Source organism: Burkholderia singularis, assembly GCF_900176645.1.
GTDB classification, from domain to species: Bacteria; Pseudomonadota; Gammaproteobacteria; order Burkholderiales; family Burkholderiaceae; genus Burkholderia; species Burkholderia singularis.
In genome coordinates this window covers 56779-113930 of record NZ_FXAN01000013.1, presented here as the reverse complement: position 1 = coordinate 113930, position 57152 = coordinate 56779, and the positions used below count along the sequence as shown (strand labels likewise).

At 66.8% G+C, this 57152-nt stretch carries 48 protein-coding genes, 1 other RNA gene, 2 pseudogenes and 1 riboswitch (2 of these 52 only partly in view); of the genes and pseudogenes, 28 read left to right on the top strand and 23 right to left on the bottom strand.

Annotation, left to right across the window (positions count from 1 at the left end):
* On the bottom strand, positions 1 to 675 hold the 5' portion of the coding sequence (locus BSIN_RS01400) for a Csu type fimbrial protein (protein WP_089339280.1). Its footprint begins 312 nt before the window's first position; only the first 675 of its 987 coding nucleotides appear in the window; its start codon is at positions 673 to 675; its stop codon lies beyond the left edge, outside the window.
* A 428-nt stretch (positions 676 to 1103) separates the two neighbouring features.
* Between BSIN_RS01400 and BSIN_RS01395 the strand changes: the two genes are divergently transcribed.
* From BSIN_RS01395 to BSIN_RS01370, 5 genes are all read left to right on the top strand, one after another.
* The gene (locus tag BSIN_RS01395) at positions 1104 to 1637 is read left to right on the top strand and encodes a Csu type fimbrial protein (RefSeq protein WP_059520383.1); all 534 of its coding nucleotides are present in this window, start codon (positions 1104 to 1106) and stop codon (positions 1635 to 1637) included.
* A gap of 60 nt (positions 1638 to 1697) precedes the next feature.
* Complete coding sequence (locus BSIN_RS01390) at positions 1698 to 2387, top strand: fimbrial biogenesis chaperone (protein WP_256583527.1); 690 nt, start codon at positions 1698 to 1700, stop codon at positions 2385 to 2387.
* Positions 2388 to 2429: 42 nt separating this feature from the next.
* Positions 2430 to 4934 carry a fimbria/pilus outer membrane usher protein gene (locus tag BSIN_RS01385; RefSeq protein ID WP_256583526.1) on the top strand — a complete coding sequence of 835 codons (2505 nt, stop codon included), beginning with the start codon at positions 2430 to 2432 and terminating at the stop codon, positions 4932 to 4934.
* Positions 4935 to 5228: 294 nt separating this feature from the next.
* Entirely contained in the window at positions 5229 to 6665 is a 1437-nt protein-coding gene (gene argH, locus BSIN_RS01380; RefSeq protein WP_089339262.1) for an argininosuccinate lyase, read from the top strand.
* Positions 6666 to 6967: 302 nt separating this feature from the next.
* Positions 6968 to 7372 carry a hypothetical protein gene (locus BSIN_RS01370; RefSeq protein WP_089339260.1) on the top strand — a complete coding sequence of 135 codons (405 nt, stop codon included), beginning with the start codon at positions 6968 to 6970 and terminating at the stop codon, positions 7370 to 7372.
* Here the strand turns inward: BSIN_RS01370 and BSIN_RS01365 are convergent.
* The 5 genes and pseudogenes from BSIN_RS01365 to apbC all read right to left on the bottom strand — a co-directional run bounded on the left by BSIN_RS01365 (position 7369) and on the right by apbC (position 12981).
* Positions 7369 to 8144: pseudogene (locus BSIN_RS01365) on the bottom strand (lysozyme inhibitor LprI family protein). The gene BSIN_RS01370 and the pseudogene BSIN_RS01365 sit on opposite strands and share 4 nt — an antisense overlap.
* 2 nt (positions 8145 to 8146) lie before the next feature.
* On the bottom strand, positions 8147 to 10426 hold the full coding sequence (locus BSIN_RS01360) for an arginine/lysine/ornithine decarboxylase (RefSeq protein WP_059520387.1): 2280 nt from the start codon (positions 10424 to 10426) through the stop codon (positions 8147 to 8149).
* Positions 10427 to 10516: 90 nt separating this feature from the next.
* The gene (gene dcd / locus BSIN_RS01355) at positions 10517 to 11086 is read right to left on the bottom strand and encodes a dCTP deaminase (protein ID WP_006398615.1); all 570 of its coding nucleotides are present in this window, start codon (positions 11084 to 11086) and stop codon (positions 10517 to 10519) included.
* Between the two features lie 134 nt (positions 11087 to 11220).
* Positions 11221 to 11760 (bottom strand): superoxide dismutase family protein, encoded by a 540-nt coding sequence (locus BSIN_RS01350; protein ID WP_059520587.1) that lies wholly within the window; start codon positions 11758 to 11760, stop codon positions 11221 to 11223.
* A gap of 132 nt (positions 11761 to 11892) precedes the next feature.
* Positions 11893 to 12981: an iron-sulfur cluster carrier protein ApbC gene (gene apbC, locus BSIN_RS01345; RefSeq protein ID WP_089339259.1), complete on the bottom strand. Its 1089-nt coding sequence runs from the start codon at positions 12979 to 12981 to the stop codon at positions 11893 to 11895.
* 369 nt (positions 12982 to 13350) lie between these two features.
* Here apbC and BSIN_RS01335 point away from each other — a divergent pair, with 369 nt between their 5' ends.
* Together BSIN_RS01335 and metG are read left to right on the top strand one after the other, a co-directional pair.
* The gene (locus BSIN_RS01335) at positions 13351 to 13998 is read left to right on the top strand and encodes a YiaD family glycine zipper/OmpA-like lipoprotein (protein WP_059520588.1); all 648 of its coding nucleotides are present in this window, start codon (positions 13351 to 13353) and stop codon (positions 13996 to 13998) included.
* Between the two features lie 916 nt (positions 13999 to 14914).
* Positions 14915 to 17062 carry a methionine--tRNA ligase gene (gene metG, locus BSIN_RS01325; protein WP_089339258.1) on the top strand — a complete coding sequence of 716 codons (2148 nt, stop codon included), beginning with the start codon at positions 14915 to 14917 and terminating at the stop codon, positions 17060 to 17062.
* 145 nt (positions 17063 to 17207) lie between these two features.
* Here the strand turns inward: metG and BSIN_RS01320 are convergent, their stop codons facing one another.
* Both BSIN_RS01320 and BSIN_RS01315 read right to left on the bottom strand, forming a co-directional pair.
* Entirely contained in the window at positions 17208 to 21341 is a 4134-nt protein-coding gene (locus tag BSIN_RS01320) for a translocation/assembly module TamB domain-containing protein (protein ID WP_089339257.1), read from the bottom strand.
* A 14-nt stretch (positions 21342 to 21355) separates the two neighbouring features.
* On the bottom strand, positions 21356 to 23212 hold the full coding sequence (locus tag BSIN_RS01315) for an autotransporter assembly complex protein TamA (RefSeq protein WP_083237325.1): 1857 nt from the start codon (positions 23210 to 23212) through the stop codon (positions 21356 to 21358).
* 228 nt (positions 23213 to 23440) lie between these two features.
* Between BSIN_RS01315 and BSIN_RS01310 the strand changes: the two genes are divergently transcribed.
* The 4 genes from BSIN_RS01310 to panD all read left to right on the top strand — a co-directional run bounded on the left by BSIN_RS01310 (position 23441) and on the right by panD (position 26368).
* Positions 23441 to 23629: a DUF3460 family protein gene (locus BSIN_RS01310; RefSeq protein WP_059520589.1), complete on the top strand. Its 189-nt coding sequence runs from the start codon at positions 23441 to 23443 to the stop codon at positions 23627 to 23629.
* 4 nt (positions 23630 to 23633) lie between these two features.
* The gene (locus BSIN_RS01305) at positions 23634 to 24509 is read left to right on the top strand and encodes a segregation and condensation protein A (protein ID WP_089339256.1); all 876 of its coding nucleotides are present in this window, start codon (positions 23634 to 23636) and stop codon (positions 24507 to 24509) included.
* Positions 24510 to 25086: 577 nt separating this feature from the next.
* Complete coding sequence (gene panC / locus BSIN_RS01300; RefSeq protein ID WP_089339279.1) at positions 25087 to 25926, top strand: pantoate--beta-alanine ligase; 840 nt, start codon at positions 25087 to 25089, stop codon at positions 25924 to 25926.
* A 55-nt stretch (positions 25927 to 25981) separates the two neighbouring features.
* Positions 25982 to 26368 (top strand): aspartate 1-decarboxylase, encoded by a 387-nt coding sequence (panD, locus tag BSIN_RS01295; protein ID WP_059520392.1) that lies wholly within the window; start codon positions 25982 to 25984, stop codon positions 26366 to 26368.
* Between the two features lie 252 nt (positions 26369 to 26620).
* Here panD and BSIN_RS01290 read toward each other — a convergent pair whose 3' ends face one another.
* Together BSIN_RS01290 and BSIN_RS01285 are read right to left on the bottom strand one after the other, a co-directional pair.
* Entirely contained in the window at positions 26621 to 27256 is a 636-nt protein-coding gene (locus BSIN_RS01290) for a ParA family protein (RefSeq protein WP_069234850.1), read from the bottom strand.
* A gap of 535 nt (positions 27257 to 27791) precedes the next feature.
* Positions 27792 to 28697: a LysR substrate-binding domain-containing protein gene (locus BSIN_RS01285; protein ID WP_089339255.1), complete on the bottom strand. Its 906-nt coding sequence runs from the start codon at positions 28695 to 28697 to the stop codon at positions 27792 to 27794.
* A gap of 244 nt (positions 28698 to 28941) precedes the next feature.
* Here BSIN_RS01285 and BSIN_RS25005 point away from each other — a divergent pair, with 244 nt between their 5' ends.
* Both BSIN_RS25005 and asd read left to right on the top strand, forming a co-directional pair.
* The gene (locus BSIN_RS25005; RefSeq protein WP_143757259.1) at positions 28942 to 29475 is read left to right on the top strand and encodes a hypothetical protein; all 534 of its coding nucleotides are present in this window, start codon (positions 28942 to 28944) and stop codon (positions 29473 to 29475) included.
* Positions 29476 to 29795: 320 nt separating this feature from the next.
* Positions 29796 to 30911: an aspartate-semialdehyde dehydrogenase gene (gene asd, locus BSIN_RS01280; protein ID WP_069234851.1), complete on the top strand. Its 1116-nt coding sequence runs from the start codon at positions 29796 to 29798 to the stop codon at positions 30909 to 30911.
* 293 nt (positions 30912 to 31204) lie between these two features.
* On the opposite strand, the gene BSIN_RS01275 is transcribed toward asd, so the two are convergent.
* Positions 31205 to 32728 carry a cobyric acid synthase gene (locus BSIN_RS01275; protein WP_143757257.1) on the bottom strand — a complete coding sequence of 508 codons (1524 nt, stop codon included), beginning with the start codon at positions 32726 to 32728 and terminating at the stop codon, positions 31205 to 31207.
* Positions 32729 to 33257: 529 nt separating this feature from the next.
* On the opposite strand from BSIN_RS01275, the pseudogene cobU reads away from it, so the two are divergent.
* The 5 genes and pseudogenes from cobU (at position 33258) to BSIN_RS25945 (ending at position 37646) form a co-directional block, all read left to right on the top strand.
* A pseudogene (cobU, locus tag BSIN_RS01270) lies at positions 33258 to 33795 on the top strand (bifunctional adenosylcobinamide kinase/adenosylcobinamide-phosphate guanylyltransferase).
* Positions 33789 to 34733, top strand: coding sequence for an adenosylcobinamide-phosphate synthase CbiB (cbiB, locus tag BSIN_RS01265; protein WP_089339254.1), 945 nt, complete (start codon positions 33789 to 33791; stop codon positions 34731 to 34733). The pseudogene cobU and the gene cbiB overlap by 7 nt, the downstream one beginning before the upstream one ends.
* On the top strand, positions 34726 to 35760 hold the full coding sequence (cobD, locus tag BSIN_RS01260; protein ID WP_089339253.1) for a threonine-phosphate decarboxylase CobD: 1035 nt from the start codon (positions 34726 to 34728) through the stop codon (positions 35758 to 35760). The genes cbiB and cobD overlap by 8 nt, the downstream gene beginning before the upstream one ends.
* Before the next feature lie 8 nt (positions 35761 to 35768).
* Positions 35769 to 36683 carry a cobalamin-binding protein gene (locus BSIN_RS01255; RefSeq protein WP_369828091.1) on the top strand — a complete coding sequence of 305 codons (915 nt, stop codon included), beginning with the start codon at positions 35769 to 35771 and terminating at the stop codon, positions 36681 to 36683.
* 120 nt (positions 36684 to 36803) lie between these two features.
* The gene (locus BSIN_RS25945; RefSeq protein ID WP_173678598.1) at positions 36804 to 37646 is read left to right on the top strand and encodes a hypothetical protein; all 843 of its coding nucleotides are present in this window, start codon (positions 36804 to 36806) and stop codon (positions 37644 to 37646) included.
* Positions 37647 to 37670: 24 nt separating this feature from the next.
* Here BSIN_RS25945 and cobC read toward each other — a convergent pair whose 3' ends face one another.
* The 6 genes from cobC to BSIN_RS01220 all read right to left on the bottom strand — a co-directional run bounded on the left by cobC (position 37671) and on the right by BSIN_RS01220 (position 43933).
* The gene (cobC, locus tag BSIN_RS01245; protein WP_089339251.1) at positions 37671 to 38282 is read right to left on the bottom strand and encodes an alpha-ribazole phosphatase family protein; all 612 of its coding nucleotides are present in this window, start codon (positions 38280 to 38282) and stop codon (positions 37671 to 37673) included.
* Positions 38267 to 39025 (bottom strand): adenosylcobinamide-GDP ribazoletransferase, encoded by a 759-nt coding sequence (locus BSIN_RS01240; RefSeq protein ID WP_089339250.1) that lies wholly within the window; start codon positions 39023 to 39025, stop codon positions 38267 to 38269. Before BSIN_RS01240 ends, cobC begins: the two co-directional genes overlap by 16 nt.
* Positions 39026 to 39031: 6 nt before the next feature.
* Complete coding sequence (gene cobT, locus BSIN_RS01235; protein WP_089339249.1) at positions 39032 to 40084, bottom strand: nicotinate-nucleotide--dimethylbenzimidazole phosphoribosyltransferase; 1053 nt, start codon at positions 40082 to 40084, stop codon at positions 39032 to 39034.
* Between the two features lie 67 nt (positions 40085 to 40151).
* Positions 40152 to 40991 (bottom strand): ABC transporter ATP-binding protein, encoded by an 840-nt coding sequence (locus tag BSIN_RS01230; RefSeq protein ID WP_089339248.1) that lies wholly within the window; start codon positions 40989 to 40991, stop codon positions 40152 to 40154.
* Positions 40988 to 41989 carry a FecCD family ABC transporter permease gene (locus BSIN_RS01225; RefSeq protein ID WP_089339276.1) on the bottom strand — a complete coding sequence of 334 codons (1002 nt, stop codon included), beginning with the start codon at positions 41987 to 41989 and terminating at the stop codon, positions 40988 to 40990. The genes BSIN_RS01230 and BSIN_RS01225 overlap by 4 nt, the downstream gene beginning before the upstream one ends.
* Positions 41990 to 42058: 69 nt before the next feature.
* Complete coding sequence (locus BSIN_RS01220; protein ID WP_089339247.1) at positions 42059 to 43933, bottom strand: TonB-dependent receptor plug domain-containing protein; 1875 nt, start codon at positions 43931 to 43933, stop codon at positions 42059 to 42061.
* 69 nt (positions 43934 to 44002) lie between these two features.
* Positions 44003 to 44269: riboswitch (cobalamin riboswitch) on the bottom strand.
* Positions 44270 to 44476: 207 nt separating this feature from the next.
* On the opposite strand from BSIN_RS01220, the gene BSIN_RS01215 reads away from it, so the two are divergent.
* The 5 genes from BSIN_RS01215 (at position 44477) to BSIN_RS01195 (ending at position 46897) form a co-directional block, all read left to right on the top strand.
* Positions 44477 to 44842, top strand: a complete 366-nt coding sequence (locus tag BSIN_RS01215) for a coiled-coil domain-containing protein (RefSeq protein ID WP_059520408.1) — start codon at positions 44477 to 44479, stop codon at positions 44840 to 44842.
* Entirely contained in the window at positions 44839 to 45153 is a 315-nt protein-coding gene (locus BSIN_RS01210) for a cell division protein ZapA (RefSeq protein WP_089339246.1), read from the top strand. Before BSIN_RS01215 ends, BSIN_RS01210 begins: the two co-directional genes overlap by 4 nt.
* 95 nt (positions 45154 to 45248) lie before the next feature.
* Positions 45249 to 45430, top strand: a non-coding RNA gene (ssrS, locus tag BSIN_RS01205) — 6S RNA.
* Positions 45431 to 45505: 75 nt separating this feature from the next.
* Positions 45506 to 45967: an EVE domain-containing protein gene (locus BSIN_RS01200; RefSeq protein ID WP_089339245.1), complete on the top strand. Its 462-nt coding sequence runs from the start codon at positions 45506 to 45508 to the stop codon at positions 45965 to 45967.
* Between the two features lie 195 nt (positions 45968 to 46162).
* A complete protein-coding gene (locus BSIN_RS01195) occupies positions 46163 to 46897 on the top strand; it encodes an SIMPL domain-containing protein (protein WP_089339244.1) in 735 nt (244 codons plus the stop codon).
* A gap of 451 nt (positions 46898 to 47348) precedes the next feature.
* Here BSIN_RS01195 and lgt read toward each other — a convergent pair whose 3' ends face one another.
* Positions 47349 to 48236 carry a prolipoprotein diacylglyceryl transferase gene (gene lgt, locus BSIN_RS01190; RefSeq protein WP_059520412.1) on the bottom strand — a complete coding sequence of 296 codons (888 nt, stop codon included), beginning with the start codon at positions 48234 to 48236 and terminating at the stop codon, positions 47349 to 47351.
* 77 nt (positions 48237 to 48313) lie between these two features.
* Positions 48314 to 49267: a LysR substrate-binding domain-containing protein gene (locus tag BSIN_RS01185; protein WP_089339243.1), complete on the bottom strand. Its 954-nt coding sequence runs from the start codon at positions 49265 to 49267 to the stop codon at positions 48314 to 48316.
* Between the two features lie 166 nt (positions 49268 to 49433).
* Here BSIN_RS01185 and ilvD point away from each other — a divergent pair, with 166 nt between their 5' ends.
* Both ilvD and BSIN_RS01170 read left to right on the top strand, forming a co-directional pair.
* Positions 49434 to 51107: a dihydroxy-acid dehydratase gene (gene ilvD / locus BSIN_RS01175; protein WP_059520414.1), complete on the top strand. Its 1674-nt coding sequence runs from the start codon at positions 49434 to 49436 to the stop codon at positions 51105 to 51107.
* A 239-nt stretch (positions 51108 to 51346) separates the two neighbouring features.
* Entirely contained in the window at positions 51347 to 51646 is a 300-nt protein-coding gene (locus BSIN_RS01170) for a c-type cytochrome (RefSeq protein WP_089339275.1), read from the top strand.
* A 69-nt stretch (positions 51647 to 51715) separates the two neighbouring features.
* Here BSIN_RS01170 and BSIN_RS01165 read toward each other — a convergent pair whose 3' ends face one another.
* The 3 genes from BSIN_RS01165 to BSIN_RS01155 are packed head-to-tail and all read right to left on the bottom strand — an operon-like array spanning position 51716 to position 54098.
* Positions 51716 to 52108, bottom strand: coding sequence for a DUF2486 family protein (locus tag BSIN_RS01165; protein ID WP_059520416.1), 393 nt, complete (start codon positions 52106 to 52108; stop codon positions 51716 to 51718).
* An 18-nt stretch (positions 52109 to 52126) separates the two neighbouring features.
* Entirely contained in the window at positions 52127 to 52543 is a 417-nt protein-coding gene (locus BSIN_RS01160; RefSeq protein ID WP_059520417.1) for a DNA polymerase III subunit chi, read from the bottom strand.
* Positions 52544 to 52586: 43 nt separating this feature from the next.
* On the bottom strand, positions 52587 to 54098 hold the full coding sequence (locus BSIN_RS01155) for a leucyl aminopeptidase (protein ID WP_089339242.1): 1512 nt from the start codon (positions 54096 to 54098) through the stop codon (positions 52587 to 52589).
* A gap of 145 nt (positions 54099 to 54243) precedes the next feature.
* Here BSIN_RS01155 and lptF point away from each other — a divergent pair, with 145 nt between their 5' ends.
* Genes lptF through BSIN_RS01140 form a run of 3 tightly spaced genes read left to right on the top strand, consistent with a single transcriptional unit; the run spans position 54244 to position 56915 of the window.
* Positions 54244 to 55341, top strand: coding sequence for an LPS export ABC transporter permease LptF (gene lptF, locus BSIN_RS01150; RefSeq protein ID WP_069234867.1), 1098 nt, complete (start codon positions 54244 to 54246; stop codon positions 55339 to 55341).
* Positions 55342 to 55344: 3 nt separating this feature from the next.
* Positions 55345 to 56493 carry an LPS export ABC transporter permease LptG gene (gene lptG, locus BSIN_RS01145; RefSeq protein WP_059520420.1) on the top strand — a complete coding sequence of 383 codons (1149 nt, stop codon included), beginning with the start codon at positions 55345 to 55347 and terminating at the stop codon, positions 56491 to 56493.
* Between the two features lie 35 nt (positions 56494 to 56528).
* On the top strand, positions 56529 to 56915 hold the full coding sequence (locus BSIN_RS01140; RefSeq protein ID WP_089339241.1) for a sirohydrochlorin chelatase: 387 nt from the start codon (positions 56529 to 56531) through the stop codon (positions 56913 to 56915).
* A 160-nt stretch (positions 56916 to 57075) separates the two neighbouring features.
* Here BSIN_RS01140 and cobA read toward each other — a convergent pair whose 3' ends face one another.
* Positions 57076 to 57152 carry the end of a uroporphyrinogen-III C-methyltransferase gene (gene cobA, locus BSIN_RS01135; protein WP_089339240.1) on the bottom strand. Its footprint extends 688 nt past the window's final position, so 77 of the gene's 765 nt are visible here — the last part of the coding sequence; its start codon lies off the right edge, out of view — the gene reads right to left on this strand; it ends in the stop codon at positions 57076 to 57078.

The window sequence follows — 57152 nt, the reverse complement described above, 5'->3', positions numbered from 1 at the left end:
CGTCAACGCGCCGCTGATCACGCCAGCCGTGCCGAACGCAACATTGGTCGCATTGATGAAGCAATCATTGACGACCGTGGCCGTCGCCGTAAACGCAAACGTGCCGGCCGATGTCTGCGATGCGCACGGCGTCGGCGCAAGTGTATAGAAGCTGTAGCTGAGCGACGTCTGATTGCCGGCGAAGCTCTGCGCATACACTGTGTTCGCATTGCCTACCGTCGGCACGGTGGGTTGGTTCGCGGCGATCTGGCCATAGACCGTAACGGTCGCGTTCGCCGTCGTGCCGAGCAACGGCTTCACCAGCGTCGCGGAAATCGGCGTCGTGCCGGCGGAGACCGCGCCCCAACTCTGCGTATGGCCGGCATCCTGATACAAGTCGTACAGCATCTGGTTCGTGCCGTTCGTCAAATAGCGCGGCGTCGTACCGCCGAGATTCAGGCAGACGAGCACGCTCGGCGTCAGCGTGACGGCCGACCACGTGCAGGTGATGGTCATCGTCGCGCTCGTCGGCACTGCCGTCAACGCAATCGGATTCACCGAGCCGAAGTCCGGCGCGGGGGCGCTCACCGAACACGTCTCGGCGCGCGCGGCGGCCCAAGGCCCGGCAAGCAGCAGCGCCGCGCATATCGCGAGCACGCATCGCCCGATGCGCCGCCATTTGATTTCGAATGTCATATCGGTTTTGAAATCCTGATTGATTTCGCACACGTGCTTGCTCGCGCGCCGGCGCAGGTCAATCCAATGACTTATTGAAATGCATCATGCTGCTTTTTATTCGATGCGCCCAATAAACGCAACTCGACGACCCGTGGCCGCGATTCGGCCTAAACCAATCCGGCCTCGACGCATCGTCGCGTGCACCGGCGCATGAATGACGCACGATCAAGCAACAAAGGATAGAACCGTTACTCCGATCAGGATTAATACTTAGGTTTATTTCCCAAGCGCATTCAGATATTTTCCCTTTGTTTCGCGCTAATTTATCGAGTAACTTTATTATTAAAAGCTAACGGAGCCAGCCGCCGTAAGCTCATCGGAAGCTGTTCGGTATCCTGATCGTGCGACAGCATAAAAAAACCCTTGTCTACGGGAGTCACAACGCCATGCGCTTTCGCCCACGCATTCCGACGTCTGTTGCCGCCGCCCTGCTGCTCGCCGCCGCGCCGTCGTTCCGGCCCGCGGCAGCGGCCGTCTATTCGAACGGCACCGCCACGGCGACGTTTACCGTGTCGCTGACGATCCAGGCGAACTGCACGATTTCCGCGAACCCGCTGTCGTTCGGCACGAACGGCATACTCGCGTCCGCCGTCAACCAAACGACGACGCTGTCCGTCACGTGTTCGAATACGACGCCTTACAACGTCGGGCTCGACGCAGGCAACGTGAGCGGCTCGACCGTCGCCACCCGGCTGCTCGCCGGCACCTCGACCGGCAATACCGGCACGCTCGTCGACTTCCAGCTGTATCAGGACGCCGGCCACACGACGGTCTGGGGCAACACCCAAGGCACCAACACGGTAGGCGGCACCGGCACCGGCTCGGCGCAGACGCTGACCGTCTACGGCCAGGTGCCGTCCCAGGCGACGCCCAAGCCCGATCTCTATCAAACCACCGTTACCGCGACCGTCTACTTCTAAGCGGCCGTGACGACGCTCCTCCGCCGACGCGTCGGCGCGCCTCTCGTCGCGCTCGCCGCCATTGCCGCGCTGGCTGCTGCAGCGTGCGCGCGCGCCGCGACGCTGCAAATCTCGCCCGTCACCGTCGAGCTGAGCGCCGACACCCCGGCCACCGGCATCACACTGCGCAATCCCGGCGCACGGCCGATCTACGGCCAAGTGCGCACCTACCAGTGGAGCCAGGACCAAGGCGACGACGTGCTCACGCCCGCCCCCGGGCTCGCCGCGAGCCCGCCGCTCGTGCAGATCGGCACGCACGGCGAGCAACTGGTGCGGCTCGTGCGGCTCGCCCGCGACAAGCCGCAGCGCGAAGAGAGCTATCGCGTGTTGATCGACGAACTGCCCACGCCCGATGCGCCGGTGGTCAACGGCATCGCGATCCGGCTGCGCTATTCGATTCCGGTATTCGTCGAGCCCGACGCCGCGCTCACGCCGCCCAAGCTGACCTGGCACCTCGTGCGCGAACCGGCCGGCTGGCTGCTGCGCGTGGCGAACGACGGCGGGCGCCACGCGCAAATCGCCGCCGTGCAGCTCGTCGACGACGCGGGCCGGACCCACGACGTCGCGCCGGGCCTCCTCGGCTACGCGCTCGCGGGCAGCATGCGGCAATGGCCGTTGAGCGTCGACGCGGCGCAGGCCGCGCCGCGCATTCGCCAGGTGCGGGCCACGGTCAACACGCAACCGACGCAGGCCGACGTGGACCCGCGCTGATTGACGCCGGCCGGGCCACGCGCACTCACCTATCGCCCGAACGTGCCGACTGACCGCCCCACGCACCGTTCGACGCAATCCGCACGGCATCGACGGCTCGTCGAATTGGCCATCGCGCTCTGCGCGATGGCGCCGGACCAGGCGGCACGCGCGCAGAGCCGCAACGCGCCGCCGCAAGCGCGCGCACCGGATGCAGCCGCCGCGCGCGCCGCCTCTGCGTACACGTCGGGCGAATGGGCGCCGCCAGCCGCGGCCGATACGCGATCCCCGGCGCAGCCGAGCACCTCGGCGCTCCCCCGCCGCGCCGACGATCCCGCGCCCGCAGCCGGTCCCGCGCCCGCGAACGACCTGTATCTCGACGTATCGCTGAACGGCGAACCGACGCATCTGATCGTCCATTTCGCGATCGTCGACGGCCGCGCCTTCGCGAGCGAGGACGACCTGAACGACCTCGGCATCGCCACGTCGCGCTTGCGGCAGCCGGCGAACGCACTCGTCGCACTCGATGCGCTGGACGGCCTGCGCTACCGTTACGACGCCACCCGGCAGACAATGGCGCTCGTCGTCCCCGATGCGCTGCGCATCCCGCACACGCTCGACACGCGCGCGCTCGCGCCAAGCCCGCCCGCGAGCGCCGGCCGGGGCGTCGTGCTGAACTACGATCTCTACACGCAGACGGCGGGCGGCGCGAGCGCCGCGCTCTGGCATGAGGCGCGCTACTTCGATCCCGCGGGCGTGTTCAGCAGCACGGGCGTCGCCGCGTTCCAGCACGCCGGGCAGCGCTATACACGCTACGACACGTCGTGGAGCCGGTCCAATCCGGCTTCGCTGAGCACGGTGCAAATCGGCGACACGGTCTCGTCGTCGCTCGCATGGACCCGCTCGCTGCGTATCGGCGGCTGGCAATGGCGCAGCAATTTCGCGCTGCGCCCGGATCTCGTGACGTTTCCGGTGCCGGCGCTCGCAGGCACGGCCGTCGTGCCGTCGAGCGTCGATCTGTATGTGAACGGCGTGCGCCAATTCAGCGGCGACGTGCCGAGCGGCCCGTTCGTCATCAACAGCGTGCCCGGCATCACCGGCGCGGGCAACGCGACCGTCATCACGCACGACGCGCTCGGACGCACCATCGCGACGTCGCTGCCGCTTTACGTCGATACGCGGCTGCTCGCCGCCGGCCTCTCCAGCTACTCGGTCGAGGCCGGCTTCCTGCGGCGCGCATGGGGGCTGCGCTCGTTCGACTACGCGAGCCGCCCGGCCGCGAGCGCCACGCTGCGCTACGGCGTGAACGACCGTCTGACGCTCGAAGCTTACGCACAGGCGACGCCCGGACTTTACAGCGCAGGCGCAGGCGCGCTCACGCGCGTGGGCGGCGCGGGCGTCGCAAGCGCATCGGTCGCGCAAAGCACCGGGCGGCTCGCCGGCACACAGGTCGGCCTCGGCTATCAGCTCATCCAGCCGCACTGGTCCATCGACGCCGCGACGCTGCGCGCGTTCGCGCGCTACGGCGACCTCGCCGCGCGCGACGGCACGCCGGTGCCGAACGCGACCGATCGCGTCACGCTGTCGCTGCCGCTCGCGCATGCGCAAACTTTCGCGCTCAGCTACGTCGGCTTCAAGTATCCCGGCACACGGGCCTCGCGCATCGGCTCCGTGGCGTATTCGGCGAGCATCGGCGGCCTCTCGTCGATCAGCATCAGCGCATTTCGCGATTTCCGTCAGCACGACTCGAACGGCGTGTTCGTCAGCCTGAACGTGTCGCTCGGCAATCGCACGTCGCTCAATGCGAACGCCGGCCGGCAGAACGGCAAGGCCACCTACAGCGTGAGCGCGACGCGCGCGCCCGACTATGGCGGCGGCTTCGGCTGGGCTGCGCAGGCCGGCGACGCGGGCGGCACGCGCTACGCGCAAGCCCAGGCGCAGTACCTCGGCCGGGCCGGCGAAGTGACGGCGCTCGCGCAAACCGTCGCGGGCCAGCACAATGCCGCGCTCGACGTCACGGGCGCGATCGTGCTGATGGACGGCAACGCACTTCTGTCGCGCCGTATCGACGACGGCTTCGCGCTCGTTTCGACCGACGCGTCGGCGGGCGTGCCGGTGCTGCATGAGAATCGGGTGATCGGCGCGACCGACCGCAACGGCCATTTGCTGATCCCGGATCTGAACGCGTACCAGAACAACCGGATCGGCATCGATGCGCTCAAGCTGCCGCTCGATGCGCGCGTATCCGCCACGACGCAAACCATCGTGCCGCAATCGCGCTCCGGCGTGCTCGCGCGTTTCGCGATCGCGCGCGAGCAATCGGCGTCGATCGCGCTGCGCGATGCGGCCGGCGCACCGCTGCCGCCGGGGCTCACGGTCACGCATCGGGAAAGCGCAACGCACACGATCGTCGGCTATGACGGGCTCACGTTCGTCAGCGCGCTTGCGCCCGTCAATCATTTGGACATCGAGGCGGGCGGCAAGCGTTGCACGGTCTCGTTCGATTACACGCGCCCCGCCGACGGCGCGCCACCGACGATCGGGCCGCTCACCTGCGATCTGAAGTAGCGGCGCGGCCGCACGCGCGACCAAACGCGCGATCCGTACCGGCTGCACGCGGGCCGCGCGCTCAAACCTCGGTCGCGCCGCGTCGCGCATGCCAGCGGCGACGCGCACGCTGCGCACTCCATGCACGCCTCGCACACCACACCCCCCGCACCGCGCCACCGCGAACGGCCGCCGCGCCGCCAAGCCACCGCCCGCGGCCGCTGCGCCGCCGCGCGAATGCTAGAATGGTCTATCGTTTTGTCTATCCAATCCCCGCGGCACGCGCCGTCTCATTCCGCTCTCTCACGATTCGCCATGACGTCCCAACTGCATAAAAAGGGCGAGGCCTGGTCGGCTCGCTTCTCGGAACCGATGTCCGAGCTTGTCAAGCGCTACACGTCGTCGGTATTTTTCGACAAGCGCCTCGCGCTCGTCGATATCGCCGGCTCGCTCGCACACGCCGGCATGCTCGCCGCGCAGAAGATCATCAGCGCCGACGATCTCGCCGCGATCGAACGCGGCATGGCGCAGATCCGCGGTGAAATCGAGCGCGGCGAATTCGAATGGCAGCTCGATCTCGAGGACGTCCATCTGAACATCGAGGCGCGCTTGACCGCGTTGATCGGCGATGCCGGCAAGCGGCTGCACACCGGCCGCTCGCGCAACGACCAGGTCGCGACCGACATCCGCCTGTGGCTGCGCGGCGAGATCGACCGGATCGGCACGTTGCTGACCGATCTGCGCCGCGCGCTGATCGATCTCGCCGAGCAGCACGCGGACACGACCCTGCCCGGCTTCACGCACTTGCAGGTCGCGCAGCCCGTCACGTTCGGCCATCACCTGCTCGCGTATGTCGAGATGTTCTCGCGCGACGCCGAACGCATGCGCGACTGCCGCGCGCGCGTGAACCGCCTGCCGCTCGGCGCGGCCGCGCTCGCGGGCACCAGCTACCCGATCGACCGCCACGCAGTCGCAAAAGCGCTCGGCTTCGACGGCATTTGCGCGAACTCGCTCGACGCCGTGTCCGACCGCGATTTCGCGATCGAATTCACGGCCGCGGCCTCACTCGTGATGACGCACGTGTCGCGCTTTTCCGAAGAACTCGTGCTGTGGATGAGCCCGCGCGTGGGCTTCATCGATCTCGCCGACCGCTTCTGCACCGGCAGCTCGATCATGCCGCAGAAGAAGAATCCGGACGTCGCCGAACTCGCGCGCGGCAAGACCGGCCGCGTGAACGGCCATCTGGTCGCGCTGCTCACGTTGATGAAGGGCCAGCCGCTCACGTACAACAAGGACAATCAGGAAGACAAGGAGCCGCTGTTCGACACGGTCGACACCATCGCGGACACGCTGCGGATTTTCGCGGAAATGGTGCCCGGCATCAAAGTGAAGCCGGACGCGATGCGTGCGGCCGCGCTGCAAGGCTTCGCGACCGCAACCGATCTGGCCGACTACCTCGTCAAGCGCGGGCTGCCGTTCCGCGATGCGCACGAGGCGGTCGCGCACGCGGTGAAGGTGTGCGAAGCGCGCGGTTGCGATCTCGCCGATCTGTCGATCGACGAGATGAAGCGCGAGTTGCCGAACGTCGCACATCTGATCGGCGACGACGTATTCGGCTATTTGACGCTCGAAGGCTCGGTCGCGAGCCGCAATCATCCGGGCGGCACCGCGCCGGATCAGGTGCGTGCGGCGGCGAAGGCGGCGCGCGCGGCACTCGGCGTAGCCAGCGCAACCAGCGCAGTCGGCGAGTAACCCGCGCGGCCACCGTCGCGGATCGCCCCCACCAAAACAATGGCGGACGTCGCAAGACGCCCGCCTTTGTCGTTTATTGGCGCGCTTATTTTGTCTCGGTTGCCGCCTGCCGATACCGCGCCCACCGCGCCGCGCGACAAACGCGCATCGCGCGCCGCGGAACCTCCGGCGTGCGTCGCCAAGATCATCTTGCCCGCCCCCGGCCGCCCCGACATAATTGACGCCGCATCATCCAGCACAGAGACGCTGTTCGCATCGAGCGTCCGACATCCAACCACATCAAAGACCATACGGGGGCGCCAATGGCCAAACCACAACCCGCGCCGCAAGAACTCGCCTGCGCGTTCATCAGCCTGCTTCTGATTCTCATCCTCTTCCCACTGGCCGAAACGATCCGCATTCACGCACCGGTCTGGGTCTACCGGGCCGTCGCGGGATTCCTGCTCGGCACCGTCGGCGCGTTCTCATGGGCGACGTTGCAAAGCCTCTACTCCAAGGTCAAGCAAGGCGGGCTCGCGGCGATCGAAGACAATCTATGGTTGCGGCTGTTCTCGATCGTGCTTTACGTGATCATCGCGTTGCTGGGCGCCATCACCTGGGTTGCCGCGTGGGAGGGCACGACCGGCGTGGCCTACGGCGCCGGCGTATTCATCGGCGCCGGATTGATGGAGTTCGGCGCCGGCGGGATCATCAAAAAGGGGCTTTAAGCGCCGGGCGCGCCGCCCGGTCCCGCACTGGCCGGCGCTGCCCGGTTGTTCACCGTCTCCGACAGCCGCTTGAGCGTCGCGACGCGCGCGCCGATCAGATCGACGCGCTCGTCCGCGCCGACGAGCGGCGTCGTCGCATCGCGAAACGCGACCCACGCGCGCTGCGCCGCCCGAGCGTCGGCAGCGACGCGGCGGGCATCCGCGTGCGCAGCTTCGTGTAATAGCGGTTCATATCGAACAGCGCGTGCTCGCACGCCGCATCGCGCGAACACGGCTGCACGCGCCGCCCGCCACGCTTGCCGCCGCCCGCTTGCGCATGCCGGCCGGCCGCCTGCTGCACGTAGCGCTCGGCCGCATCGCGCAGCGCGAGCGCGCGGTCGCGCACCGGCTGCAACCGCATGTCGGCGCTCGCCATCAGGTACGCCGTGCCTTGCGTCGTCTCGTAGACGGCATGCACCAGGTGCGATTCGTCCTTGCGCCATTCGAGCCAGCGGCGCTGGCTCTCCTGCCAGCCGCGCCGCTTGTCGGCAGGCGCGATCTTCTCGACGCGCGCGTAGGCGTTATCGACTTCGACGAGCCACTTCTGCTGCGCGTCGTCCATGCATTGAATTTGACCGGCGGTCGACGAGCGATCGCGGCGCGCGAGACACTGCCGCATCGCGACGTCGATCGGATCGGCCGCGCTGACCTCCGCGCGCGCCGCCCCCGCGAGCAGCCATCCGGCCAGCACGGCGGCGGCCCAGCGCGCCCACGTTCTGCCGAGCCGCGCCATCATCAGGGACGCACGCAGTCGACGTAATACTCGATGCGCGCGTTGACCTCTTCCGCAACGAGCCCGTGGATGTCGGTATGGAACCCTGGGAAGCGCGCGTTGAAATCGCGTGCGAAGCGCAGGTAGTCGACGATCGTCCGGTTGAAGCGCTCGCCCGGAATCAGCAGCGGGATGCCGGGCGGATACGGCGTGAGCAGAATGCTCGTCACGCGGCCTTCGAGTTCGTCGAGCGGCACGCGGTCGATCTCGCGGTGCGCGAGCTTCGCGAACGCGTCGGACGGCTTCATCGCCGGCTCCATGTCCGACAGGTACATCTCGGTCGTCAGGCGCGCGATGTCGTTGGCGCGATAGACGTCGTGGATCTGCGTGCACAGATCGCGCAGGCCGACGCGCTCGTAGATCGGATACTGCGCGACGAACTCCGGCAGCACGCGCCAGAGCGGCTGGTTGTTGTCGTAATCGTCCTTGAACTGCTGCAGCTCGGTGACCATCGAGTTCCAGCGGCCCTTCGTGATGCCGATCGTAAACATGATGAAGAACGAGTACAGCCCGGTCTTCTCGACGATGATCCCGTGCTCGGCCAGATACTTGGTGACGATCGCGGCCGGAATGCCCGTCTCGCCGAACTCGCCGTCGACGTTCAGGCCCGGCGTGATGATCGTCGCCTTGATCGGGTCGAGCATGTTGAAGCCTTCGGCGAGCGGACCGAAGCCGTGCCAATGGTCGTCCGGGCGCAGCAGCCACGCCTCGCGCGAGCCGATCCCCTCTTCGGCGAGATCGTCCGGACCCCAGACCTGGAAGAACCAGTCGTCGCCGTATTCCGCGTCGACCTTGCGCATCGCGCGGCGAAAGTCGATCGCCTCCGCGATCGATTCCTCGACGAGCGCAGTGCCGCCGGGCGGCTCCATCATCGCCGCGGCGACGTCGCACGATGCGATGATCGCGTACTGCGGGCTCGTCGACGTGTGCATCAGGTACGCCTCGTTGAAGCGATGCTTGTCGAACGTGCGGTGTTCGGAATCCTGCACGACGATCTGCGACGCCTGCGAGATGCCCGCGAGCAGCTTGTGCGTCGAATGCGTCGCGAACACGAGCGCGCCGGTGCGCGGCCGGTCCGCGCCGATCGCGTGCATATCGCGGTAGAACGGATGGAATTCGGCATGCGGCAGCCATGCTTCGTCGAAATGCAGCGTATCGACGAGATCGCCGAGCAGATCCTTGATCATCTCGACGTTGTAGACCACGCCGTCATACGTGCTCTGCGTGATCGTCAGGATGCGCGGCTTGGCGTTCGGGTTACGCTTGAGCGCCTCGCGCGCGAACGGATTCGCCTCGATCTTCTTGCGGATGTTCTCGGGCTTGAACTCGTCGCGCGGAATCGGGCCGATGATCCCGAAGTGATTGCGCGTCGGCGTGAGGAACACGGGAATCGCGTGCGTCATCGTGATCGCATGCAGGATCGACTTATGGCAATTGCGATCGACCAGCACGATGTCGCCCGGCGCTACCGTCGCGTGCCAGACGATCTTGTTCGACGTCGACGTGCCGTTCGTCACGAAGAACAGATGATCGGCGCTGAAGATGCGCGCCGCGTTGCGCTCGGACGCCGCGACGGGCCCGATGTGATCGAGCAGTTGGCCAAGCTCGTCGACCGCGTTGCACACGTCCGCGCGCAGCATGTTCTCGCCGAAGAACTGGTGAAACATCTGGCCGAGCGGGTTCTTCAGAAACGCGACGCCGCCCGAGTGGCCGGGGCAGTGCCACGAATACGAGCCTTCGTCCGCGTACTTGACCAGTTCCTTGAAGAACGGCGGCGCGAGCGAATCGAGATACACCTTCGCCTCGCGGATGATGTGGCGCGCGACGAACTCGGGCGTGTCCTCGAACATGTGGATGAAGCCGTGCAACTCGCGCAGGATGTCGTTCGGCAAATGGCGCGACGTGCGCGTCTCGCCGTACAGGAAGATCGGGATGTCCGCATTGCGGCGGCGCACTTCGGTCACGAACGCGCGCAGCGCGATGATCGCGCTCGCAAGCTCGGGCAGTTCGCCGTCCGGGCCGAGTTCGCCGAGCATCAGCTCGTCGTCGTCGAGCGACAGGATGAAGCACGACGCGCGGCTCGACTGCTGCGCAAACGACGTCAGATCGCCATAGCTCGTGAGGCCCAACACCTCGACGCCTTCTTTCTCGATCGCCTCGGCCAGCGCCCGGATGCCGGAGCCCGAAATGTTCTCGGAGCGGAAATCTTCGTCAATGATGACGACGGGAAAACGAAACTTCATCGGCGAATCTCCAAAAAGAACGACCGCGGCGCGATTGCGCAGCGGTCACCCGGTCACTGACTGACAGTAGGTAGGCGGTATCGAAACAGATCAGGTTTTCGGCAGCGTGACACCGCGCTGCCCTTGATACTTGCCGCCGCGATCGGCATACGACACGTCGCAGACCTCGTCGCTCTCGAAGAACAGCACTTGCGCGACACCCTCGTTCGCATAGATCTTCGCGGGCAGCGGCGTCGTGTTCGAGAACTCGAGCGTCACGTAGCCTTCCCATTCGGGTTCGAACGGCGTTACGTTGACGATGATTCCGCAGCGCGCATAGGTGGACTTGCCGAGGCAGACGGTCAGCACGGTGCGCGGAATGCGGAAATACTCGACGGTGCGCGCGAGCGCGAACGAATTCGGCGGAATGATGCAGACGTCGCCCTTGAAATCGACGAACGAGCCTTCGTCGAAGTTCTTCGGATCGACGATCGTCGAATTGATGTTCGTGAAGATCTTGAATTCGTCGGCGCAACGGATGTCGTAGCCGTAGCTCGACGTCCCGTAGCTGACGATCCTGCGGCCGTCCTCGGACGCGCGAACCTGATCGGGCACGAACGGCTCGATCATCTTGTGCTCTTCGGCCATGCGCCGAATCCACTTGTCGGACTTGATGCTCATAAAAAGGCGCCGGAAACGCTGCGTAACAGGAAAAAGCGTGGAAAAAGCACGGGGAGTGCGCGAAACAAACGCCGTCGAACCCGCACGACGCCACGAAAGGCGCACATTTTACGCGATCGCGACCGGCCGCGCGCCTACTGCCTGACCACTCCACACGCGAGCCCCGGCCCCGTGCCGTGCTGCGGGAACGCTGGATCGCCCGGATCGCGATGCACGAGCACCGAGCGGCCGAGCACCGAGCGCACGCCGTCGAGCGCGACGTCGGGCGCGACGATGAAGCCCGCGGCAACGCCGTTCGCATCAGCATGAATATTGCCGAGATCGCCGCCGACGCGCGCGCCCGCGCGCAGCCGGTCGGCCGCGGGCGCGAACACGGGGCCCGCGCTCGAGCCGTCGGCGGCGTTGCAGTCGCCGCGCTCGTGGATCTGCAGCGCATGATCGCTATTGGGCGGCAGGCCCGAGAAGTTGTACGTGACCTGCACGCCGTCCGGCCGCTCGACGAGCGTGACGGTGCCGCGCGCCTGGCTGCCGACCGTCGGCAGAAGCAGCGCGTCGGCGCGCTTGTCGCGCGGCGAGCCAAAGGAGGTGCAACCGGCCAGCAGGCCGCAAGCGACCAGGACAAGCGGCGCGTTCAGCGCAAACCAGCCTGGCCCGCCGTCGAATCGTCGTTTCATGCGCTCCTCATGCCGGGCGGCATGCATCGACTGGCAAGACGCCGGACAGAAAAGGGGACCATCGGGAAAGCCGTCATGATACCGTGACTCGTCACGCTACCAACATCCCCGGCCCCAAACCAGCCCGGCATTTTACGTATTTTGAACAACGATCGTCGGAAATTTCGACGTCATGTCGCGCGCCCGGTCGGCGATCGCGATCGCCACGCCCCGCGCGATCGCGCGGTAGCGCCCGGCGAGCTTGCCGTGCGGGTCCGCCGCGACGGTCGGCGCGCCGCGGTCCGCGTGCTCGCGAATCCGGATGTCGAGCGGCAGGCTGCCGAGCACGGTCACGCCGTATTGCGCCGCCATCCGCTCGGCGCCGCCCGCGCCGAACACGTGTTCCTCGTGTCCGCAATTCGAACACACGTGAATGCTCATGTTCTCGACGATGCCGAGAATCGGAATGTTCACCTTCTCGAACATCTTGAGGCCCTTTTTCGCATCGACGAGCGCGATGTCCTGCGGCGTCGTGACGATCACCGCGCCCGTCACCGGCACGCGCTGCGCGAGCGTCAACTGGATGTCGCCCGTGCCGGGCGGCATGTCGACGACGAGATAGTCGAGATCACGCCATGCAGTCTGGCGCAGCAGTTGCTCGAGCGCCGACGTCGCCATCGGGCCGCGCCAGACCATCGGATTGTCCTCGTCGACCAGAAAACCGATCGAGTTGGCCTGCAGGCCGTGGCCGACGAGCGGATTCATCGATTTGCCGTCGGGCGATTCGGGGCGCTCGTGCACGCCCAGCATCGTCGGCAGCGACGGGCCATAGATGTCGGCATCGAGAATGCCCACCGATGCGCCCTCCGCCGCGAGCGCAAGCGCAAGATTCACGGCGGTCGTGCTCTTGCCGACGCCGCCCTTGCCGGACGCCACAGCCACGATGTTCTTCACGTTCGGTAAAAGCTGCACGCCGCGCTGCACCGCATGCGCAACAATTTCCTGCGACACGCCGATGCGCGTGTCGCGCACGCCCGGCACCGCGGCAAGCGCGGCGGCAATGCGCGCGCGCGCATCGTCGAACTGGCTTTTCGCCGGATAGCCGAGCACGACGTCGGCGGCGAGCACGTCGCCGTCGATCGTGACGTTGCGGATACCGCGGTGGGCCGCATACGGCCGACCGGTGTTCGGGTCGACGACTGCCGCGAGTGCGGCGTCGACGAGCGCCCTGTCGATACTCATCAAAACTCCGTGAAAATAACGCTTGAAGTGTCTTGAATGTAAAGAATATTCAAATAACGGGGACGAAAGCGGAAAAAGTGAAAAAATTTATTGCCTGCCATTGCGTAAAGCCGGCTTGCGGCGCAATCTTCGCGGGCAGCACACTTCGGGGCCACATCGGCTTTATACCGCCTATATTGTAGAGGCTGGGGCGGACATGGTTCGAACAGCCATCCTGGCGAACAGGGCATGCCGCGAAAGCGGCCGGCCGCCGCGCCGGATGCCTGGCCAACCATGAGACTCGCATGCTGCGCAGTTGGCAGGAATCGCCCCGCCGAAAGAGCAGTTCTTTTTTTGTTCTTGTCGAATCAATACAGAGAGGAAATCAACATGAATACCAAAATCGCGACGCGCTTGTCCGTCTTCGCCCTCGCCGGCGCATTGCTGGCGGGCTGCGCATCCCAGCAGGGTACCAACACGGCAGTCGGCACGGGCACCGGCGCGGCGCTCGGCGCGGGTATCGGCGCACTGGCGGGCGGCGGCAAGGGCGCGGCGATCGGCGCCGGGGTCGGTGCGCTCGTCGGCGGCGTGACCGGCTACAACTGGCAAGCGATCAAGAACAAGCTCGCGCCGTCCGCGCAGCAGACGGGCACGCAGGTCACCGAGCAGCCGGACGGCTCGCTCAAGCTGAACGTGCCGAGTTCGGTCACGTTCGCGACCAATCAGTACGCCGTGACGCCCGCGTTCACGCCGCTGTTGAACGACCTCGCGTCGACGCTAAACCAGAACCCGCAGATCACCGCGTCGGTCGTCGGCTACACCGACAGCACCGGCTCGGCCGCGCATAACCAGACGCTGTCGCAAAATCGTGCGCAGAGCGTCGTGAACGCGCTCGCGCAGCGCGGCGTCGCGTCGGGCCGTCTGTCGGCGCAAGGCATGGGCGCATCGAACCCGATCGCAGATAACTCGACCGAAGCAGGCCGGGCGCAAAACCGTCGCGTCGAGATCTATCTGCGCGCACCGCAAGCCCAGCAGTAAGCACGGACACTGGAGAACGGCGCTCGAGGCCCGCCGGCCAAGGCGCTCGCGGCGCCCGGTAACAAATCGAAAAATTTTTCGAACTTCCCGGGCGCCGCGCAGTCTGTCTTTACGGTACGCGGCTGGTGCTGCCGGCGCGTCACCATTCTCCTCTTGTCGTTGTTGCTCCGGGGCCGCATTCGCCCCGGTTTTTTTTGTCTGCCGTTTTCGCCGTGCCTACGGCGGTCCGCCGCTCGGCCCGCGCGGTGCCGGAGAGCCGGCGCAGCCGTGCGGGTACCGCCGAACCGGCGCTGCCTTCCAGCATTCGTCCCGCTTTTCCGCTTCCATCACACATCGGCTGTCCGGCGCCGACGTCGCCCCGCTTTATTACGCGCTTCATTACGTTTCGTAAGCGCATGGCGGTGTGCGGTCAGCCCTGCGCTGCTCAATGGCGGTTCGCTCCGGGCGGTTCGTTCCAACCGACTATTGCGTCTCTTTCAACCCTTTCTATCGATCGATTGCGATCTACCGCGCCCCGTCGCTTATGCGTCGCCTCTGAATGAAATCGGCACCGGCCCGGGCATTGAACGCCGGCACCTGAACCAAACGCCGAACACGGGCGTGTTTCGGATCGTCTTCCGATTAGAATCCGATCGCAGCCGATATGCCATTCGATCTCGTCAGAACGCCAGGACATGGCATCGCCCGTATCCGCAACGGGCTCGCACGCCGGCCGCCGGATGCGGCGCGCCGGTATCCGCTCCCGGCTCCCGCCAACCGCCCTGCCAGGCCACCAAGCCGAGACTGCGCGCCAAAGTCGGCCCGCGCGCCCTCCTCCGCCGCCGCCACGCCGCGCGCAGCCCGCGATACACCGGCCGCCACCCTGCTAGAATCGCTGCTTCCCGACGTTTTCCTCGCAGTCCTTTTACAGCCCCCTATGTCCGCATCCGATCTCACTTCCGTGCAGGCCGGCGCGCCGCAACGCCGCCGCCAGATCCTCGTCACGTCCGCGCTGCCCTATGCGAACGGGCAACTCCACCTCGGCCATTTCGTCGAGTACATCCAGACCGACATCTGGGTGCGGGCGCTGCGAATGCACGGCCACGAGGTGTACTACATCGGCGCGGACGACACGCACGGCACGCCCATCATGCTGAGCGCGGAGAAGGCGGGCGTCACGCCGAAGCAACTGATCGAACGCGCGTGGCAAGAGCACAAGCGCGATCTCGACAGCTTCGCGATCTCGTTCGACAATTTCTACACGACCGATTCGCAAGAAAACCGCGAACTCAGCGAGAAGATTTATCTTGCATTGAAAGACGCGGGCCTGATCGCCGAGCGCGAAATCGAGCAGGCATACGATCCCGTCAAGGAAATGTTCCTGCCGGATCGCTTCATCAAGGGCGAATGCCCGAAGTGCCACGCGAAGGATCAATACGGCGATAGCTGCGAAGTATGCGGCAGCACCTATCAGCCGACGGAACTGCTGAATCCGTACTCGGTCGTCTCGGGCGCGACGCCCGTGCGCAAGCGTTCCACTCATCACTTCTTCAGCCTGTCCGATCCGCGCTGCGAGGCGTTCCTGCGCAAATGGGTAAGCGGGCTCGCGCAACCCGAGGCGATCAACAAGATGCGCGAATGGCTCGGCGAGGCGGGCGACGCGAAGCTCGCCGACTGGGACATCTCGCGCGACGCGCCGTACTTCGGCTTCGAGATTCCCGGCGCGCCCGGCAAGTACTTCTACGTGTGGCTCGACGCGCCCGTCGGCTACTACGCGAGCTTCAAGCATCTGTGCGCGCAGCGCGGCATCGATTTCGACGCGTGGGTGAGCAAGGGCGCGACGGCCGAGCAGTACCATTTCATCGGCAAGGACATCCTGTATTTCCACACGCTGTTCTGGCCCGCGATGCTCGAATTCTCCGGCTACCGCACGCCGACCAACGTGTTCGCGCACGGCTTCCTGACGGTCGACGGCGCGAAGATGTCGAAGTCGCGCGGCACGTTCATCACCGCGCAAAGCTACATCGACACGGGCCTGAACCCCGAATGGCTGCGCTACTACTTCGCGGCGAAACTCAACGCGACGATGGAAGATCTCGACCTGAACCTCGAGGATTTCCAGGCGCGCGTGAACAGCGATCTCGTCGGCAAATACGTGAACATCGCGAGCCGCGCGGCGGGCTTCCTGATCAAGCGCTTCGATGGGCGCGTGCAGGACAGCGCGATGAATCATCCGCTCGTCGCAACGCTGCGCGCGGCGATTCCTCACATCGCCGCGCACTACGAGGCACGCGAGTACGGCCGTGCGCTGCGCCAGACGATGGAGCTTGCCGACGCGGTCAACAGCTATGTCGATACCGCGAAACCGTGGGATCTCGCGAAGGACCCGGCGAACGCCGTCGCACTGCACGAGACTTGCAGCGTGAGCCTCGAAGCGTTCCGGCTGTTGTCGCTTGCGCTCAAGCCGGTGCTGCCGCGCGTCGCGGAAAATGTCGAGGCGTTCTTCGGCATCGCACCGCTTGCGTGGGCCGACGCGGACAAGCCGCTGTCGTCGGCGCAGCCGATCCGCGCGTATCAGCACCTGATGACGCGCGTCGATCCGAAGCAGATCGATGCGCTGCTCGCCGCGAACCGCGGATCGCTGGACGGCGCCAACGCGGCAGCGAGCGCTGCAGGCGCGAAGGGCGCGAAGGGCGGAAAAGACGCGACGGACGCCAAAACCGCGTCCGCCGGCGACGCATCGCCGTTCATCGCGATCGACGATTTCGCGAAAATCGATCTGCGGATCGCGAAGATCGTCGCGTGCGAGGCGGTCGACGGCTCGGACAAGCTGCTGCGCCTCACGCTCGACGTCGGCGAGGAAAAAACCCGCAACGTGTTCTCCGGGATCAAGTCCGCGTACCGGCCGGAGGATCTCGTCGGCAAGCTGACGGTGATGGTCGCGAATCTCGCGCCGCGCAAGATGAAGTTCGGCGTGTCCGAAGGGATGGTGCTCGCCGCGTCGGCGGCCGACGAGAAGGCCGAGCCGGGCCTCTATATCCTCGAGCCGCATAGCGGCGCGAAGCCTGGCATGCGCGTGAGTTGAGCGTCGGCGGCGGCCGCGCCGCCGCGTCGGAAACGAAAAAGAAGGGCCGCGTTTGCGCGGCCCTTCGCGCTTTTCTCTTACGCGTCGGCGCGCAACGTTGCGTCTTCGTCATGGATCGACGCGGCTCGATTACCTAAGCGCGCCATCACCACCATCGATCAAAACGCCGCGTGTAGTTCAGATCGACACCCTGGAACGTGCCGCCGTAAGCGGACACCGCCCAGAAACGCGTCAGGTTGATCGTCACCTTGAACGCATTGCTCGCCGACTGGAGCCCCTGCTCGTAACCGAGCACGAAGCGTTCGTTGATCGCCTTCGAGATCTGCACCACTTGAGGATCGGTCAGACCGACGTCGCTGCGCCCGATCGAGATTTCGTCGAGCCCGACGCTCTGCGCGACGCGCTTGCCAGTCGCGCTGCCGAGCAGCGCGAGCGCCGTCGTCATCGCGTTTTGCTGGCCGAGGTTGTTGCCCTGATCGGTGCCGTGGCCGAACAACAACCATGACAACTTCTCGTTGTCCGTCACGTTCGGCTCCGACACGAGTTTCACGCTCGGCGACTGCACCGTGCCCGTCACCTGCACGCCCGCCTCGACCTCCTGATTGCGGCGCATCGCGAGAATGTTGATGCCCGGGTTCGACACCGGCCCGTTGAACGTGAAAAAACCGTTCTCGATCGCGAGCTTGCGGCCGAACGACGTATAGGTCGAGCCCTCGGTCACGCGCACGTTGCCGACCGCGCGCAGCGGCGCGCCGGGCGCGCTCATCACCGTGACCGTGCCGCGCAGCCTCAAGTCCGCGCCGTGCCCCTTGAAGCGGAAATCGTCGCCGAGCGAAATGTCGATGTTCGCGCGCGGCGCGAGCGACGGCGCGCGCTTGTCGGACGCCGCTACGGACTTCGCCGCCGCGGTGCCGGACTTCACGTCGCCGCGCTCGATGCTGCCCGGCCGCACGATCACCACGTCGTCGGACAGATGGGGCGCGGCGGCCTCCGGCAAGTCGAACAGCGCATGATCGACGGCGAACTTGCCGTTGATCGCGATGCCGCCGCGCGGCGCGTCGTTTCCGACGGTCGCATTGCCCGACAGCGACAGCTTGCGGTCCGGCGCCGCGAACAGCTCGAGCTTGTCGGCGACGATGCTCGCCGTCAGATCGGGTTCGCTGCCGTCGAGCCGCACGCGGCCGAGCGCGCGCAGCGTGCCGTTGCCGCCATGAAACTCCACCTGCTGGAACTCGACGAGATTCTCGGTCAGCTTCACGCGCACGATCCCGTCCTTCAACTGCACGCCCTGATCGACGAGCGTGGCCGACAGGTTGTCGCCGGTAAGCATGCCCGACAGATTCGGCTTGGCCGGCGTGCCGGCAAGCGTGAGCCTGAGCGACGCGCGCCCGTCGAGCAGATAGCTCGGCCCGAACAGTCCACCCGTGACCTTGAGCGCGGGAATATCGGCATCGATGCGGCCTGCGAGCGGGGCGTCCTGCGCGATGCCGAACACGCCGTCGCGCAGCGCGAAAGGCACCGCGGCGTTCGCATCGAGCGTGCCGATCCGGGTGGCCTGCGCATGCGCCGTCACGTTGAGCCGGTTGCCCGGCGCGAACGCCGCGCGCGCCGATAGATCGGCAATGCCGAGCGCCGCGATCCCCCGGCCGGTTTCGAGCGTCACGTCGCCGCTCCTGCGCTTGATCTGCAGATGCCCGGATGCGGCGTCGGCGAGCGCGATATCCCAATCGCCGTCAAGGATCAAATCGGTACGCAACGGCGAGCGCTGGCCCGTCAGCTCCGCGCGGATTTCGAGCGCGCGCGCAACCGACAGATTGGTAATCGAGCCGGCCGTGCGCAGCCGGCCGCGCTCGAGCGCGAACGACTTCAGATCGAGCAGCGCGCCCTCGATCGACAGCTTCGCCGCGGACAGCATCACGCGCTGCGCGCCCGCCGACACCGTGACCGGCGCGTCGAGCGACACCGACGGCGTGCCGCGGTTCGACAAGCGCGTGACGGTGCCGTCCCAGCGCACGCCGTCGCGCGTATCGACGAGGCCCCCGTTGGCCGCGACGGTGAAGTTGATCGCACGGCCGTCCGCATTGCCGAGCGCGGCCGCATCGAACGTGTGCTTCGCGCGCGTGCCATTGAGGCGCGCGGACAGTGTCTTCAGGCCGATGCCGCCGAATGCGAGATCGCTTGCGTCGGCGCTCAACACGAGTGCGCCTTGCGCGCCGTCGCGGATGTCCACGCGGCCCTGCGCCGCGCCGATCCGGTTCGAACCGAACACGACGCCGCTTGCCGTGTACTCCGCGCTCACGTTCGGGTGTGCGAACGAACCCGTGAGATCGCCGTGCGCCCGCACGAGGCCGGCGAGGCCGAAGCCGAGACGATCGAGCTGCGGCGCGTCGACGTCGAAGCGCAGCCGGTCGCCCGGCGCGCCGAAGCTGCCGCGCAGATCGACCTGGTTGCCCGCGATCGACAGATTCGCGTTGCTCGGCAGGATGCGCTCGCCCGCCACCTGCACCGTGCCCTCGCCCGTCATCGGCAAACCGTCGTAGACGCTATCGCCGAGCTTGAACTGCGCTTTCGTCGAGAAGCCGGGCGCAAGCGCGCCGGTCGCGGCAAGCGTGCCGTTCACGCGCGCGTGGCCCGCGCGCGGGCCGGCCGCGGCCTGTACGGGCCGGCTGCCGCGCCCCGCCTCGCGCGCAGGCGCGCCCGCAGCCGGATTCGACCCGTGCGCGCCGCCGCTGCCGCCACGCTTGGCTCCCGATGCCGAGCCAGCCGCGGCGAGCGCGAGCGGATCGAAATCGACGAGCTTCGCCTTCAGATCGTACGTGGAGCGCGCATCGTGCTTGAGCACGCCCGCAAGTTCGACGCGCCCCTTGCCGGCCGTCACGCGCGCATCGGAAATCGTGGTCTGCCGTGCGTCGAGCGCGACCTTCGCCTTGGCGCCGAGCGCGAGCTTCGCGTCGGCGAGATCGAAATCGACGTTCTGCTTGCCGGGTTCGAGCGCGACGCCGACCGGCCCCGCGAGCCGCATCGGCCTGAGCGCGGCGACGAACGCGTTCAGATCGAGATTCGCGACCTTCAGATCGAACCGCCCGCGGCCGTGCGCGAGCGCGCCGCCGCCTGTCACGCTGCCGTCGCGGATCGTGCGCACGGCAAGCGCGTCGATGCGCTGCGCATTCGCGTCGAGCCGCACCTTCGCGTGCGCATCGACGAGCGGCAGCAGGCCGTCGCCGAGCGTGCCGGGCTTCGCATTGACGATTGACACCGGCCCGGCGACGACAAACGCGTTCGGCGCCTTCGGATCGGGCGTCGCGGGCTCGAGCTGGGCCCGCACCGCGAGATCGGCAACGGGCGCGCCCGGCGACAGCGCGCGCGGGTTCACGTGATCGAACACGGCGCTCGCGCGCTTGAGCGGCACGTCGGCGAACGGCGCGGCTTCGACATGCGCGCGCCCCGCGAGCTTCATGCCCGATGCGTCAAGCTCGGCGACGAGCGCCTCGAGCGAGCCCGACACGCGTGCGCGCGCATCCACCGGTTCGCCCGCGAGCTTGCCGGCGTAAGTTGCATCGCCGTCGATCGGAAACGGCCGCACGCCGTCGAGCCGGGCCCGCGCGCTCAGCGCGCCGAACGGCGTATCGAGGCGCTCGAGCGTCGCGTCGTGGATGCGGCCGTCGCTCCTGCCGCGCAGGATCAGCCGATTCAGTTCGGTCGTCGAGCCGGCATCGTGGATCAACAGCTTGTCGAAGCGCAGATCGTCGATCGCGAGTTGCAGCGGCAGGCGCAGATCGCGCGGCGTGGAGGCGGGCGACGGCGGCGACGGCGCGATCCGCACGTCGATCGTGCCCGCGCGCAGCGACGCGATCGCGAGCCGCAACGGTGCGCGCGTGAGCGCCCAGCGGCCCGCGATCCGGTCGATCCGCACTTCGGTGCCCGAGCCGTCCGGACTCGTCCACGCGAAATGCGACAGCCTCACGCCGGTGGCAAGCGCGCCGCCGTCGAGCGTGCCCGACAGGCGCCCGCCGAGCAGCTTCACGGCCGCGTGCCACGCAAGCTGCGTGCCGCGCTGCGTCGTCGCGGCGGCAACGAGCGCCCCCCCCGCCGCGACGACGAGCGCAAGCGCGACGAGTGCCGTCCAGCCGAGCGCGGCGCACGCGCGGCGCGCGCGCGAGCGCTTCGGCCGCGGCGCGCGCGGGCCGCCGCCGTCGGGCGTTTGCGCGTCGGGCGTCGAGCCGGCTGGAGCGCCGCTCGGCGCGTGGTCGGGGGTCGGTTCGGACACGTCCTTCGTCATGCGAAATCAAAAAATCAGAATGCGATGCCAAGCGTCAAATACGGACGCACGCTCTTGTTTTTCAGCCCATATGCGAGATCGAAATTGACTGGGCCGACCGGGCTGCGCCAGCGCACGCCGACGCCCGCGCCCGGATAGAACACCTTCTCGCCCCATGCGTCGGTGGCGGTGCCGATGTCGAAGAACGTCGCGGCGCCCCAGTCGCGGTTGAACCAATGCTGATATTCGGCCGTGCCCGTCATCAGATATTTGGTCGGCAGCGTCGAGCCGTTGACGGTGTTGCCGATGCTCTGATAGCCATAGCCGCGCACCGAGTTCGAGCCGCCCGCGCGAAACAGCAGCGACGCCGGCACGCCGGACGAGCTGCCGCTCGTAAACACGCCGCCCAGCTCCGCGCGGAACACGAACAGGTCGCGCTTGCCGATCGGCACGTATTGCTGGCCGCGCGCGTAGCCGCGGATGAACGTCTGGTCGGTGAGCACGCCCTTCACCGCGAAGCCCGCCTCCGCGTGCAACAGGTTGCCCGAGCGCGGAAACAGCGGATCGTCGACGTTGCGCCGCGTCCATGCCCACTGCGGCACGAGCGCGCGGCTCGTGGTCGGGCTGGCGCCGTTGCGGTCGAGCCGGTCCTGGTAGAACATCAGCGAATACGAATAATCGATGAACTGGCCGTTGCGGGTGCGTTGCAGGCCCGCCCGCGCGCTGTAGATCCGCGTGTCCGACACGTTGGTGTTCGTGTACGACGCGAGTGCGCTGTTCGTCCATCCGCGCGCGCCCGGCGGCATCGACAGCTGGATCTGCCCGTACTGCTGGATCTGGTCGACCCGCCCCGAAAACGACAGCGGCCACGCGGCGCCGAACGTGTTCAGGTACGTGTACGAGCCTTGAACATGCGGGCCCGTGTCGGTCGCGTAGCCAATCCCGCCGCGCACGTTGTTGTACGGATATTCGCTGACCTTCACGTGGACCGGCGAATGCTGCGGATGCTCCACGTCGCTCGACACGTCGATCGCCACGCTCGCGTAATACGGCGTGTTCTGCACCTGCCGCTGCAGCTCGGCGATGCGCCTCGCATCGTAAATCTCGCCGGCCGCGAGCGGATTCACGTTGCGCACGATCTTCTCGGGATAGCGGCGCACACCGGACACGTCCAGCTCGCCAAGCGTAAACGTCGGGCCGCTGTCGAATGTCACCGCGAGCTTCGCGCTGCGCGTGCGCGGATCGATCCGTGCTTCGGACGACGCGATCTTCGCGCCGAGATAACGGCGCGACTGCAACTGCGTGAGCGCTGCCTGCTTCGCGTCGTCCCAGCCGGATTGCGTGAACGCATCGCCCGGTTTCAGCGAAAACGCCCCGCGCGCCGCCGCCTCCTGCTTCGGGTCTTCTTGTTCGACGGGCCCGGCAAATGTCAGATCGACCGCCGACACGCTCGTCTGCGGCCCCGGATCGACCGCCACCGTCACCTTGCGCTTGCCGTCCGTGGTGCGCACGTCGGTACGCACCACGGGCGAAAAATAGCCGGCCGTCGCCGTGAGATCGCGCACTTGCTGCGGCGCGGCCGTCACGAGGAATTCGAACTGATCCTCGCTCAGGTCGTCGCGTTTCGCGAAACGGGCAAGGTCGAGATGCTGCTTGAGCAAACTTTTGACCGAGCGCGGCGCATCGATTTCGACTGTGTATTTCGCGCAAGCCGGCATGGCGAAAGACACGCTCGCGCAGCCGGCGAAAAACACCCGCAAACCGAGCCGCGCAAGCGGACGCGGCGCGAAACGAAGCGCGAGGCCGCCGCCGGCGGGCTCTGCGAAATCCCACCCCGGCACGCCGCGTGCGGCGCGCGCGAGCGCTTGCTGCCGTGATACCCGCCCAGCCAAACATGACCTCCGTGACAAGAATGTTTCTTCGGACCACCGCCATTTGACCACACTGCAGCGCCCGCGAACCGTATGACAGGCCGCGTTGCACCGCATCACGAAATGCGGCGGCCGCGCTTTCGACGCCGTTTTGCCGCCGACCGTTCCCCACGTTGCGGTAGAATTCGACCGAACGTATTCGCCGGCACCTGCCCGCCTTGAACGCCTGCCTTGAACGGAAAGCCAGCCATGCCGTACCAGTCCGACATCACGCAATTCCTGAATCAGTTGAAGCAGCAAAAGCCGACGCTCGAAGAAGAGCAGCGCAAGGGGCGCGCGCTCCTGTGGGACAAGCAGCCGATCGATCTCGACGAGCGCGCCGAGCAGCAGCAATCGCGCGTGCAACAGACCCCTTACGTCTACTATCAAAACTTCTGACGCCGTGAGCGCCGCCGACGAGGCCAGCGCGGGCGCGCCGCCCGAAGACGCGCTCGCCGCGCACGCGGGCGCCGATTCGACGCCGGACACGGTCGACGGCGTCGCGGCGTTCGCGCGCCTGTACGGCGAGCCGCTCTTCAAGCTGCCGCAGGATCTGTACATCCCGCCCGACGCGCTCGAAGTCTTTCTCGAGACGTTCGAAGGCCCGCTCGACCTGCTGCTGTACCTGATCCGCAAGCAGAATTTCAACGTGCTCGACATCCCGATGGCGGAAGTCACCGCGCAATATCTCGGCTATGTCGACCAGATCCGCGAATCGAATCTCGAACTCGCGGCCGAATATCTGCTGATGGCGGCGATGCTGATCGAGATCAAGTCGCGCATGCTGCTGCCGGTGAAGAAGGCGGACACCGGCGAGGAAGCGGAGGACCCGCGCGCCGAACTCGTGCGGCGCCTGCTCGAATACGAGCAGATGAAGCTCGCCGCGCAACGTCTCGACCAGCTCCCGCAGCTCGGCCGCGATTTCCTGCGCGCCGAGGTGTACATCGAGCAGAGCATCACGCCGCGCTTTCCCGACGTGAACGCCGACGACCTGCGCGCCGCATGGGCCGATGTGCTCAAACGCGCGAAGCTCGTTCAGCACCATAAAATTTCGCGCGAGGAGCTGTCGGTGCGCGAGCATATGAGCCTTATCCTGCGCAAGCTGCAGAACGCGCGCTTCATGGAATTCGCCGATCTGTTCGATACGTCGCGCGGCGTGCCCGTCGTCGTCGTCAACTTCATCGCGATGCTCGAACTCGCGCGCGAATCGCTCGTCGAAATCACGCAAGCCGAGCCGTTCGCGCCGATCTACGTGCGGCTCGCGTATCTGCCCGCCTGAGTGGAGTTCGAGGTTCAGGCGCGGCGTGTGCGTGCGGCACGTGGCGCATGGCACGCCGCGTGCCGCCTACGATCGCCGCGCAATGCCGGCCGCCATCATTTGGCATGACGCGGTTGTCCGCCGAATGTATCGTCGCGGCCATCCGTGTGTGGGTCCGCCGCCCTTTTGCCGATTTTCGCTCGCTACTGCGGTTTGCCGTAACCGTAGCCGCTGCCGTTCGGCGCTTTCGTCTGACGTGGCCGCCGCCGTCCGCTTGGCGGTTCGACTTCGACGCACATCCTCCGCCGCCGGCCCGCCCGCGCCTGCCGTCTCCACCGCCGCGGACCATCCGGCTAAGCGCCCAGCCAGACAAATGGTTGGCGCCGTCTCGATTCAGCCCCATTTTCTATTCGCCGACCGCCGTTGTCGCGCTCATCCGTCCGATTAAAATGAACGATCGTGCTTTTATCGATGCGTTAAAACAGCAAATCCTCTACAATCGCCCACGCCCGACGCCCCGCCGGCGTCGCGCGACGTTTACCCTGCCTTGCCGCTCCCACGCGGCGCACGCACCGACCGCGCGAGGAACCGCGAACTCATGAAAGTCATCAGCTCGATCCAGGAATTGCGCGACCAGTTGCGCGGCCAGAACCGCACGGCCTTCGTGCCGACGATGGGCAACCTGCACGAAGGCCATCTGTCGTTGATGCGGCTCGCGCGCCAGCACGGCGACCCCGTCGTCGCGAGCATCTTCGTGAACCGCCTGCAATTCGGCCCGAACGAGGATTTCGACAAATATCCGCGCACGCTGCAGGACGACATCGACAAACTGCAAAAGGAAAACGTCTACGTGCTGTTCGCGCCAACCGAGCGCGACATGTATCCCGAACCGCAGGAGTACCGGGTGCAGCCGCCGCATGATCTCGGCGACATCCTCGAGGGCGAATTCCGCCCCGGTTTCTTCACCGGCGTGTGCACGGTCGTCACGAAGCTGATGGCGTGCGTGCAACCGCGCGTCGCGGTATTCGGCAAAAAGGATTATCAGCAGCTCATGATCGTGCGCCGCATGTGCCAGCAGCTTGCGCTGCCCGTCGAGATCATCGCGGCCGAAACCGTGCGCGATGCCGATGGGCTCGCCCTGTCGTCGCGCAACCGCTATCTGAGCCCCGCCGAGCGCGCGCAAGCGCCCGAGTTGCAAAAGACACTCGCGCGCGTGCGCGAAGCGGTGCTCGGCGGCACGCGCGATCTCGCGGCGCTCGAGCGCGACGCGCACGATACGCTTGCCGCGCGCGGCTGGCAGCCCGATTACGTGTCGATCCGCCGGCGCGCGAACCTCGTCGCGCCGACAGACGCCGAAATCGATGCCGGCGAGCCGCTCGTCGTGCTTGCGGCGGCCAAGCTCGGCGCGACGCGCCTCATCGACAATCTCGAAATCTGACGCGCGTCTGCGCGAACCCGACGTTATATTGAGCGAGTTGCACCCAGGAGCCACCATGCAGCGCCACATGCTGAAATCGAAGATCCACCGCGCGGCAGTCACGCATTGCGAACTGCATTACGAAGGCTCATGCGCGATCGACGAAGATCTGCTCGAAGCCGCGAACATCGTCGAAAACGAGCGGATCGACATCTGGAACATCAACAACGGCGAGCGCTTCTCGACCTACGCGATCAAGGGCGAGCGCGGCAGCGGGATGATCTCGCTGAACGGCTCGGCCGCGCGCCGCGCGCAGCTGGGCGACCTCGTCATCATCGCGGCGTTTGCGATGATCGACGACGCGGAATTGAAAGCGGGCTGGAAACCCGACCTGGTGTTCGTCGACGAGCATAACAAGATCAAGGGCAGCCGCGATCACGTGCCGACGCAGACCTGGACGTAACCATGCTGCCGCGCTCGGCGCGGCGCCGGCCGATACCCGCGCTTCGGGATGCCGCACTTTTTGCGGCTCACGACGCGCGGCGCGCCGCCGGGCCTCCCGGGCAGACAAACGCTTTTCCCGATACCCGCCCGCGCTGCGCGAGCGCCATTCGCGATCGCGCTGTGATGTGCGCTGATCAAACGCCCCGGCAGGCAGGTCGCAGATCTATCGTCCCATCCTGCCCCGGCGGCATGCCGCCGTCCGAATGCGCCGCTATCGCGCCTTTTTTCGCTCCGCCCACTCGACGATCGGCAGCCATTGTTCGAGATCCTTGTCGACGCGGCTTTTCGCAACATCCCAAAGCGTCAGCCCATGTGCGGCAAGTTGGACATAGTTCTGCGTGTCGCGAAGGTAGCCGAGCACGGGCAAATCGAGCCCTTCGACGAAACGGTGAAGCTGCTCGGCCGAGCGCGTGCGCGCATCGACCCGCATCCCGACAACGCCGACCTCGATCGTCCCCTTTTTTACCGCCTTCTCGCTGGCGAGCCGCTGAAGGAATTGCTGCGTCGCAAGAATATCGAACATCGACGGCTGTAGCGGCACGATCACCTTATCGGCAAACTCGAGCGCGACGTTCAGGCGGTTGCCGTGCAAGCCGGCCGGCGTATCGACGATCGCGTATTCGAGGCCGCGCGGCGGCTTGGACGGAGTATCGGGATCGAGCGCCCAGGTCTCGATCACGGGCAGCGCCGCCGGGCGCAGGTCGAGCCACGTATGCGCGGACTGCTGCCGGTCGAGATCGGCCAGCGCGGTCCACGCGCCCTGCGCCGCAAAATACCCAGCCAGATTGGTGGACAGCGTGCTCTTGCCAACGCCGCCCTTCGGATTCGCCACCACGATCACCGTCATGAATTCCCCCGAGGAAGCCGCGCGGCGCGGCGGCGAGCGTGCGCCGCCGCGCCGCGAAAAAAAGCGGATACAGGGAGCGATGATATCGGCAAATGACGTTGCGCCGAAGCGACCGTCGCGTTGATCGGACGAACGGTCGGCCGCCGGAACGTTCCGGCGTCGAGCACCCGCGTCATTCTATATGGGGCCTGACCACTATCGCGTGTCACCCTTCGCACTCGATCTGCGCGCCGGTGCCATACCGCTCGACCGGCATCGCAGACGGCGCGCATCGCATTCACGATGCGTTGCCAAGCGACGCGACGCGTGACGTCGCGCCGGCGTCTATCTACCTGCGCTGAATGACCGGAACGACCGGCCGCCGAATCCCACCGGCATGAGGCATGCTCACACCCTTTCTTTGTTGCACAAACGGCTGCGGCGCCGGCGACTCAAATCCACCGTCCGTCTCGCCGGCCCACGGAATGACGCAAACGCGAACCGGGCGCATGGACGAAAAACGTATTGCCCGCCCCAACCCGCCGGGCGTGGCCCGTCACGCAGATGACTTTTTCCCGCTTTCCGCGCGCAACCGCTCCATCAACGCGAGGATTTCCGGCCGCCGCTCATGTTTGGCCGTGACCAAATAGTATCCAAGCGGACTCTCGACAACGCGGCGGCTCAATCGAACCAGCCTGTTTTTACGCAGCCACGATTGCGCCAGCGGCATGCGCGCCAACGCGATGCCCAAGCCGGCCTGGGCGGCGGCGAGCACCAGGCTGTAATCCTCGAAGCGCCGGTCTTGCACTCTCGGCTTTACGCCGTGCCCTTGCCCGGCCAACCAGGTTCGCCAGCCGGTCAGGTCGGAATCATGCAGCAGCGCAAAACTAAGCCACTCGACGCCGTCGTCGGCTGACAGTTTCGCCGCGAGATCGGGATGAGCGACGGGATACAACGTCTCCGCGAAAAATAACTCCGCATGGACATTCGGCCAGGTTCCGCGGCCATAGCGGATCGCCAAATCGACTTCCCCGCCCGATACATCCGATAAGCGGGAGCTGATGTCCAACTGGACTCTCAGCGGCGGAGGGCCAGCTTCGAGCGCACCCAGGCGTTCGAAAAGCCAAAGCTCGGCAAACGCGGGCAGAACGCTCATCTTCACCTGACGAGCGCGGCCATGCGCATGCCATTGGACCGCTGCGTTGTCGATGATGCTGAACGCCTCCTCGATGCGCCCCACGAAACGCTGGCCGTCGGGAGTCAAGCGAACGCCACGGCCATGACGCTCGAAGAGCGGAATGCCGAGCCAGTTTTCCACGGCGCTGATGCGGCGGCTGACCGCGCCATGCGTGATGCCGCTCACGCTCGCGGCAGCGCTGAGCGATCCTTCCCGGGCGACCAGGCAGACGGTTTCAAGGTTCGCAAGCGGTGGCCGCGCAGTCGAGCTGTGTTTCACGTTCATATCTCACTAGCGATTTATGCGCTAGCTTAACAGTGGGCCGCTGCGCAAAAATAGTGGATCAAAGCATGAGTCACGGGTTTCCGACGCCTTGGGAAAAACCGTCGGCACATTGCTCGAATTCACAACGATGCCGTGGAATAACAGATCTTCTAATGCAAATAGTCTCACTGCGCACGACTCGCCCTCACGAAAATAAGCGCACGGCTTTTCATGCGCAACGCATCGGGCCGTTCCCGGCATCCGCATGGACCTCGCGCCTCGGTTTGTCGATACGGCATTCAAAGTTAATCGGCAACGCTTCCGTGCCAAGATGCATCAAACCATTTTCTGCGAGTGGAAAACCCGACTTAAAGCGAAGAATTCGAATGCCGAGCCTCAGCTCCAGCCCCTCTGCGTCAAACGCCTCCGGCACGGGCGATCTATAAACCTTAGAAAGGCGATGACGATGTCGGTTTGCGGTGCCTACTGTGGCGGGCCCTGCCTCTCTCGCCACCTCCTTGCGGCCCAAGGAGAAGCGCCGTTTTTTGGGAAGGTGCGCCATGCCCAGGGCGCGCCCACAACGGGCGCGCCATTTTTTTGCTTTATATACCGGAGCAACGTGATGCGCAATCCGCAATTTTATTCATTATTTAAATTCGGAAAAATCATGTCGAAAGTCAGCCCACATTCCACTCTATTCATCATCGTCATGAATGCACGAATTCACTTAAAAATCGGCGGATTTTCCAGATCTGATCGTCATGTCGCACGTCGTACCCCCAGCTTGCCGATCGGCTGACCGCTTGCGATCATTTACTCGCTCCGCATTACGCGACGCGTAGGGTTCCCTTCATCGCGGGAACAACCGATAGACGATCAATTGGCGACAAAGTATTCTCGCCGAATCGCATCACTTGAAAATCCACTTCGATGCATGGCCCGCGCAAAGCGAAGCACGGCTCCCGGGCAAACGCATCAACGCGGATAGCGCACCGATTCAACCCCGGGCCGACACAAGAGCGTCAACGCGGCGATGGCGTCGCCGAAACCAGGCGCGCAGCGGCGAAACCAACGAATTGCCCACCCGGGCCCTATAACCTTTACCTGTAGGAGCAACAAATGAAAAAAGTGGGCTTGATCGGCTGGCGCGGCATGGTGGGCTCGGTGCTCGTCAAGCGGATGCTCGACGAAGGGGATTTCAAGCGCATTTCGCCTTATTACTTCAGCACGTCGTCGGCCGGCGCCGAGCATGTCGACGCGCTCGGCGCCCGGCGCACGTTGCTCGATGCCACGTCGATTCCGCAACTCGCCGACATGGACGTCATCGTCAGTTGCCAGGGCGGCGATTATACGAAGGCGGTCTACAACGATCTGCGCGGCGGCGGCTGGAGCGGCTACTGGATCGACGCCGCATCGGCGAAGCGGATGGACGCCGATTCGATCATCGTGCTCGACCCGCTCAATCACGAGCAAATCCACGCGGGGCTCGATTCCGGCATCAAGAACTTCATCGGCGGCAATTGCTCGATCACGCTGACGCTGCTCGGCTTGGCCGGTCTGTTCCGAGAGGGCCTCGTCGACTGGCTCAGCACGATGACCTATCAGGCCGCGTCCGGCGCGGGCGCCGCGAACGTGCGCGAATTGCTGTCGCAGATGGCGCATCTGTCGGACAAGGTGCGAAACGCGCTCGACGATCCGGGCACGCCGGTCATCGACCTCGTCGCGCAGGCGCGCGACGCGCTTGCCGATCCCGCGTTGCCGCGCGATGCGTTCGGCGGCGTCGCGCTGGCGGGCAGCCTGATTCCGTGGATCGACGCGGATCTCGGCAACGGCATCAGCCGCGAGGAGTGGAAGGGCGAAGTCGAAACCAACAAGATCCTCGGCCTGCCGCCTGGCACGATCGGCGTCGACGGCCTGTGCATCCGCGTGCCCGTGCTGCAAAGCCATGCGGCGGCCGTCACGCTGAAGCTGAAGGAGGATCTGCCCGTTCATCGGCTCGAGTCGATCATCCAAAACGCGCACGAATGGGTCGAGTACGTGCCGAATCTCAGGACGGATACGTTGCAGCGGTTGTCGCCCGCGGCCGTGAGCGGCACGTTGAAGGTCGGCGTCGGGCGTCTGCGCAAGCTCGGGCTCGCGGACAATCTGTACAGCGTGTTTACCGTCGGAGATCAGCTTTTGTGGGGCGCCGCCGAACCGCTGCGGCGGATGCTGGGCATTTTGCTCGAACGCTGAAATCGCGCCCCCTGACCTCTCAACCCCGGCGGCCGCCCGCTCGTTGGCGAATTGGCGAATCGAGCCCGCCGGCAGTTTCTCTATTTAGGGCCGCCGGTCGCAACTAGGCCGGCCATTGCGTTGACGGGGGGAGGCCAGGCGGGCTCACGCTCGCCGGCGCAGTGCTCGTCAATACGCTCGCCGCCGCCGGTTGGTTCAGCGGCATCATCGATAATCCGAAGCGCGTCGGATCGCCCATCCGGGTGCTCAAGTGAATTCAGCCTCCGGCTCGATCGGTTCGCCGAGTTCCGCCCTCACGCAAACGCGCCGAACACCCGCTCGATATCCAAATGCTCGGCGAGCGTATCCGCCAGCCGCTCCAGCGATGCCTCGCGCAGCGCCGGATAATCGACCGGCGCCGCGCCATCCAGCCCCGCCCATTCGGTCAGCGCCGCGCACGCGTCGGGCGTGTCGAAAAGGCCGTGCACGTAGGTCGCGAGAATCTGTCCGTCCGCCGACACCGCGCCGTCCGGCCGCTCGCCGTCGGGCCCGGCAAGCATGAGCGCGGGCGACGCGAGTGCCGGCCCGCGGGTCTGCCCCATGTGGATCTCGTAGCCCGCGACGCGCGCGGGCGCGCCGCCTAACGCAAGCCGACCCGCAAGCCGCCCCGTCACGTTGACGAGCGTTTTCTCGCGCGTGAGCGTCGTCGCGTAATCGAGCAAGCCGAAGCCCGCGCTTGCCGCACCCGCCGCGCCCTCGACGCCGTGCGGATCGTCGAGCGTCGCGCCGAGCATCTGCATGCCGCCGCAGATGCCGATCAGCTTGCCGCCGTAGCGCAGATGGCGCTTGACGACGGCCTCCCACCCCGCCTCGCGCAGCCACGCGAGATCGGCGAGCACGTGCTTCGAGCCGGGCAGGATCAGCAGGTCGGCGGCCGGCACCGGGCCGCTCTTCCAATACGTGAAGTCGATGCGCGGATGCGCGCGCAGCGGATCGAAATCGGTATGGTTGCTGATTCGCGGCAGCGCGGGCACGACGACGCGCAGCACGCCGGCGTCGCCGCCCGCCGCGGCCGAGCGCGCGGCCTTCGGCAGCATGTCCTCCGCGTCGAGCATGAGCCCGTGCAGATACGGCAGCACGCCGAACACGGGCTTGCCCGTGTGCTGCTCGAGCCAGCGCAGCCCCGGTTCGAGCAGCGCGGGATCGCCGCGAAACCGGTTGATCACGAAGCCGCGCACGCGCGCACGCTCGCTCGCCGACAAGCACGCGAGCGTGCCGACGAGATGCGCGAACACGCCGCCGCGATCGATGTCCGCGACCAGCACGACCGGACAATCGACGGCTTCGGCAAACCCCATGTTCGCGATGTCGCCCTCGCGCAGATTGATTTCGGCGGGACTGCCCGCGCCCTCGACGATCAACGCGTCATAGCCGCGTTGCAACCGGCGGTACGATTCGAGCACGGCTTGCATCGCGACGGGCTTGTAGCCGTGATACGCGCGCGCGTCGAGATTCATGCGCGCCTTGCCGTGGATGATGACCTGCGCGCCGCGATCGCCGGTGGGCTTGAGCAGCACCGGGTTCAGGTCGGTATGCGCGTCGATGCCGGCCGCGAGCGCCTGCAATGCCTGCGCGCGGCCGATCTCGCCGCCGTCGGCGGTGACCGCGCTGTTGAGCGCCATATTTTGCGGCTTGAACGGCGCGACGCGCACGCCCGCGCGGCGCGCGAGCCGGCACAGGCCCGCGACCAGCGTGCTCTTGCCCGCGTCGGACGTCGTACCTTGGATCATCAGCGTGCCGCGCGGGCGTGGAAGCGAAGCAAAAGCGTGAGCGGTCATCGTATCGGTGCGGACGAAATGGGAATCGGCAAAATCGGTTGGTGAAACGGGTTGCGAAACGGGTTGAGAAACGGGTCGGTAAAACGGCGCGGTGAACCGGGCCGCGAGCGTGGAACCGCCGAGCGGCATGCCGGTTCGATGCGCGGTACCCGGGCGCGGATTGCGTGCGGTCCGAGCGTGATCCGGTGGCGGTCCGGGAGCAACCCGCGTGCGGCCCCAAGCGGCCCAAGTGTGCCCCAGGCGCGATCCGCCCACCGGTTAGGCGCGGATCGGGCCCAGGTTAAGCACGACTTCGAGCACGGTTCGAACATAAACCAAGCGCCAACCAAGCGCGAATCGAAACGATCGACGCCTGCGTCACAACATCGCTCGACGATGACGTCTGCCCCCGCCTCGATCAAAACGCGCGCTGCAACCGCACGCGAAACACCCCTTCGGTGCGCCGCGCAAAGCGCCCTCGAACCCGTCCGCCTTCGTGCACGCCACATCACGCAAGCCGCATTATCGCGCGGCCCGCTACAATCACGCGATGACTCCGCTCGACCTCACCTTCGTTCTCGGCGGCGCATGCCGAACGGCTCGCCGCCGAAAGCGGCCGGCCCGTCACCTATATCGCGACCGCCCGCATCGGCGACGACGAGTTCGCCGCGCGCGTCGCCCATCATCGCGCGCGCCGGCCGGCCGACTGGGCGCTCGTCGAAGCGCCTGTCGAACTCGCGCTGGCGATCGCGCGGCTCGACGCGCCGGATGCGTGCGTGCTCGTCGATTGCCTGACGCTTTGGCTCACGAATTTGCTGTGCCCCGCCGACGGCCCGGGCGTCGACGACGCGCTCGCCGACGCAAGCATCGCCGAACTCGAAACGGCGCTGCGCGCGACGCGTGCGCAGGTGATCGTCGTCAGCAACGAAATCGGTCTGGGCGTCGTGCCGCTCGGCGCGCAAACGCGGCGCTTCGTCGATACGCTCGGCCGCGTCAACCAGCGCATCGCCGCGCTCGCGACGCGCGTGACGCTGCTCGTCGCCGGGCTGCCGGTTCGCGTCAAACCGGCGGGCGGTGCGCAATGCTGATGTTGTCGCCCATAGCCGTCGCGCTGTTCGCGCTGGCCGGCTGCATCGTCGACCGGCTCGTCGGCGAGCCGCGCGCCGCGCATCCGCTCGTCGGCTTCGGCCGGCTCGCCGTGCGCATCGAACGCGCACTGAACACCGGGCGGCGCGGCCGGCTCGCCGGCGCCGCCGCGTGGCTCGCGGCCGTCGCGCCGCCCGTCGCGCTCGCCGCCGCGCTCATCGCGATCTTGCCGTGGCCGCTTGCCGCCGCGCTGCATGTCGCGCTGCTGTGGTTCGCGCTCGGCGCGCGCAGCCTTGCCGAGCACGTCGCGCCGATCGCCGCCGCGCTCGCGCGGCGCGACCTCGCCGCCGCGCGAGCGTTGACCGCGCGCATCGTATCGCGCGATACCAGCGCCGCCGACGAAGCGGCGCTGTCGCGCGCGGCGGTCGAATCGGCGCTGGAGAACGGCAACGACGCGATCTTCGGCGCGCTGTTCTGGTTCGCCGTCGCGGGCGGCCCCGGCGCGCTCCTCTTCCGGCTCGCGAACACGCTCGATGCGATGTGGGGCTACCGGACGCCGCGCTTCGCCCGTTTCGGCTGGGCCGCGGCGCGCATCGACGACGCGCTCAACTGGCTGCCCGCGCGCCTGACCGCAGCGAGCTACGCGCTGCTCGGCGACACCGCGAACGCGTGGCGCTGCTGGCGCCGCCAAGCGCGGCTCTGGGACAGCCCGAACGCTGGCCCCGTGATGGCAGCCGGCGCCGGCAGCCTGAACGTCGTGATTGGCGGGCCCGCCGTCTATCACGGCCAGCTCGAAACCCGCCCGCTGCTCGGCGCGGGCGCGCCCGCCGCGCCCGCGCACGTTGCCGCCGCGCTGTCGCTCGTCGCGCGCACGATGGCGCTTTGGCTCGCGTTGCTGATTATCGGCGCGGCGCTGTCGAACACGTTCAGCCATGTCTGACGCCCGGCCCGCGATCGTTCACGGCGGCAATCTGCACGAGGCCGCGCAGCGCTACGGCATCGCGCGCGACGCGTGGCTCGACTTGTCGACCGGCATCAATCCGCTCGGCTATCCCGTGCCGCCCGTGCCCGCCGACGCATGGCACCGGCTGCCCGAGGACGACGGCGTGCTTGCCGGGCACGCCGCGCGCTACTATGGCGCGCCGAGCGCCGCGCACGTGCTGCCCGTCGCCGGCAGTCAGGCCGCGATCCGCGCGCTGCCCGCGCTGTTCGCGCGCGGTGTCGCGGGCGTCGCGCCGCTCACATACAGCGAATACGCGCCGGCATTCGAGCGCCACGGCCACGCGCTCGCACCGCTCGATTGCCGCAGTGACACGCTGCCCGAATCGCTCACGTATGCGATCGTCGCGAATCCGAACAATCCGAGCGCCGAGCGCATCGAACGCGTGCGGCTGCTGCGCTGGCACGCGCAACTCGCCGCGCGCGGCGGCGCGCTGATCGTCGATGAAGCATTCGCGGACGCCGATGCCGGCACGCCCGCGTCGCTTGCCGCCGACACCGATACACACGGCCTCGTCGTGCTGCGCTCGGTCGGCAAATTCTTCGGGCTCGCGGGAGTGCGCGCGGGCTTCGTGCTTGCCGCGCCCACGCTGCTGCACAGGTTGCACGACGCGCTCGGCGCGTGGACAGTCGGCGGCCCCGCCCGTCACGCCGTGCTCGCGGCATTCTCCGACCACGCGTGGCAGCATGCCGCGCGCGAGCGGCTCGCGGCCGACGGCGCACGGCTCGCGTCGCTGCTGCGCACGCACGGCTTCATGGTCCGCGCGACGCCGCTGTTCAGTTGGACCGACGATCCGCGCGCACGCGCGCTGCACCAAGCGCTCGCCGCGCTCGGCATCTGGACGCGCTTCTTCGCGCACGCGCCCAGCATCAGAATCGGGCTGCCCGCGCACGAAGCCGAATGGCAGCGGCTCGAAGCGGCACTGGATGCCTGCGCGCCCACGTTGACAGCAGGAACTTCGACATGACCATGCCTATGCGCGGCCGCACCGCCGCGCTGCGTATCGCCGCTGCGTGCGCGTGCGCCGGCGCCATCGCCGCCGCGCACGCGAGCGTCACCGTCACCGACGACGCCGGCCGCGCCGTCACGCTCGCCGCGCCTGCGCGGCGCGTCGTGAGCCTTGCGCCGCACGTGACCGAGCTGATCTACGCAGCCGGCGGCGGCGCGGCGCTCGTCGGCGCGGTGTCGTACAGCGACTATCCGCCCGCCGCGAAAGCGCTGCCGCGCGTCGGCTCGAATCAAGCGCTCGACCTCGAACGCATCGCGGCGCTCAAGCCCGATCTGGTCGTCGTTTGGCGGCACGGCAACGCCGAACGCGAGACCGAGCGGCTGCGCGCGCTCGGCATTCCGCTCTTCTTCAGCGAGCCGCATCATCTCGACGATGTCGCGACGTCGCTCGAAAAACTCGGCACGCTCCTCGATACGCGCGACACGGCGTCGGCCGCCGCCGCCGACTATCGGCGGCAGATCGGCCAGCTACGTGCGCGCTACGCGGACAAGCCGCCCGTTGCCGTGTTCTTCCAGATCTGGGATCGGCCGCTGATGACGTTGAGCGGCGCGCACATCGCCAGCGACGTGATCGCGCTGTGCGGCGGGCGCAACGTATTCGCGCAACTACAGCCGATCGCGCCCGCCGTCACCGACGAAGCGGTGCTCGCGGCCAACCCCGAAGCGATCCTGACGACCGCGCCCGGCGCGACCTCGACGCGCGACGCGCTGCCCGATTTCGCCCGCTGGCGCACATGGCCCGCGCTCACTGCGCTCGCGCGGGGCAATCTGTTCGCGATCGACGGCGATCTGCTGACGCGGCCCACTCCGCGTCTCGCGCAAGGCGCCGAACAGCTGTGCCGGGATCTCGATATCGCGCGCTCGCGACGGCCGAAGCCGTGACGCACACGGCATCGCGCCGACGCAAAAGCAACCCCGAGCCCGTCAATTTCCCCGGATACCTGCCGCTGCGGCGCACCCGGCAATGACGCATCGGCATCCAACGGACAACCCAGCAAAACAATGACCGATTTCGAAAGCAAACTTCTGCTGAACATCGCATCGGCCGCGTTCTCGTTCATTTTGGTGGAGTCCAGACACTTCCTGTCGAACCGGAAAAACGGCGGCAGCTTGAAGCGCGTCAGATACAGCGCCTGGAAACCGAACATTCCGCCGCAAAAAGCCAACGGCCACGCATGGCTGCGCTCGGCATGGCGGCGCGTCGCGCGCAAGCCGGAGCACGGCGCGCCGCTCGATCAGATCAAAATATTCTTCTGGAACAGCGGCTGCGAACCGATTCTCTGCGACGACCTCGTCAAGAAAAAACCGCTCACGCTGCAATTGATTCCGCCGACCGCGATCACGCGCGTCACGCTCCTCGAGAGTGCCCACGCAATAGGCGTGAAACTGATTGACGAGCGGCTTTTCAACCGCGACAAGAGCAAGAAAATCATCACGTTCGACCGGCTCGACCCTGGGCACGGCTTTGTCGCCACGCTCGGATTCGCGAGCGGACACGATCCGTCCGCGCGGATTTCCGGCCCGGTGCTGGGCTCGGCCGGCTTGGAATACGCGGGCCCGGTGTGGGCAATCGATCTCGCCGACCCCACGCGAATCGGCAAGCAGCGATCGCGTGCGATCCTGATGCGCAGGCTCAGCGGCCTGTCGTGCGTCGCCGGAGTCGCCGGACAATTCATCCCAATCGCCGGATCAGCGCCGCTCATCACGCACAGCCTGCTTTATTGGCTGTTCTTCGCCGTGTTCGCGATCTCGTGGATGGCGTTTCTGATGAGTAACAACGTCTGCGAGCAATTCAACAAGAAAATTCCGCCATCGCTGCATTATTGGGACGACAGCAGGAATTAGCCGCTCGGGCGCTTCGGTTTCGCATCATACGTCCCAATGCGCGAGCCGCCAGCCGCGTGCGCCCTCGCCGCCTTCATCGCGGCGCAGCCACACGATGCCGCCCATCGCGATCGGCCGCGCGAGCAGCGTATCGAGCGGCACATCCAGCGCCAGCGCCGCAAGCACGCGTATCACCCCCGCGTGCGTCACCGCCCAGTTCGTCGGCCTCTGCGAAGCAAACGCCGAAACTGCCGACAGCGCCGCAAGCATCGGCCGCACGCGCGCGGCGAACTGCGCGGCGCTTTCGCCGCCATGCTCGCGCGCGCCCATCGGATCGGCGCTCCAGCGGTCGATCGCGTCGCGTCCGATCGCGTCCCAGCTCTGCATTTCCCATGCGCCGAAGTCGATTTCGCGCAAGCGCAGGTCGACTTCGACCGGCGCGCGCACGTCGCGCGCAAGCGCGTGCGCGACATCCGCGCACCGCATGAGCGGGCTCGTCCAGACCATGCGTGCACCGCCCACGCCGAGCAAGCGCAGCCGCCGCAGGATATCGGCCGCGCCCGACGCCGCATCGGCCGCCAGCGGCACGTCGCTGCCGCCGTAGCAAACATGCGGTTCGACGGCCACGGCCGGATGGCGGATCAGAACGAGATCCATCCGAGCACCGTCAGATAGATCGCCAGCTCGAACACCTGCTGCGCGAAGCCGAGACAATCGCCGGTATAGCCGCCGATGCGCTTGACCAAATAACGCGCGATGCCGGCACGCAGCACGAACGTCACGGCAAGCGCCAGTGCGCCGGCGCGCCAATCCGGCCAAAACAGCCACGGCAGGCCGCACGCCGCCGCGAATGCGAACGCGCGCGCGCGCATGCGCTGCGCGACGGGCCGCGCACGGCCTTCGGCGCGCACGTAGTCGAGCGTCACGAGCAGGCTCGCGGCGAGCGCGCGGCTGCCCGCGTGCGCGGCGATCATCGTCCAGGCCGCGCGCGCGGGCGGCATCGCGGCGAGCGCCTGCCACTTCAACGCGAGTGCGACGACGAGCGCCGCCGCGCCGAACGTGCCGATCCGCGAATCGCGCATGATCCGCAATACGTCGTCGCACGTGTAGCCGCCGCCGAACGCGTCGCAACTATCGGCCAGCCCGTCCTCGTGCAGCGCGCCCGTTGCCGCAAGCGTCGCCGCGATCGACAGCAGTGCCGCGATGCCCGGCGGCCACACGCGCGACGCGGCCAGATGCACGAGCGCCGCGAGTGCGCCCACGCACACGCCGACGAGCGGAAAATAGCGCGCCGCGTGCGCAAGCTCGACGCTCGCACCGCTGATCGAACGCGGCACCGGCACGCGCGTGAAATACCCGAGCGCGACGGCGAAGTAGCGAAATTCGGCAAGCGGATTCATCGCGCGTCACGCATCGCGGTTCGCGACGCCGGCCGCTTCGAAACTTGCCATCTCACTGACGAACGCGGCCGCCGCGCGCACCAGCGGCAGCGCGAGCGCGGCGCCCGTGCCTTCGCCGACGCGCAGATCGAGCGACAGCAACGCATGCGCGCCGAAATGCTCGAGCATCCGCCGATGCCCCGCTTCGTTCGATACATGCGAGAACACGCAGTATTCGCGCACCGCGGGCGCGAGCGCATCGGCGATCAGCAGCGCGGACGTGGCGATGAAACCGTCGACGAGGATCGTCATGCGCGCACGCGCGGCCTCGACGAATGCACCGGTCATCATCGCGATTTCGAAGCCGCCGAACGTCGCGAGCACGTCGAGCGGCGCTCGCGCGTCCGGATGCCGCGCGAGCGCGCGTTCGAGCACCGCGCGCTTGTGCGCGAGCCCGGCGTCGTCGAGCCCCGTGCCGCGGCCGACACACGCGTCGAGCGGCACGTTCAGCATGCGGCTCATCAGGCACGCGGCCGCCGACGTGTTCGCGATCCCCATCTCGCCGAAGCCGATCATATTGGTGCCGAGCGCCGCATGATGCGCGACGCGCGCGGCGCCCGCCTCGAGCGCCGCGCGGACCTCGTCGCGCGTCATCGCGCGCTCGCGCGCGAAGTTGCGCGTGCCGCGCGCGATCGCCGCGCGCACGAGCGGCAGCGCGTCGTCCAACGGCGACGCGACGCCTGCGTCGACGATCTCCAGCACACACCCCGCGACGCCCGAAAACGCGTTGATCGCCGCGCCGCCCGCGACGAAATTCGCGACCATCTGCGCGGTCACCGCCTGCGGATACGGGCTCACGCCTTCGGCGGCGATGCCGTGATCGGCCGCGAACACGATCATCGCCGGGCGCACGATGCGCGGCGCGACAGTGCGCTGAACGAGGCCGAGTTGCAACGCGAGCGCCTCGAGCCGGCCAAGACTGCCCGGCGGCTTGGTTTTCTGGTCGATGACGCGCGCGAGCGTCGCGCGCAGTTCGGCATCGTCGAGCGGGGCGACATACGGCACGCAATAGGAACTCATCGGTTTACTCTGTCGAATCTCAATGGTGGAATGCGGCGCGCAACGCAACGCCGGCCGAGGATCGAAATCAACGCGAGCGGCTCCCGCCGTGGCGCGCATCGGGCCATGCGGGCACCAGCGCCTCGTGGCCGTCGCGCTCGATCAGCACGAGCGGATAGCCGAATGCGCGGCTCGCGAGCGCAGGCGTCAGCACGTCTCGCGCCGGGCCTGCGTGCGCGTGGCCGCAGCCGTCGAGCAGCAGCGCGTGAGTGGCAAAGCGGCGCGCGAGATTCAGATCGTGGCACGAGAAGATGACCGTGCGCCCGCCGGCGCGCAGCCAATCGGCGAGCGCGGCGAGGCAATCGATCTGATGATGCAAGTCCAGATGCGCGAGCGGCTCGTCGAGCAACAGCAGCGGCGCATCCTGGCACAGCGCGGCGGCCAGCGCGACGCGCTGCCGCTCGCCGCCCGACAGCGACAGCACGTCGCGCGCCGCGAACGCGGCAAGTCCGAGCCGCTCGAGCGCCACCCATGCCGCCTCGCGATCGTCCGCGCGCTCCCATCCCCATCCTGTCAGATACGGGAAGCGGCCAAGCAGCACGGTATCGAACACGCTGGCGCTAAAGGCGTCGTGCAGCGTCTGCGCCATCCACGCGCGCCGCTGCGCGAGCGCCTGCGGCCGCCATTGCGCAAGCGGCACACCGTCGGCATCGACAATGCCCGACGCGGGCGCCGCGAGCCCCGCGAGCGTCGTCATCAGCGTGGTCTTGCCCGCGCCGTTCGGCCCGGCGATACACCAAAGCTCGCCCGGACGGAACGTATGCGTGAAATCGTCGAGCAGCGTGCGCGCCCCCGCTTTCAGCACGAGGCGTTGCACGCCATAGCGCGCAGCATGCGCCCGCCGTGCGTCGATCCGAGCGCTCGTCATCGCCCCGCCCTGCGCAACAGCATCCACAGGAACAGCGGCACGCCGATCAGCGCGGTCATCACGCCGACCGGCAACTGCGCGGGCGCCATCGCCGTGCGCGCGAGCAGATCGGCGGCCATCACGCCCGCGCCGCCCGCGAGCATCGCCGCGGGCAACAGCATCCGTTGATCGTTGCCGAACGCAAGCCGCAACGCATGCGGCACGACCAAGCCGACAAAGCCGATCGTGCCCGCCGTCGTGACGGCCGCGGCGGCCGCGAGCGAAGCGATCAGATAAACCCGCAGCCGCAGCCGCGCGACCGGCACGCCGAGCGCGGCGGCGGCCGCGTCGCCGCGCAACAGCACGTTCAGTTGCGGCGCGGCCGGCAGCGCGGCAAGCGCGGCCACCGCGAGCGCGGCGAGCGCGAACCCCGGCGACGCCGCGCCGCCCAGATCGCCCGACAGCCAGAACAGGATGCCGCGCAGCCGCTCCTGCGGCGCGATCGACAGCAACAGCGTGATGAGCGCGAACCATCCGGCGGAAATCACGACGCCCGTGAGCAGCAGGCGCGGCGATGCATCGCGCGGCTCGCCGCGCCACAGCTCCCGGCGCGCGAGCCCGAGCACGAACACGATCGACACCAGCGCGCCCGCGAACGACGCCGCATCGACGAGCCACCACGCGCCGCCCGCGATCATCGCGACGAGCGCGAACGCCGCCGCGCCGCCCGACACGCCGAGCACATACGGTTCGGCAAGCGGATTGCGCAACAGCACTTGCAGCAGCGCGCCCGCGAGCGCAAGCAGCGCGCCGCAGCCGAAGCCCGCAAGTGCGCGCGGCAGCCTCAGCGTGCGGACGATGTCGGCCGCGAGCGGTGCCTCGCCCGTGCGATGCGCGAGGGCCGCGAGCGCATCGGCGGGCGTCATCGGCACGCTACCGAGCGTCAGCGACGCGACGAACACCGCGCCGGCGGCAGCCGCGAGCGCCGCCCAGATCGCCGCCGCGCGTCCCGCGCGCATGCCGGCGCCGCGCACGCCGCCCTTTCCGGCAAACGCTGCCATCAAGCCGCCTCCCGCGTGCCGCCCACGTCAGCGCTGCTGCCAGCCGAGCGTGACATAGGCGCCGCGGCGCGGCGTGTTGTACGCATACGCAAGCTCATAGTCCTTATCGAGCAGATTGTCGATGCGCGCACTCACGTACCACGATTTCGTGATGTCGTAGCGCGCGGACACATTCACGATTCCATAGCCGCCGAGCCGGCTGCCGTAATCGGTGCGCGGCCCGCTGACCAGCCACTCGCCGCCGACCCGCCAGCCGCCCATCGTGCGATGCGCGGCGAACGACGCGAAGCGCCGCGCGCGCCGGTTCAGATCCTGATGCGCGATTTCGTCGACCGGATTCTGCACCGTCGCCGCAATCCGCAAGTCGTTCTTGCCGATCCGCCCCTGCCACGAGCCTTCGACGCCCTGCACCTTGGCGCGGCCGACGTTCTGCGCGACATAGAAAAACCCGCTCGCGCCCGGCCGGTAGTCGATCAAGTTCGTATAGCGGGTCTGAAACGCGGTGACGCGCACCACGCCGATCGCCTCCGATGCGTACTGCACGGCCGCGTCGACCGAGTGGCTGCGCTCGGGCTGAATCGACAGGTTACCCGAGTTGGGAAAGTACAGATCGTTGAAGCTGGGCGCGCGAAACGCGTCCGAGTAGCTCGCCGTCACCTTCCAGTGCTCGGTGACGTCCAATCCATAACCGAAATAGTAGCTGTTCGCGCCGCCGAAATCGGAATACTGGTCGCGCCGCAGATTCGCCTGGAACTGGCTCGCGCCCAGGCGGCCGGTATAGCCGAGCCAGCCGGAATTCACGTGGCGCGTGGGCGCCGCGTAGCTGTTCGAATCGAACGACTGGTCGAGCCGCTCGTAGCCGGCCTGCAATGTGTGGCCGCGCGCGAGCGTGAAATCGTTCTGCCAGGTGTACTGACGGTTGTCGGTGTTGAAGTGATCGGTGTACGCGCCGTTCAACGCCGACTGGTTGCGATCCTTGCCGCTCGACACGTTGACGTGCGTCGTCCACCAGCCGGTGATTTTGCCGTTCGCGAATGCCGAGATCTGCTGAACCCGGCTGTACAGGTCGTTCAGATCGGTGGGCTTGCCGTATGCGTTGTCGTAGCTGTTGCGGCCGGCGGTGTCGAAGTACGTGACGCCCGCATCCCAGCCGCCGCCGAACCGATGCTTGAGCGACGCCGACACGCTCTCGCTCAAGTTGCCGTTCGCATTCGGATTCGCCTGCGGCTTGCTCGCGGGATCGATCGCCGAGAAACCATCGGTCTTCGCGCGCGCAAGCGACACGCTGAACGTCGTGCTGCCGTCCTGATCGAGCCGCCCCGACACGCCCGCGTTCTGCGTCTGCGTGTGATAGCTGCCGTAGCCCGCGGAGAAATCGAAGCGCGGCGGATGATCGCCGCCGCGCTTCGTGAACACCTGCACGACGCCGCCGATCGCGCCCGACCCATACAGCGACGACACGTTGCCGTTCACGACCTCGACCCGCTCGATCTGATCGAGCGGAATCCGGCCGATTTGCGCCTGCCCGAGGCTCGCCGAATCGACTCGCACGCCGTCGATCAGCACGAGCGACTGCGTCGGCTGCGCACCGCGCAGAAAGAGGCTCGCGCTCGCCCCCGGGCCGCCGTTGCGCACGATCTGCGCGCCCGGCGCGAGCGCGAGCAGGCCGGGCAGATCGGTCGCGCCGCTGTCGGCGATGTCCTGCGCATCGAAGCGGCTGGTTTGAGGAATGGTATCGGCAAGCTTCTGCGGACCGCGCTGCGCGGTGACGACGATCGGCTCGAGTTGCGTGCCGGCGTCGCCGGCGGCAGGCGCCGACGGCGCCGCGCCGGTTTGCGCGAACGACGCGCAAGGCAATCCAGACAAGGCGACGAGCGCCGCGCGGACGAATGAGGTTGACATCGAGACAAAAATCCAGTGGCGCTACGGCGCCTGCTTCCCCGCAGGCGCCGCGTCACGAAGACGGCCGCAAGCCGCCTCCCCGCCTCGGCCGGTATCCGGGCTGCGAAATCGCCGCCTCGCCTTCCCGCGCGATGCGCAGTGGCTTGCTGCGCACCGGCGGCCGGCCGATCACGACCAGCCGCCAGTGCGCGAAGAGGACGGCTTGCATCGAATGCGATGCGCTTCGCTTACCGTTGCGGGGGCAGCGCAGGTTGGCTCGATCCTGGCGGACTTCGCACCCTGCTTCCCGTTTAACCGCGCGTGAAACGCGCGAGCACCGAGGCGGCGCCAGTTTAGGAGCGCGGCCGGCCGTGCGTCAAGAAACACGGCGGCGCGCGACGCGCGCGCATCGCGCATGAGGCGGCACGCGAAAGCATGCGCCGGCGTCGATGCGTCTGCGATAGTTCGCGGCGAGAAGCGCGGGTGTTACGTCTGGAAACGTTACAGATATCGGAATAACGGGTATTCCGCGCTAAAATGCTGGGTCTTTAGAGGACGCAGCAGATGCTCAACGAACTCGAAACCCTATCTCAAAACATTGGCCGTTTGATCGCGCTCAATCAGCGCTATCAAACGGAACGGCTCGCGCTCGAGGAGCAAGTCGCACAATTGCGAACGGAAATGAACACACTGCGCACCGATCTCGCGCAGTTGCGCGACGAGCGCAATGCGCTCGCGGCGGAGCGCGATTCGCTGTCGGCGAAAATCGACGACGCGCAAGTCAAGCTCAACGCGATCCTCGAAAAATTGCCGCGCACGAAAAGCGTGCCGGATACGGAAAACCAGCTTGATCTGCTTGCTGCGCAGGCAAACGACGAAAGCCCGCGTGAAGGCGACGACGGCACGGCGAGCCACGGAGAACATGCATGAGCACAAAGCAGATCGAAGTCTCGATTCTCGGCCAGACGTATCGGCTCGCCTGCTCGCCGGAAACGGAAGCGGCGCTGCTCGAAGCGGTCGCGCGCGTCGATACCGAAATGTCCAACATCCGCACGAACAGCTCGGTGCGCGGCACCGACCGCATCGCGGTGATGGCCGCGCTGTCGCTCGCATCGGAGCTGCTGCGGCTGCAACAAAGCGTGCGACACGGCGAAGCGTTCCCCGCGGAAGAAATCCGGCGTACAATGCGCCAAATGAATGAACAGCTCGGTGCAGTGCTCACACAGCACGAGTTGCAGTAAGTTAAAGCAGTCCATTCGTTTCACCCGGTTCGAGCCATGCTTGGTCTATCCCGCTCAAGCAGCCGAACCCAAAAGTGATTCGAACCGTTTAGTCAGCTTCCCTGCCTGGTTCGCCAAGGTCATATATTCCTTGAACCAATGCCATGTGCACGGTTGCGGAAATTTGTAGCACGGGCGCGCGCGTCACTCTGTCTGATGTACCCGAAGTGCTGCTAACTGCGACCAATTCTGAACCTCAGGTTCAGGATGCCGGCCTAGCGGCCAAGGCGGGGGCCTATTCCACGGCATCGGGTTCGTCCCGGTGCCGTTTCCTTATCCGCAGCCTTTTCATTGCGTCGATTCGATCCGATCCATGCGCTATTGGCTGATGAAATCCGAACCGGACGAGGCGAGCATCGACGATCTCGCCGCCGCACCCGGACAAGCGTTGCCGTGGACCGGCGTGCGCAACTATCAGGCGCGCAACTTCATGCGCGACGCGATGCAGATCGGCGACGGCGTGCTGTTCTATCATTCGAGCTGCCCGGAGCCCGGCATCGCGGGGCTCGCCGAGGTGTGCTCGACGCCCTACCCCGATCCCACGCAGTTCGACCCGCAAAGTCCGTACCACGATCCGAAGGCGACGCCCGATGCGCCGCGCTGGGTGCTCGTCGACGTGCGCTTCGTGAAGAAGACGCCGCTCATTGCGCTCGGCACATTGCGCGAACATGACGCGCTCGCCGGCATGCGCGTGCTCGCGAAGGGCAACCGGCTGTCGATCACGCCCGTCACGCCAGACGAATGGCGCTTCATCACGAAGCGGCTGATGAAGTAATGCGGCATCGGCCGTCAAACAATGTCAGATACACGCGCGGCAGCCGGAACCTCGCGACGCTTTCATCTGCCTAACGGACGCGCAACGGATGCGACGCCCACTATGCTTGTATCCGTTGCTCGATCATTCAGCGCGGCTCACATCCGCGCCCCGCACGCCAACGATGCATGCGTGTTCTCGCTCAAGGAGTCAATAATGACGAAAAAATCCGCTCTGACCGCCGCTGTCGCCCTCGCGGCGGCGCTGCCCATCGCCATCGCGCTTGCGCCGTCCGCCGCACGCGCGCAAAGCGTCGGCGTAATGCCGCCGCCGTCGGGCGTGCTGTCGCTGTCCGCGCAAGCAAGCGCCGACGTTCCGCAGGACGTCATCGACATCACGCTGTTCTATGAACAGCAAGCGAAAGATCCCGGCAACCTGACCAGCGAACTCAACAAGCGCGCGGATTCGGCGCTCGCGCAGGCGCGCAGCGTCGCGGGCGTGACGGCGCACACGGGCCAGTTCTCGGTCTCACCGAGCTTCGATCGCGATGGCAAGATCTCGGCATGGCGCGGGCGCACCGAGGTCGTGCTCGAATCGCGCGATTTCTCCGCCGCGTCGAAACTCGCGGGTCAACTGAGTTCGATCATGCAGATCGGCAACGTGTCGTTCTCGCTGTCGCCGGACGCGCAGCGCGCGACCGAGCAGAAACTCACGACCGAAGCGATCAAGGCATTCCGCGCACGCGCCGAGGAAGCGACAAAGGCGTTCGGCTATAGCAGCTATTCGATCCGTGACGTGAACGTCGGCAGCGGCCGCAACGTGCAGCCGTTCCAGCCGAGGATGATGGCGATGGCCGCCGCGCCCTCCGCAGCAGACGCCGCGCCGATCGCGGTCGAAGGCGGCAAGGCGACCGTGACCGTCAACGTGAACGGCTCGGTGCAGATGAAGTGACGAAGTCATCGCCGGCAGCGGCGTGTTGCAGCGCCGCCCGCCGCCGATAATCGCCAGACAGAACGCCGGCCGCGAGAGCCGGCGTTTTTGATGTGCGCCGCGCCGAGTTGCATGGCACTCGTTTTGCTTCGGCCCATGCATGGGGGATACGCAAACGGCCTCGAATGGGAGTGGCGCCCGCTTGTTGCATCACACGCAACGTCGTTGCGGCGCGCGCCGAATGGCGCAATGCGCGCACCGCCCTGCCGCGACGCCAAGCCCGTGTGCCGCGCGCACCCACCGTGCAGGCCTCCCAATCGCGCCATGCGTCGCGCTGCGCGCGATGCCAATCTCCGGCACGCATCGTCCGCGCCGGCCACACGAGTCGCGGCATCCATCCAGCCGACCTGCCCGCGACGCCGTTCTCATTCGATCGATGTCCGGCCTCCACGCAACGCGATGCGCGAACCGCTCAAGCCGCTTTCCCCCCGCCGCGCCGGTATGCCCAAACCATCATCAGCACGCCGGCGACGATCATCGGCAGCGACAGCCACTGCCCCATCGACAGCCCAAACGTCAGCAGCCCAAGAAAGTCGTCCGGCTCGCGCGCGAACTCGACCGTGAAACGCGCGAGCCCGTAGCCGATCAGGAACAGCGCCGACACCGCGCCCATCGGCCGGGGCTTGCGCGAGAAAAACCACAGCACGATAAAAAGCGCAATGCCTTCGAGCGCGATTTCATAAAGCTGCGACGGATGGCGCGGCAGCATCTGATGCGCGAGAAATACCTCGTTGAGATCCCACTTCGCGGCGATATCCTGATGCGCGGCAAGCCACGCGGCATCGTCGCGCGCCGCGCCCGGAAACAGCATCGCCCATGGCGCGTCGGGGCTGGTCACGCGCCCCCACAGCTCGCCGTTGATGAAGTTGCCGAGCCGCCCGGTCGCGAGGCCCGTCGGCACCATCGGCGCGACGAAATCGGTCACCTGCAGCCAGTGGCGCTTGCGCTGCCACGCGAACAGCGCCATCGCGAGCGTCACGCCGAGAAAGCCGCCGTGAAACGACATGCCCCCTTCCCACACTTTGAAGATATCGAGCGGGTGCGACAGGTAGAAGCCCGCCTTGTAGAACAGCACGTAGCCGAGCCGGCCGCCCAGCACGACGCCGAGCACGCCGTAGAACATCATGTCGTCGATGTCCTTCGCGCTCCAGCCTTGCGCGGCGACGTGCGGCAGCTTCAGCCGCACACGGCCGATGACGATCGCCGCGATGAAGCCGACGAGATACATGAGCCCATACCAGCGCACGGCGAGCGGGCCGATGTGGATCGCGACGGGATCGAAATTCGGATGAATGATCATGGATTAGCGTTGAAGGTTTGAATCGAAGCGGCGCTCGCGCCGCGAAACGCGTTTCGACGGATGCGCCGCGCGAACGTTCACGGCCGCGCGCTCCGGCCCGGCGCGGCGTGCGCGCCGCACGCATGGGCGCGCACGATGTCGATGAAGCCCGAGAGCACCGGGCTTACGTCGGCCGTGCGCCACACGAGCCCCGTCTCGACGACGGGCGCCGCCGTATCGGCAAGCGGCCGGTAGACGACGCCCGTGCGCCGCAGGTTGCGCAGCGATTGCGGCACGAGCGCGACGCCCAAACCCGCGGACACGAGGCTCACGATCGTCTGCATCTGGATCGCTTCCTGGCCGATGCGGGGTGCAACGCCCGCCGCGCCGTAGCAGCCCGTAATGATGTCATAAAAGCCGGGCGCCAGACGGCGGGGAAAGATCACGAGCGGCAACGACGCGATGTCCGCGATCCGCACCGGCGCGTCGGCGACGCCGCGCACGGCAAGCGCAGCGGCCGCATCGGCCGACATCGCGACGACGAGCGGCTCGCGCAGCACCGGCAGATACGACAGCGACGCCGCGTGACGCGGCGGCACGGGCGCAATCACGAGCCCCGCGTCGATGCGGCCGGCCGCCAGTTCGTCGAGTTGCACGTCGCTCGTCGCCTCGGTCAACTGCAGGCGCACGTGCGGATGGCGCGCGCCGAACTCGCGCAACAGCCGCGGCAGCAGCCCGTAATCGGCCGTCGATACGAACGCGAGCGCAAGCGAGCCCGATTCGCCGCGCGCCAGGCGCTGCGCGAGCGGCGGCAGTGCGTCGGCGGCGGCAAGCAGCCGCCGCACGTCGGGCAGCAGCGCGGCGCCCACCGCGGTCAGCTCGACCGAGCGCTTCGTGCGCGCGAACAGCGCGACGCCGAGCGCGTCCTCGAGCGCGCGAATCGCCTGCGACAGCGGCGGCTGCGTCATCGCCAGCCGCGCCGCGGCCCGCCCGAAATGCCGCTCGTCGGCCACGGTCAAGAAATAGCGCCACTGGCGCAGATCCGGGGTCACATCGGGCTCCTCGTTCGACTCGTCACTGATATGTCTTTCGACCTAATAGACGACGAATAATATATTGGACATTCTTGAACGGAAACTGCATTCTTGCCCACCTGAGCCGGCCTGCGCCCATGCAGCGCGCCGCCCCGCAATCAATCAGCCGATGGATGGAGTCCCCATGTCGTACAACCGCCGCTCGAAGAACATCACGCAGGGCGTGGCCCGCTCGCCGAATCGCTCGATGTATTACGCGCTCGGCTACCAGCCGGAAGATTTCGACAAACCGATGATCGGCATCGCCAACGGCCACTCGACGATCACGCCGTGCAACGCGGGCCTGCAGCGCCTGTCGGATGCGGCCGTCGAGGCCGTCAAGCACGCCGGCGCGAATCCGCAGATTTTCGGCACGCCGACCATTTCGGACGGCATGTCGATGGGCACCGAAGGGATGAAGTATTCGCTCGTATCGCGCGAAGTGATCGCCGACTGCATCGAAACCTGCGTGCAGGGCCAATGGATGGACGGCGTGGTGGTCGTCGGCGGCTGCGACAAGAACATGCCGGGCGGAATGATCGCGCTCGCGCGCCTGAACGTGCCGGGCATCTACGTGTACGGCGGCACGATCCGCCCCGGCCGCTGGAAGGGTCGCGATCTGACGATCGTGTCGTCGTTCGAGGCGGTCGGCGAATTCACGGCCGGGCGGATGGCGCAGGAGGATTTCGAAGGGGTCGAAAAGAACGCGTGCCCGACCACGGGCTCGTGCGGCGGCATGTACACCGCGAACACGATGAGTTCGTCGTTCGAGGCGCTCGGCATGTCGCTGCTGTATTCGTCGACGATGGCCAACCCGGATCAGGAGAAGGTCGACTCGGCGGCCGAATCGGCACGCGTGCTCGTCGAAGCCGTGAAGCGCGACCTGAAGCCGCGCGACATCATCACGAAACAATCGATCGAGAATGCGGTGTCGGTCATCATGGCCACGGGCGGCTCGACGAACGCGGTGCTGCATTACCTTGCGATCGCGCACGCGGCCGAGATCGACTGGTCGATCGACGATTTCGAACGGATTCGCAAGCGCGTGCCGGTGATTTGCGACCTGAAGCCGTCGGGCCAATATGTCGCGACCGATCTGCACGCGGCGGGCGGCATCCCGCAGGTGATGAAGATCCTGCTCGACGCGGGCCTCCTGCACGGCGATTGCATGACGATCACCGGCCGCACGCTCGCCGACGAGCTGAAGGACGTGCCGAGCACGCCGCGCGCCGACCAGAAGGTGATCTACCCGATCGATCAGGCGCTGTACAAGGAAGGCCATCTCGCGATCCTGAAGGGCAATCTCGCGGAAAACGGTGCGGTCGCGAAAATCACCGGCCTGAAGAACCCCGTCATCACCGGCCCGGCGCGCGTGTTCGACGACGAGCAAAGCGCATTGCAAGCGATCCTCGACGACAAGATCCACGCGGGCGACGTGGTCGTGCTGCGTTATCTCGGCCCGCAAGGCGGCCCCGGCATGCCCGAGATGCTCGCGCCGACGTCCGCGATCATCGGCAAGGGGCTGGGGGAATCGGTCGGCCTCATCACCGATGGCCGCTTCTCGGGCGGCACATGGGGAATGGTGGTGGGCCACGTCGCGCCGGAGGCGTTCGTCGGCGGCACGATCGCGCTGGTGCAGGAAGGCGACTCGATCACGATCGATGCGCACAAGCTGCTGCTGCAGCTCAACGTCGACGACGCCGAGCTTGCGCGCCGCCGCGCCGCATGGAAGCAGCCTGCGCCGCGCTACACGCGCGGGGTGCTCGCCAAGTACGCGGCGCTCGCCCGCCCCGCGAACCAGGGCGCGGTCACCGGCTGACGCCCGGCATCGGCGGCGGCCGCGACGGGTGGCGATCCGGCGCAGCCGCCGCGCGCGTATGTGTGCGTATGTGCGCGTAGCGACAAAAAACCACAAGATCGCCGGCGGGCGCAACCTGTCCGGCCGCCCTTTGCTTTTATAATGCGCGCAACGCCAAACCGGGCACCGCACCGGCGGAGACCAGCATGAACCGAATGACCTGGTACGCGGTGCGTATTCGCACGGCGTGCCTGCGCGTGATGATCGTTTCGTTGACGGCCGCGAGCACAAGCTTGCATGCGCAGCCAGCCGACGGACTGTCGCTCGCGCAACGCAAGAACTGCATGGCATGCCATGCGGCCGACACTACGCTGATGGGCCCGTCGTTCCGCGCGATCGCCGACAAGTACGCCGCGCGCGGCGACGCCGTCAGCTATCTCGCGCAAACCATCGTGAAAGGCAGCGTCGGCGTCTGGGGCAACGTGCCGATGCCTGCCAACACGCAATTGACGAATGCCGAAGCGAGCACGCTCGCGCACTGGATTCTGTCGCGCAGATAAGAAACCGCGCCCAGCATCCGCTACGCGTGCCGGTGAGCGCACCGAATGCGCGGCAGCGTGTTCGCAGCGCTATTTCGAGCCTTGCGAGCCGCCGCCCGAATCCGCTTGCCGATGATGCGCCAGCGCCGCATCGATTTCTTGCGCCACCCACGCTGCGATCTCGGTTTCGAGCACACGCGAAACCTCGCCCGCGATCTGGCCGACGAGCCGCGCAGTATGGACTTGCAGCGCGTCGCGGCAACGCGCTTCGACGAGTTCGCGCCCGTCGCCCGCCAGATATGCGTGCAACCGGTCCTGCAACCGCTCGGCGATGCGCCGCGCATCGGCGCTCGCCGCAGGCGGCTGCCGTGACGCTCCAGCGGCGGGCGGCCGCGCGAGCGCCGGATTGCCCGGCACGAGCACGTCGCTCAGAACGGGAATCGGCGCTTCGCCGGCTGGATCGATTTCGTTCGCTTCGGACACGCTGTTCTCCGTCCGGGCTCACGCCCCCTGCTTGTAATTGTTGAGCGCATAGCCGCGATCCCGATAGAAACGGTAACGCTCGCGCCCCGCCGTCAGCTCGTCGGGCGCATTGCCGACCACTTCGAGCAGACGCTCGAAGCGCGCGAACTGCGCGGGCACATCGTCGCCCAGATTCAGCAAGATGCCGTGATGCGGCGCGCGCTCGAGATCCGCGGTCAGCACGATCGGCGTGGCGGCCGCGTGCGGGCTGTCCACTGCGCAGTGCGGAATGAAGTCGAGCGGAGAAAACGTCCAGAGCCGCTCGTCGAGCGCGCGCAGCCGCGCGGGCGAAGCGCGCACGACGACCGGCTGCCCCGCCTGATACGCCTTGCGCAGCAGCCGGCAAGCGTAGGCGAGCGGGTCGCCGACGTTCGTGTGGAAATCGATCCGCGTCATCGCGCGCCGCGCCCCGCCGGATTTGCCATCGAGCGCCGCGCCATCACGCGCCGGCGCGATCGATCAGGAACTGCGCGAGCAGCGGCACGGGACGCCCCGTCGCGCCCTTCGCCGCGCCGCTCTTCCATGCGGTGCCCGCGATGTCGAGGTGCGCCCACGGATAGCTGTCGGTGAAACGCGACAGAAAGCACGCCGCCGTGATGCTGCCGCCGGGCCGCCCGCCGATGTTCGCGAGATCCGCGAAATTCGATTTCAGCTGCTCCTGGTACTCGTCGTCGAGCGGCATGCGCCAGGCCGGGTCGGCCGCCTCGCGCGACGCGTCGAGCAACTCGCCCGCGAGCGCATCGTCCTTCGAGAAGAGGCCGGTGTTGTGATGGCCCAGCGCAATCACGCACGCGCCGGTCAGCGTCGCGACGTCGATCACGGCCGCCGGCTTGAAGCGTTCCGCATACGTGAGCGCATCACAGAGGATCAGGCGCCCTTCCGCATCGGTGTTCAGCACCTCGATCGTCAGCCCCTTCATGCTCGTGACGATATCGCCCGGCTTCGTTGCGTTGCCGGCCGGCATATTCTCGCAGGTCGGCACGATCGCCACGACGTTGAGCTTCAGCCCCATCTCGGCAACCGCGCGCATCGTACCGAGCACCGCGCCCGCGCCGCACATGTCGTACTTCATCTCGTCCATCGCCTCGCCGGGCTTGAGCGAAATGCCGCCCGTGTCGAACGTGATGCCCTTGCCGACCAGCACGACGGGCGCCGCCTTCGCGGCCGCGCCCTGATAATGCAGCACGATGAACTGCGGCGGCTCGACGGAGCCCTTCGCGACCGCGAGAAACGAGCCCATCTTGAGCGCCTGGATCTGCTTCAGACCGAGCACATCGGCCTTCAACCCCCAATCCTTCGCGAGTTGCTTCGCGACGTTCGCGAGATAGGCCGGCGTGCAGACGTTGCCCGGCAGATTGCCGAGATCGCGCGTGAGATCCATTCCGTTCGCGAGCGCGCCCGCCTGTTTCACCGCGAGCTTCGCCGCCTTCTCGTCGGCCGGATCGACGCTGAACACGACGCGCTTCAATGCGCGCGCGGGCGTCTCCGGCTTGCTCTTCATCTGCGTGAATTGATACGTTTCGTTGCGCAGCGCGAGAATCGCCGCGCGCACGCCCCAATCGGAGCCGCGATCGGGCCCCGGCGCCTGCGCGAGCGTGAACGTGACCTGGACTATTTTCGTGCCGAGCAGCGCGCGCCACGCGGCCTTGAGCGCGTCGTGATAGGCTTTCTGGCTGAAAGCATCCTGCTTGCCCAGCCCGACGAGCAGCACGCGCGACGCGCCGATGCCCGAAACCTCGTGCAAAAACAAGGTTTTGCCGAGCTTGCCGTCCATGTCCCCCGCCTTGATCACACGCGACACGAGGCCCTTGGTCGCCTCGTCGATATCGAGCGCCGCGCCGGACAAGGTTTGCGCTTCGAACACGCCCAGCACGATGCAGTCGGATTTCCCGGTCAGGAAACCCTTCGCCGCGCCTTTGCTCCAATCACAGCCTTTTATGCTAAAGTCCATCGCGCTTGTCCTCGGGTAAAATCTGGGCTAAGGATGAAAGCCGCAATTATCCGCTATTTTTCCTGCGCGGCGTGAGCGCCCCCGCTCGTGCGCTCGTTCCCGCCCCGCAGTCTCACCCCGCAGTTTTGCCTGCTTCGCATCAATAATGATCTTCGAACGCTCCCTCCAGCGCGAGCTTGCGTATACCGCCGGCGCCGTTTTCATGGTGCTGCTCACGATCATGCTGACGTCGATGATGATCCGCATCGTCGGTTACGCCGCGTCCGGCGAGGTCAACCCGAAGGACGTGCTCGTGCTGATCGGCCTCACCGTGATCGGCTACCTGGCGATGATCCTCGTCGGCACGCTGTTCGTGTCGATCCTGTTCGTGCTCACGCGCTGGTACAAGGATTCCGAAATGGTCGTCTGGCTCGCCTCCGGCGTGAGCCTCACCCGCCTCATCAAGCCGATCGGCGTGTTCGCGACGCCAATCGTGATCCTGATCGCGTTTTTCGCGTTCGTCGGCTGGCCGTGGTCGAACCAGCAAAGCAAGCTGATCCGCGCGCGCTTTCAGCAGCGCGACGAGGTGTCGTTGCTCGCGCCCGGCCAGTTCCGCGAATCCGCCGCGAACAACCGCGTGTTCTTCATCGAGAAAATGTCGCCCGACCAGAGCAAGGTGCAAAACGTGTTCGTCACGACCACCGAACAGGGCAAGGTGAACGTCGTCGTATCGCAGACGGGCCACACCGAGACGATGAAGAACGGCGATCGCTTCATCGTGCTCGATAACGGCCGCCGCTACGACGGCGTGCCGGGCCAGCCGAATTTCAAGATCATGGAATTCGAGCGCTACGGCGTAAAAATCCAGAGCAAGCAGGTGGTCAGCCAGCCGACCACGACAGGCACGCCGACGATCGACCTGCTGCGCAATCCGACCAACCAGAACCTTGCCGAATTCGCGTGGCGCGCGGGACTGCCGCTGATCGCGATCAACCTAATGGTGCTCGCGATTCCTCTGTCGTATCAGAACCCGCGCCGCGGCCGGACCGTGAACCTCGTGATGGCCGTGCTGATCTACCTGACTTACTCGAACCTGCTGAACGTCGTCCAGTCGCAAATGGAACGGGGCAAGATCCCGTTCGGCGTCGGCCTGATCGGCTTGCATTTGCTGATTGCCGCGATCGTCGCATTCCTGTTCTGGCTGCGCGTGCGCAACCGGCCGCTGTTTTCGCGCGCCGCGCCCGGCCGCTCGCAAGGAGCGTAAACGATGCGGCTTTACGAAAAATACTTCGCGCGCCAGATCTACGTGACGTTTGCCTTCGTGCTGTTCGCGTTTTCCGGCCTGTTCTTCTTCTTCGACCTGATCAGCGAGTTGAACTCGGTCGGCCACGGCAACTACAAGTTCGGCTATGCGGTGCTGCGCGTCGCGCTGCAAACGCCGTCGCGCTTTTACGAAATCATCCCGGTGGCCATACTGATCAGCTCGATCTACGTGTTCGCGCAGATGGCCGCGAACTCGGAGTTCACGATCTTCCGCGTCTCCGGCCTCGCGACCAACCAGGCGCTGCGTTCGCTGCTGAAGATCGGCGTGCCGATCGTCGTCGCGACCTACCTGATCGGCGAATTCGTCGGCCCCTACACCGATCAGTTGTCGGAGCGCGTGCGGCTCGAGGCGCTCGGCTCGTCGGTGTCGTCGAACTTCGCATCGGGCGTGTGGGTCAAGGACACGCTGACCGCGCGCGAGACGGGCGAGCCCGTGACGCGCTTCGTCAACGTCGGCACGCTGTCGCCGGATTCGACGATCAGCGACGTGCGGATCTACGAGTTCGATTCGAAATTCAATCTGCAAAACGTGCGGATCGCCAAACGCGGCCGCTATCAGCCGCCCGGCCACTGGCTGCTGACCGACGTCACCGACACGCAGTTGACGAACCTCTCCGGCCAGCCCAACCAGCCGGCCGACGCGCTGAACCCGGTCTACCGCTCGCAGCAGGTCACGATGCCGCAATACTCGCTGCGCTCGGACCTGACGCCGCAGATCCTGTCGGTGCTGCTCGTATCGCCGGAGCGGATGTCGCTGTTCAACCTGTTCCGCTACATCCAGCATTTGAAGGAGAACCAGCAGGATACGCAGCGCTATGACATCGCGCTGTGGCGCAAGCTGCTGTATCCGTTCGCGGTGTTCGTGATGCTCGTGCTGTCGCTGCCGTTCGCGTATCTGCATACGCGCGCGGGCGTCGTAGGCGTGAAGGTGTTCGGCGGGATCATGCTCGGGATGAGCTTCCAGCTTTTCAACACGCTGTTCTCGCATATCGGCACGCTGAACACGTGGCCCGCGCCACTGACCGCGGCGCTGCCCGGCTGCCTCTATCTGGCGCTCGGCCTGCTGGCGCTGAAGTGGGTCGACCGGCACTGAGCGCGCCAGGCGTGCCGTTCTCGAAGGAGCGGGCGATGAATCGTCGATCCGGCATCATTCTGTTCGGCCACGGCGCGCGCGATGCGCGCTGGGCCGAGCCGTTCGAGCGGCTGGCTGCGAAGCTGCGCGCGGCGCGCGGCGCGCATACGCCCGTCGCGCTCGCGTTTCTCGAACTGATGGAGCCGTCGCTCGCGACGGCTGCGGCCGCACTCGCCGCGCAGTGCGACGTGATCACCGTGATACCGGTTTTCTTCGGCCAAGGCGGCCACGTGCGCCGCGACCTGCCGCAGCTCGTCGAAGCATGCCGCCTCGCGCACCCGGGGATCGACATTCGTTGCGCGACGGCGGTGGGCGAGGACGATGCGGTGCTCGACGCGATCGTCGAGTATTGCCTGCGCCAAGGCGGCGAGCCGATGCGGTGAGTGCTCGCGCGGCGCCGCAACAGGCCCGCGCCGCGTTCGTCGGCGGACCGTTGCATGGCAACGCGCCGTCGGATCGTCCGAAATAAAAAACGCCGGCTCGTCGCCGGCGTTTTCGTCTGTCCCTACGCGTCAGCCCAAACCGGCCGCCAACGACACCAGATCAAGCCGCATCCCGCATCCCCGCGTTGCCTTCGGCCGGCTTTTCGCCGTCCGCCCGCTCGCGGGTGGCGAACGCAT

Bases quoted from the DNA above. Each gene is read 5' to 3' on its own strand.
- BSIN_RS01395 (WP_059520383.1), top strand. From the start codon at position 1,104: ATGCGCTTTCGCCCACGCATTCCGACGTCTGTTGCCGCCGCCCTGCTG.
- BSIN_RS01360 (WP_059520387.1), bottom strand. From the start codon at position 10,426: ATGAAGTTTCGTTTTCCCGTCGTCATCATTGACGAAGATTTCCGCTCC.
- cobD (WP_089339253.1), top strand. From the start codon at position 34,726: ATGTCTGACGCCCGGCCCGCGATCGTTCACGGCGGCAATCTGCACGAG.
- BSIN_RS01240 (WP_089339250.1), bottom strand. From the start codon at position 39,025: ATGAATCCGCTTGCCGAATTTCGCTACTTCGCCGTCGCGCTCGGGTAT.
- metG (WP_089339258.1), top strand. From the start codon at position 14,915: ATGTCCGCATCCGATCTCACTTCCGTGCAGGCCGGCGCGCCGCAACGC.
- panD (WP_059520392.1), top strand. From the start codon at position 25,982: ATGCAGCGCCACATGCTGAAATCGAAGATCCACCGCGCGGCAGTCACG.
- BSIN_RS01220 (WP_089339247.1), bottom strand. From the start codon at position 43,933: ATGTCAACCTCATTCGTCCGCGCGGCGCTCGTCGCCTTGTCTGGATTG.
- BSIN_RS01210 (WP_089339246.1), top strand. From the start codon at position 44,839: ATGAGCACAAAGCAGATCGAAGTCTCGATTCTCGGCCAGACGTATCGG.
- lptG (WP_059520420.1), top strand. From the start codon at position 55,345: ATGCGGCTTTACGAAAAATACTTCGCGCGCCAGATCTACGTGACGTTT.
- asd (WP_069234851.1), top strand. From the start codon at position 29,796: ATGAAAAAAGTGGGCTTGATCGGCTGGCGCGGCATGGTGGGCTCGGTG.
- lptF (WP_069234867.1), top strand. From the start codon at position 54,244: ATGATCTTCGAACGCTCCCTCCAGCGCGAGCTTGCGTATACCGCCGGC.
- lgt (WP_059520412.1), bottom strand. From the start codon at position 48,236: ATGATCATTCATCCGAATTTCGATCCCGTCGCGATCCACATCGGCCCG.
- BSIN_RS25945 (WP_173678598.1), top strand. From the start codon at position 36,804: ATGACCGATTTCGAAAGCAAACTTCTGCTGAACATCGCATCGGCCGCG.
- cbiB (WP_089339254.1), top strand. From the start codon at position 33,789: ATGCTGATGTTGTCGCCCATAGCCGTCGCGCTGTTCGCGCTGGCCGGC.
- BSIN_RS01215 (WP_059520408.1), top strand. From the start codon at position 44,477: ATGCTCAACGAACTCGAAACCCTATCTCAAAACATTGGCCGTTTGATC.
- BSIN_RS01170 (WP_089339275.1), top strand. From the start codon at position 51,347: ATGATCGTTTCGTTGACGGCCGCGAGCACAAGCTTGCATGCGCAGCCA.
- BSIN_RS01225 (WP_089339276.1), bottom strand. From the start codon at position 41,989: ATGCGCGCGGGACGCGCGGCGGCGATCTGGGCGGCGCTCGCGGCTGCC.
- BSIN_RS01335 (WP_059520588.1), top strand. From the start codon at position 13,351: ATGAATACCAAAATCGCGACGCGCTTGTCCGTCTTCGCCCTCGCCGGC.
- BSIN_RS01160 (WP_059520417.1), bottom strand. From the start codon at position 52,543: ATGACGCGGATCGATTTCCACACGAACGTCGGCGACCCGCTCGCCTAC.
- BSIN_RS25005 (WP_143757259.1), top strand. From the start codon at position 28,942: ATGGACCTCGCGCCTCGGTTTGTCGATACGGCATTCAAAGTTAATCGG.
- cobC (WP_089339251.1), bottom strand. From the start codon at position 38,282: ATGGATCTCGTTCTGATCCGCCATCCGGCCGTGGCCGTCGAACCGCAT.
- apbC (WP_089339259.1), bottom strand. From the start codon at position 12,981: ATGAGTATCGACAGGGCGCTCGTCGACGCCGCACTCGCGGCAGTCGTC.
- ilvD (WP_059520414.1), top strand. From the start codon at position 49,434: ATGTCGTACAACCGCCGCTCGAAGAACATCACGCAGGGCGTGGCCCGC.
- BSIN_RS01195 (WP_089339244.1), top strand. From the start codon at position 46,163: ATGACGAAAAAATCCGCTCTGACCGCCGCTGTCGCCCTCGCGGCGGCG.
- BSIN_RS01370 (WP_089339260.1), top strand. From the start codon at position 6,968: ATGGCCAAACCACAACCCGCGCCGCAAGAACTCGCCTGCGCGTTCATC.
- argH (WP_089339262.1), top strand. From the start codon at position 5,229: ATGACGTCCCAACTGCATAAAAAGGGCGAGGCCTGGTCGGCTCGCTTC.
- dcd (WP_006398615.1), bottom strand. From the start codon at position 11,086: ATGAGCATCAAGTCCGACAAGTGGATTCGGCGCATGGCCGAAGAGCAC.
- BSIN_RS01320 (WP_089339257.1), bottom strand. From the start codon at position 21,341: ATGACGAAGGACGTGTCCGAACCGACCCCCGACCACGCGCCGAGCGGC.
- BSIN_RS01285 (WP_089339255.1), bottom strand. From the start codon at position 28,697: ATGAACGTGAAACACAGCTCGACTGCGCGGCCACCGCTTGCGAACCTT.
- BSIN_RS01230 (WP_089339248.1), bottom strand. From the start codon at position 40,991: ATGACGAGCGCTCGGATCGACGCACGGCGGGCGCATGCTGCGCGCTAT.
- BSIN_RS01255 (WP_369828091.1), top strand. From the start codon at position 35,769: ATGCGCGGCCGCACCGCCGCGCTGCGTATCGCCGCTGCGTGCGCGTGC.
- cobT (WP_089339249.1), bottom strand. From the start codon at position 40,084: ATGAGTTCCTATTGCGTGCCGTATGTCGCCCCGCTCGACGATGCCGAA.
- BSIN_RS01200 (WP_089339245.1), top strand. From the start codon at position 45,506: ATGCGCTATTGGCTGATGAAATCCGAACCGGACGAGGCGAGCATCGAC.
- BSIN_RS01275 (WP_143757257.1), bottom strand. From the start codon at position 32,728: ATGACCGCTCACGCTTTTGCTTCGCTTCCACGCCCGCGCGGCACGCTG.
- BSIN_RS01350 (WP_059520587.1), bottom strand. From the start codon at position 11,760: ATGAAACGACGATTCGACGGCGGGCCAGGCTGGTTTGCGCTGAACGCG.
- BSIN_RS01155 (WP_089339242.1), bottom strand. From the start codon at position 54,098: ATGGACTTTAGCATAAAAGGCTGTGATTGGAGCAAAGGCGCGGCGAAG.
- BSIN_RS01140 (WP_089339241.1), top strand. From the start codon at position 56,529: ATGAATCGTCGATCCGGCATCATTCTGTTCGGCCACGGCGCGCGCGAT.
- BSIN_RS01310 (WP_059520589.1), top strand. From the start codon at position 23,441: ATGCCGTACCAGTCCGACATCACGCAATTCCTGAATCAGTTGAAGCAG.
- BSIN_RS01290 (WP_069234850.1), bottom strand. From the start codon at position 27,256: ATGACGGTGATCGTGGTGGCGAATCCGAAGGGCGGCGTTGGCAAGAGC.
- panC (WP_089339279.1), top strand. From the start codon at position 25,087: ATGAAAGTCATCAGCTCGATCCAGGAATTGCGCGACCAGTTGCGCGGC.